This is a genomic window from Amycolatopsis sp. NPDC058340, assembly GCF_042723975.1.
Lineage (GTDB): Bacteria > Actinomycetota > Actinomycetes > Mycobacteriales > Pseudonocardiaceae > Amycolatopsis.
Genome location: NZ_JBHXIB010000001.1, coordinates 262126 through 319796, shown reverse-complemented (window position 1 = coordinate 319796; position 57671 = coordinate 262126). Strand labels below are relative to the sequence as shown.

The following is a 57671-nucleotide window of genomic DNA, read 5'->3' as shown; positions in this document are numbered from 1 at the left end:
GTGCCCGATCGCCACGAAGAACCCGGTCACGTCGAGCTTGGACTCCTCGCCGGTCACCGTGTCCTTGAGCTTCAGTCCCTCGACCTTGCCCTCACCCTCGACTCCGGTGATCTGCTTGTTGAGCGCCCACTTGATCTTCTCGTTCTCGCGGGCGCGCTCCAGCATGATCTTGGAGGCGCGGAACTCCTCGCGGCGGTGGACGATCGTGACGGACTTCGCGAACTTCGTCAGGAAGGTCGCCTCCTCCATCGCGGAGTCGCCGCCGCCTGCGACCACGATGTCGTGGTCACGGAAGAAGAAGCCGTCGCAAGTGGCGCAGGCCGAAACACCGCGGCCGAGCAGCTCCTGCTCGCCGGGCACGTTCAGATAGCGGGCGGCGGCGCCCATCGAGAGCACGACCGCGCGGGCGGCGTAGCGCTTGCCGTTCGCGACGACGTACTTGACGTCACCGGTCAGCTCGACGGACTCGACGTCCTCCTGGCGCAGGTCGGCGCCGAAACGCTTCGCCTGCTCACGCATCTCTTCCATGAGGTCGGGACCCTGGATGCCTTCGCGGAAGCCGGGGAAGTTCTCGACCTCCGTCGTCGTCATCAGCGCACCGCCGAACTGAGTCCCCTCGAACACCAGCGGTTCGAGCTGCGCTCGTGCCGCGTAGACAGCGGCGGTGTATCCCGCAGGACCTGATCCCACAATGATCAGGTTCCTGATCTCCTCGGCAGCCACCCGTGACCTCCGCTCGTAGTGACCTGTTCACCAGGCTCAACACGATCGTAAGGGCCGGTGTTCCCGTGGTGACCGGCGCTACTTTCTCCCGCCTTGCGGCAGGACGGAGATCCGACCTCTAGCACCGCTAGAAAACCTAGCGTGGTAGCAAAGGTCCCTCGCTCCCCCCGAATTGGGGCTGGTGGGGAGCGAGGGACCAGTGAGGTTTCGGGCGGTTACTTCGCTCCGATGATTTTGTCGAAGAGGACCGCCGGGTTGCCGGGGCCGCAGTCGGCACCGAAGGCGACGATGCGGAACTGGGCGAGTTTGCCTGTGGTGTAGATCACCATCACGCCGTCCTTGCCCGCGACGTTCACCGGCCGGATGCCCTCCGGCCGTACGTCGGCGTCCATTCCGGCCGCGGCGACACAGGCGTCGAGGCGCTCTTCGGTCTTCAGCGAGCCGAAGTCGCGGACGCCGATCGCCTTGCCGACGAGGGCTTCGGCGCCGCCGCCGTCTCCGCCGACCGAAGGTCCGGAAGAGGCCGACGGTGCGGGCTGGGCGATACCGCCCGAATCCGGCTCCCGGGTGGTCGGGACGACGATCGCCACGGCGGCGATGGCCGCGGCCGCCACGGTCGCTATCCCGGCGCCCCAGCCGATCCGTTTGTTCCGCCGCCGCCGTGCGGCCGCGAGGTCCACCACCGGGGCGACCTGCTCCTGCTGCCTTTCAGATGCGCCTTGAAACGCAGGCGTCGCCCGCATTTCGGCGGCCAGCGCGGCGTCGATCCGTGCCGCGTACTCCGCCGGCATCGGAGCGACCGGCTCGTTCGCGAGTTCCGCGAGGTCGGCCGTGGTCGCTTCCAGTGCTTCGATGATCGCCAGTGCTTCGGGGTCGGCGTTCACCAACGGCCACAGTTCGGCCGCCTCACGCTCGTCCAGCACACCTGCGTGCAGGTCGGCGAGCACATCGACAGACCACGGCGGACCGACGGTCCCACCGATCCCCCTGCTCTCGTCTGTCATCGTCCCTCCCCGTCACCCGGCGTGCCCTGAGGACGCCTGGCACCCCGTTGCGGGGTAGCGCGCTCTCGTTTGCTTTCGTGAGTTGGGACGTTCGCAATAGCATCGGGGTTCCGTAGATGTCCGAGAACCTTCGCGAGCTTTCCGCGACCTCGGGCACACCGGCTCTTGACCGTGCCCTCGGCGATGCCGAGCATCTTCGCCGTCTCGGCGACGGAGTATCCCTCGACGTCGACCAACACGATCGGGGCACGTTGCTCTTCGGGGAGCTGGTCGAGGGCTTCCTTGACGACCAGGCTCGTCTCACGCTCGGACATCGAGTCGCGCGGCGAGGCGGGTTCGTTGAACTGCCCGGTCTCGGGCAGCGGAACGGTCGGTCTGGCCTTCCCCCGCCGGATGCGGTCGAGGCACGCGTTCACGACGATACGGTGCAACCACGTCGTGACCTGCGATTCCGCCCTGAAGTTGCCCGCTGCTCGGAACGCGGAGATAAAAGCGTCCTGCAGGGCGTCCGCGGCTTCTTCCGGATCCCGCAAGGTGCGCAGGGCCACCGCCCACATGCGGTCTCGATGTCGCTGGACCAGTTCACTGAACGCGTGCGGGTCCCCAGCGGCGTGTGCCGCTATGAGATCCGCGTCCGTGGGAGCTGCAGCTGTCACCCGTGAGAGCCTACTGACCCGGTGTCTGAGGTCACCCCGCAGGCAGGAAGGTCAGCTCTTTGAGTTCGGTGATGAACTTGCCTTCGTCATCTTCACCCAGCTGAGTGATCCAGATGATGAAGTATTGACCCTGCTGAGGCTGCTGCAACGCGATGGTCGATTCACCCGCCGCGAGGTCCCCGCTCCCGACGACCTTCGTCTCGTCGAGTTTCGGGTTCTTCTTGTCGGCGGAGCGGATCTCGACCTTCGAACCGGCACTCGCCGCGTCGATCTTGACCTGGCTCAGGTTGATCGGGTCCTTGAAGGTCACGACGAGCCCGACGCCGTCCTTGAGCACCGGGAACTGCTTGTCGTACTGGTCGGTCTTCCACGAGGTGACCGCGTCACCGTCGGTGGCGTTCCTGGCCTTGCCGGGGCTGTCGCCCTTGCTGCCCGGGTTGTAGACGGCCACGGCCGACGGTTTCACCGCGGCACCCACCGTGGGGGCCGGCGGCTTCTGCGCGGGCGGTGGTTGCTGCTCGCCCGGGGGCGGCGCGACCTGTGAGGACGAAGCGGCGACGTTGATCTTCGGGCCGCTGGACTTCGACTCGCCCTGGAACAGGTTGATCAGCATCATCCCGCCCCAGGCGAGGATGACCACGGTCGCGACGACCAGCACGGTCACGCCGAACGCGAGCTTCTTGCGCCGCGCGACGTCCTTGACCGGCTTCTTCGTCGTCCACACCGTGCCATCCGATTCGGCGACGGCCTCTTCCTCGCCGACGGCCTTGATCAGCTGGGTGCGTTCTTCGGCTTCGGCGACCTGGTCCAGCACGCGCAGGATGGCCGCGCTGGTGCGGATACCGCCGTGGCCGCCGTCCTCGATGGTGCGGACGGCGAGTGACGACAGCTCGACCGGGACCGTCGGGACGAGCGAACGCGGCGGGATGACCCTGCCGGTCGGCGCGTGCGGCGCCGCCGGGATCGCGGCCGGGCCGCCGGGAAGGGCCCAACGGCCGGTCAGCAGCAGGTACAGGACGGCGCCGAGTGCTTTGACGTCGTCGCGAAGGGTCGCTTCGGGCAGCGGGCCGGGGAAGGCGAGCTTCAGCGCGCCGTCCGGGGTGAGCCGCAGGCGCTGCGGGTGGTCGAGGCCGAGGACGAGACCGTTTTGGTGGGCGTGGTCGACGGCTTCCGCCAGCGCCTGCACCATCCTGGCCGCGGCGGCGGGCGCCACCGGCCGCTGGGCGACCAGGTCGACCAGGTCGCTGCCCTTGGTCCATTCCGCCACGACGACACCGAGCAGACCTTCGCTCGAGGTGACGCCGCTGCCGAGACTGAGCACGTCGAGGACACGCGCGACCCCGCCGTGGCCGAATTTCGAGGCGTGCGCGGCGCGTTCCAGCGTCCGGCGCGCGAGCCGGGCGGCTTCCGCGTCCGCGGGGTCGCCGACCAGCAGCGTCAGCGCGACATCCCGCTTCAGCTGCCCGTCGCGGGCGCGCCAAAGATGCGCGGCCGCCCGCTCGTCCACCCCGAACTGTGCGAGCAGGCGATACCGGCCGTCACCGACGACCCGGCCAGGGGCCAGCGACCCGCCTTGGGCCCGGATGCCCACCTGGCTCGCCTCCCCTGCCTGTTCGCTCCGTCTCGTATCCACCGCACTCTCCCGCGTAGCTCCCGCCCCGAGGGTACCCAGAATACGACCCGTGAACGCGCGCCATCCGTACGTGAATCGTTATCCGCGCTTGATCAACCGGGTGATCCTCGCCGTGGCGGGCTTCAATTCCTCGACCTTCAAGGCGATGAGCACGCCGAACGACACCGCGATCCCGACCACCGTCTGCAGGAGAAGTTTCACCCAGGCATGGAAAGTAGGCCCGAACGAGTCAGGAACGATCTGCCCGGCGAGCCATGCCGCGCCGACCCCGAGCACACTCGCGACGACCGTGAAGAGGATCACCCCGAGAACGCGCTTGCTCCGGAGGTTCCCGAGGGTCACCCACAGCCACACCTGGCCGAGGATCGCGCCGACGACGAACGTGAGGCCGTTGACCATCATCACGCCGAGCACGATGTTGTCCGGCGACAGCAACGCGGGGCACAGGTACAGCAGCGGCACCTTGACCACGGTCATCACGATCATGATCAGCACCGGTGTCCGCGCGTCCTTCATCGCGTAGAACACCCGCATCTGGAGCATGACCAGCGCGTACGGCAGCAGCGCGAACGCGGAGATGGCCAGCGCCTCGCCCATCCGCGAGGCGTCTTCGACCGTGCCCTTGCCCAGGGTGAACAGGGCGATACCGACCGAACCGCCCACCACGGTCATCACGGCGGAAATCGGTACGAGCATCACCGTCGAGATCCGCGACGCGTAGGAGAGGTCGCCGATCAGCTTCTTGTGGTCGCCGTCGGCGGCCGCGCGGCTCATCCGCGGCATGATCGCGGTCAGCAGCGACACGCCGATGACGCCGTACGGCAGCTGGAAGAGCAGCCACGCGTTGCTGTAAGCGGTCACACCGCCCTGCGAACCGCTGGTCAGCACGCGGGTGGTGATCGTGTAGCCGACCTGGCTGACCGCGACGTAGCCGACGGTCCACAGCGCGAGCCCGCCGAACTCCTTCATGCGCTTGTCGATGCCCCAGCGCCATTTGAACTTGAACCCGGACCGCAGCAGCGGCGGGATCAGCAGCACCGACTGCGCCACGATGCCCGAGGTCACGCCGATGCCGAGGGTCAGCAGCTTCGGGTCGGTGATCGACACCGGATCGGTGGAGATGTTCCCCGGCATGATCCACACGACGAGGATCGTGAAGATGACGACGAGGTTGTTGATCACAGGTGCCCACGCCGTCGGGCCGAAGACGTTCTTCGCGTTCAGCACCGCCGAGAGCAGTGCGAACACACCGTAGAAGAAGATCTGCGGCAGCAGCAGGTACGCGAACGCGGTGACCAGCTCGGGATTCGCCTGGCCCTTGTCGTCGACGTAGAGCTTGGTGATCAGCGGTGCCGCGAACACGGCGATCGTCGTCCCGACGACGAGCAGCGTGCCCGCCACCGTGACCAGCCGCTGGGTGTAGGCCTCGCCGCCGTCCTTGTCGTCCTGCGACCGCACGAGCAGCGGGACCACGAGGCTCGACAGCACGCCGCCCATCAGCAGTTCGAAGATGATGTTCGGCATGGTGTTGGCGACGTTGAACGAGTCGTTCTCCACCTGGGCGCCGATGGCCGCGACCAGCAGCAGCTTCCACGCGAAACCGGTGATGCGGCTGATCAGCGACGCGATCGCCATCCGGCCGCTGGACTTCGCGATCGACGGCGCCTTCGCCGGGGCGGCGACGTCCTGCTCGCCGGTGTCCCCCGGCCGCGGTTTGACCAGCGGCGCGTCCTTGATCGCAGGCATGACCTGCGTGGCGAGCTGGTCGTACGGGCGGAGGACGTCGGGGTCGGCGACCGGCCAGCGCGAGCCCATCGGGACGCCGGGGGTGCGCGGGATGAACCGCGTCGCGTCGGGTTCGTCGCGCCGGTCGACCTGCCACGGGCGGACCGGTGGCGGCTGGCGGCGCCCGCGATGCGGCGGGGGCGGCGTCTGATGGAGGGCCTGCGGCGCCTGCGGTGGCTGGGGCGCCGCAGGGCGGCGAGGCGCCTGGTTCTGCGACGGCTGCGGCAGCGGCGGTCCCTGCGGGGGCGGCACCGGCTGACGGCGGGTCGGCGGAGGCGGCGTCCCCTGACCAGGGGGCATTTTCCGCGGCGGCGGGTTCTGGGGAGGCCTCAGCCTGCGCGTCTCGTCGTCGGGACGGCCCGCCACGCGCTGGCGGCGGCCGTCCGGCGGTGGCTGCTGGGGAGGCGGCGGCACGGCTCGCCGCGGCCGCTCACCGCGTTCGGGCGGGGGCTGCTGCGGGGGCGGCTGACGACGCTCCGGACGGCGCGCCGGTCCGTCGGTGCGGCGGGGCGGTGGCGGAGTACCTTCGCGCCGGGGACGGCCTGCACGCTCGGGCGGTACACCCGGCTCTCTTTCCAACGCGTGCCCAATCCTCGGTGCTCGGCTACGTGATGCCCGGCGGCATCGTTCGACCCAGGGTAATCGGGAACGGCCGGAAACACTTAAACCTGTGCGTCCTCGGTCACACGTGGGGCGGTTTCGTTCGTCCGATCGGCCCGCGAGTCCTTGATCCTCCGGTAGATCCGCCGGGACGACAGGAGCAGCAGCGCACCCGCCGCGGTGATGGTGATGATGATGGTGATCGCGCCGTACTCGGTGGAGGTCAGCTCGAACCGCGCGTCGGAACCGAGCGGGGTGCCGTCGGGCGTGGTCAGCGCCACGTCGACGCTGAACCGGCCCGCTCGCAGCGCCTCGACCGGCAGCAGCTGGTTGATGGCGCCGTTCGCCGGGACGGTGCGCTCCGGGACCGCTTCGGTGGGGCGCAGGCCCACGTTGTTCTTGAGCACGGTGCGGACGTTGATGCCGACCGGAAGGCCGTTGGTGATGTAGGCGGGAAGGGGCGACGCGCCGGATGCCAGCGCGATCGTCTGCTTCGGCCGCTCCACGGTGACCTGGCTGCGGATCGCCTCGAGGTCGCCGCGGGCGTTGCCGGTGACGATCGCGGCGTCCGCGCCGCGCCACGAGGTGGACGCCGCCCGGATGAGGGCGAACCGGACCGGGGCGATCACGTCGGCCGGCTTCACCCGTTTGGTGGCATCCATTGTCATCGCCGACGACAGGCCCAGCGTCTCGTTGTCGATCTGGGACATCTTCGCGGTGACCTCACCGCTGGTCGCGGCCGTCAGATCCTGCGGGTCGTAGTTGACCGACGCCGTGCCGGACGGGCTGTCCCCGAGCAGATCGGGCAACGGCGCCGGCTTGATCAGGCCGGCGGTGTAGAAGTCGCCCATCCGCTCCAGGAACGTGGTGAGTTCCGTGCCGGTCGCGGCCCAGTGCCGCGGCGGGGCGATCAGCAGCCGCGAACGCGACGGCCCCTCGGGCTGCCCGCCAAGCCCCGCCCGGAAGGCGATGGCGCCGAGCCCGTTCTGGGTGGATCCCGAGCCGTTCAGCGCGGACGAGATCAGCGCGTCGATCGGCTGCGCGCGCAGATCCGTTCCCTCGATCGACACCCCGCCCGAAAGCGGCGAGCCGGACTGGAGCTTGCCCGAATCGGTCAGCAAGGTCTTGACGCCTGCTTTGCCGATCGCTTCGACGGTCTGCGAGTCGAGGGCGCCGCCGGGCCAGAGCACGCCGTCCTGCGGCTGGATGCCGAGCAGGTTCTTGATCGTCCCCGCGCCGCCCAGCGCGCTCGCCAGTAGCGCGGTGTCGGTGGCGTCGCCCGCGCGGACCTTCGTCAGCGCGGTGAGGTCGGCGTCGGCGAACGGGAGGGTGACCACGCACCGGCCCGCGACCAGCGCCTTCAGCTTGCCGAGCCAGTTCTTCGCGGTCTCGACGCCCTTGCCGGGAGCGCCGCCAGCGACCTGGTAGCCGCGGGTCATCCCGTCGACGGTCGCGACCAGGTCGGGGTCGATGGCCAGGCACAACGACGACGAGACCTTCGTGTCGGCCTCGGCCGCCCGCGCCGCCTCGACCAGCGAGTCCAGCCGCCCGCCGGCGGCCAGTTCGACGGCCAGCCGTTCGTCCGCCAGGGTCAGCGGGCCGCCGAGCGGGGACGAGACGACGTGCACGGTGCTGTTCGCGATCGGCCACAGCAGGCTCGTGGACGGCGCCGAAGGCGGACGGGTCGCGGGAGGCTTGCCGGGGACGCCGAGCACCGGCATCAGCAGGGTGACCGCCGCGAGCCGTTCGGGACCGCCGAAATCCGGGGTGCCGTTGACGTTGACCAGCAGCGGGTACACCCCGGGCCTCGGGAACTGCAGCTTCGACGACTGGCCGAGCGGCACGGACAGGTTCAGCGCGGCGCTCTGCCCGGGCTCCAGCTGGTCCGGTTCGAGGTCGACGAACTCGGTCGCCGCGAGATCCTTGAACTTGTCACCGGCGAGGACGTCGCCGATCTGCTGCTCGCTCTGCAGCCTGGTGCCCAGTTGCAGCCGGACGCCCAGTTTGCTGATCCGCCGGTCGCCGATGTTGGTGACGCGGCCGGTGACCGTGAGCGAGGCCGAGGTCGTGGTGATCACGCGGGGGTTCAGCTGATCGAGGTCCACGCGCAGCCGGGGCTGGTCCTGGGCCTGCGCGACCGCGACGGGCAACGCGGTGAAGGCCAGGAACAGGATCGACAGGACAGTGGCGGCAAGCCGCTTCACTCAGGTGCTCCCTCGGCGGTGTGCTGTTGCTGCGCGAAGAGTTCTTTGGCCTTCCGGACCAGCTTGCGCTCGTCGGAGTAGGCGAGTCTGGTCTCCAGGTCGGCGAGCGGTACCCAGGCGACCTCGGTCACCTCGACATCCTCGTCCGAAAGTTCGCCGCCGGTGGATTCCAGGATGAAATGGTGCACCGTCTTGTGCACGCGCCGTCGCTCGGCCACGAACCAGTAGTCGATGGTGCCGAGGGGCTGCAGGACGCGCGCGGAGATGCCGGTCTCCTCCTTCACCTCGCGCACCGCCGTCTGCTCCACCGTCTCACCGTCCTCGATGTGGCCCTTGGGCAGCGACCACAGCAGTCTGCCGTGCCGGTCGAGCCGCCCGATCAGCGCGGCGTTCGCCCGTTCGGCGTCGACGACGAGTCCACCGGCCGAGGTTTCGTCGACCGTGGTCAGCCGCCGCCCCCGCCTGCGCCTCCGCCGGCGGCCCGGCTTCGAAGCGCCGGAGCGGCCGGCTGATCCAGACATGCTGCGATGCTAGAGCAAACGGCGGTACGGGTACGCTGGCTCACCGTGCCCGTGTTGGGCCCGGCCGTAGTAGTACATCCAAATCGTGGTGGGATTGTCGTGAACAAGGTGGTCGCCGGGCAGGCGATTGCGGGGAAGAGCACTGCGATGCAGAACGCTGTGACAGAGCTGATGCGCATCTCCCCGCTCGCGGACGAGCTCGCGAAGCTCTTCGCGAAGGCGGGGCACAGCCTGTACCTGGTCGGCGGCAGCGTCCGCGACATGATGCTGCGCAGGCTGTCGAGCGATCTCGACTTCACCACCGACGCCCGGCCGGACCAGGTGCTGAAGATCGTCAGCGCCTGGGGCGACGCGGTATGGGACGTCGGCATCGCGTTCGGCACCGTCGGCGTGACCAAACAGGGCATGACCCTGGAGATCACCACGTTCCGCGCCGACAGCTACGACCGCGTCGGCCGCAACCCCGAGGTCACCTTCGGCGACAGCATCGAGGGCGACCTGCTCCGCCGCGACTTCACGGTCAACGCGATGGCGATCGACCTGACGAACAAGACCTTCGTCGATCCGCACGGCGGCCTCCAGGCACTGCAGGACAAGGTGCTCGACACACCCGCCACCCCGCAGGAGTCGTTCGCCGACGATCCGCTGCGCATGCTGCGGGCCGCGCGGTTCTCCGCGCAGCTCGGGTTCACCGCCGCGCCGCGCGTGGTCGACGCGATGTCGTCGATGGCCGAGGAGATCGACCGGATCACCGCCGAGCGCGTCCAGGCCGAGCTGTCGAAGCTGCTGCTCGCGGACGATCCCCGGCCCGGGATCGAGCTGCTGGTGGACACCCGCCTCGCCGATCGCGTGCTCCCCGAGGTACCCGGGATGCGGCTGGCGATCGACGAGCACCACCAGCACAAGGACGTCTACCAGCACTCGCTGACCGTGCTCGCGCAGGCGATCGATCTGGAGAAGTCGCACGAGCCGACGTCCGAGCCGGATCTGATCCTGCGGCTCGCGGCGCTCCTGCACGACATCGGCAAGCCCGCGACGCGCGAGTTCCAGCCCGGTGGCGGCGTGAGCTTCCACCACCACGAGGTCGTCGGCGCGAAGATGGCCCGCAAGCGTTTGCGCGCGCTGAAGTTCTCGAAGGAGATCGTCCAGGACGTCAGCCAGCTCGTGTTCCTGCACCTGCGGTTCCACGGCTACGGCAAGGGCGAATGGACGGATTCGGCGGTGCGGCGCTACGTCACCGACGCCGGCGACCTGCTGCCCCGGCTGCACAAGCTGGTGCGCGCCGACTGCACCACGCGCAACCGCAAGAAGGCGGCCGCGCTGCAGGCGACCTACGACGACCTCGAGCGGCGGATCGCGGCGATCCAGGCGCAGGAGGACCTCGACCGGGTCCGGCCGGACCTCAACGGCGAAGAGATCATGCGCATCCTCGACCTCAAGCCGGGGCCGGACGTCGGCAAGGCGTGGAAGCACCTGAAGGAACTGCGGCTCGACCGCGGCCCGCTGGAGCACGACGAAGCGGTGGCCGAATTGAAGAAGTGGGCCGCCGAGAACGGCATAGGCTGAGATAAACCCCGTTGGTCTCTGGATCCACGCGGCGTAACCGGAGATACTCCTGCCGGTGCTCCGGGCAGGGGGAAAATCCATGGCGAAGCGGCCGCCCAGTTTCCTGGTGACTTTGCTGCGCCGTGGCGCGCCCGCGCTGGCGACGGCGACGAGCGAGCTGTCGGACGAGGTCGGCGACCCGACACCGATGCGCGCGCTGCGGCGGATCCAGCAGATGTCCGGCCCCATCGACACGGCCCATCGCGACAACCTGCTGCTCAGGGCCGCCCGCTACGTCGCCCTCGTCCCGCTGGTGTACCGGCTCTTCGCGGTGCCCGGCGCGTTCGGCGTCTACGTCTCCACCCACGGCATGATCGGGATCGGCCCGGTCGGGCTGGTCACGCTCGGTTCGGTCGGGCTGTCGCTGTACGGGATCCGGTGGATGCTGCGTTCGGCGCCGTTCCGCCCGCAGCACGCCGCCCGGCTGCTGGCGATCGACCTCGTGTTCACCCTGCTCGCGCCGCTGGCCGTCGGCGCGCTGGTGCCGGCTTCGGTGTTCACCGAGGCGATGGCGGTGCCCGGCAAGCACCTGCTCGGCGAGGTCGCGCTGCTGGCGCTGGCGCTGGGCATGCCCGCCGCCGCGGCGCTCGCCGTCGTCAGCTTCCCGGTGCGGATGCTGGCGTCCCTGATCGGCACCGGTCATGCCGCGCCCGGCGACGCGATGGCCACCTTCCCGGCGATCCTCGGTGTCCTCTTCACCGCGACCGGCGCCCTTGTCCTGATCGGGCTCGGCACCCGGCTCGCCCTCGCGTACGGCATCCGCAACGGCCGGATCGCCGAACGCGCCCGCCAGCACCGGATGCTGCACGATTCCGTGTTGCAGACCCTCGAAGCGATCGCGCTGGCCAACAGGGGCGATCCGGCCGCGCGCCTCGCCGAGGTGCAGCGGCTGGCGCGGGCGCAGTCGATGGAGCTGCGGCGGACGATCGAGAACGAGGCGTCGGAACGGTCTGAGGCCGGTTCGCGGCCGCTGGGCGAGAAGCTCGCTTCGCTGGCGGCGGAGATGGCGCGGGACGGGTTGCGCGCCCAGCTCGTGATCGCCGAACTCGACGACGACACGCTTTCCGAGGTCCGGCAGATCGCCATCCGCGACGCCGTCCGCGAGTCGCTGCGCAACACCCTCAAACACGCCGGGACGGACAAGGTCGTCGTGCGGGTCGAGGAGCAGGAAGGCGGCGTCGCGGTGATCACGCGCGACCACGGCGCCGGATTCAGCCTCGACACCCGGCCCGCCGGTTTCGGGATCAGCGAGTCCATCACCGCCCGTCTGAACGAGGTCGGCGGGACAGCGAGGGTCGAGTCGGCTCCGGGCAATGGCACCAGAGTCACCCTTTGGGTGCCTTTCTGACGGTAAACAGGGGAACATGAAGAAAACGGACGTCCTGGCCGAAGCGCTCACCGCGTACCGCGACGGTGACCGGGCACAGGCAGCGGACCTCGCCGAGCGGGCCGGATCCACGCTCGGCATCGAACTGCACCGGTACCTGACCGAGGGCGGCGGTGGCGCGGTCTACGACCGGCCCGCCGCGTTCACCGCGTTCATCCGCGGCGGTGGCAACGTCAAGCTCTACCGGCAGCTCAGCGCCATGCTCGCCCGGCGCTACGGCAGCGTCGGCTCCCTGCTCGACCTCGGCTGCGGAGACGGTCTCGCCGTCGTCCCGGCCCTCGAACAGGCGGACCGGCAGCCCGGCCGGATCGACCTGGTCGAGCCGTCGAGCGCGCTGCTCGCGGAAACGCGCAAGCACCTCGACGGCACCCACGGTCTGCACACCTGGGAGGCCACCGCGCAGGAGTTCCTCGGCCGCGACGACGACCGGCAGTGGCAGCTGACGCAGTCGACCTTCGCGCTCCAGTCGATCCCGACCGGGGAACGCACCGAGGTCCTGCGGGCGCTCCGGCCCCGCACCTCGTGTCTGGTGCTGGCCGAATTCGACGTGCCCGAGTACGACGAAGGCTCCGCCGAGTACCTGCTTTCCCTGGTCACGCGCTACGAACGCGGGATCGCGGAGTACGGCAAGGAGGCGTCGCTGGTGGCGCAGGGGTTCCTGCTGCCGGTCCTGCTCGGCCTGGTCGACCCCGGGGCGGGCCGGACGAACTGGGAGCAGCCCGCCACCGATTGGGCTTCGCAGCTGAAGGAAGCGGGTTTCACCGGCATCCGGATCGAGCCGCTCGCGGACTACTGGTGGTCGCCCGCGGTGCTGATCACCGCGTCCTGAGTTTGGCTACGTTGGGGGCATGGGGATCCTGCTTTCCGCGCTCGAACTCGCCATCGTCGAGGACGGCCGCGCGGCCACCGAAGTACTCGCTTCGACAGCCACCGTCACCACGAAACTGGAGGAACTGGGGTATCACCGCGTCTGGATCGCGGAGCACCACGGCTCGCCGGCCATCGCCACGGCTTCGCCGCCGGTGCTGGCCGCGCATCTCGCGGCGGTGACGTCGTCGATCCGGATCGGCTCCGGCGGGGTGATGGCACCGAACCATGCCCCGCTGGCGGTCGCCGAGCAGTTCGCGACGCTTTCGGCGCTGCACCCCGGCCGGATCGACCTCGGCGTCGGGCGTGGTCCCGGCACCTTCGACGAGAAGATCGTCCGCGCGTTGCGGCGGGGTGCCGATCCGGCGACGGACGAGGACTACCGCGCCGACGTCGCCGAGCTGCTGCGTCATCTGGCCGGGGAGACCGGGATCCGGGTGCTTCCCGGCGAGGTCCCGACGCCGGAGCCGTGGCTGTTGTGCTCCAGCGCGGCCGGCGCCGGTCTCGCCGCGGAACTCGGCCTGCCGATCGCGGTCGCGCACCACATCCGTCCGCAGAACACGGCCGAGGTGCTGCGGGCGTATCGGGAGAACTTCAAGCCGTCCCAGTGGCGTGAAGAGCCGTACGTGATCCTCTGCGTCGAGACCATCTGCGCGGACACGGACGCCGAAGCGGCCTACGTCGCCGGGCCGTGCGCGGTGATCAAGTCGTATCTGCTGAACGGCGAGGGCGGCGACCTCGCCTTCCCGACCAGGGAGCAGGCCGCCGCACACGAGTTCACGCCGGAGTCGAAGGAGCTGATCGCTCAGTTCACCGCCGCGCAGGCGCACGGCGGACCGGAGAAGGTGGTGCGGTCGCTGAAGGAACTCGCCGCGGCCACCGGTGCCGACGAGCTGATGCTGACGGCACCGGTGTACGACGCGGCCGCGCGGGCCCGCTCCTACGAGCTGGTCGCGAAGGCCTTCTGACGTCCTGCATTTAGTCCTCTGAATGCGGTGGTTGCGTGTGCAAGGACCGCATCCAGAGGACTAAATGCGGGTGGTCAGACGCGGGAAAGCGCGCCGGATTCGAGATGCTGGGCGATCGGCCGCGGCAGCACGTAGGCCACGGCCCCGCCCGGTGTCCCGTTCCACGGCGCGGTGATGCCGGTGACCACGCGCAGCGGCCGCAGGACGCGGTACAGACGGCGCTCCCGTTCGCGGTCCGCGGCCAGCGACGTCTCGATGAACCGCGCCGATTCGGCGTGCACGAGGTTGCCGGTCTCGTTCCCGAACCGCTGCACCGTGCTGCCCGCCGGGAGGACGACGATCCGCTTGCGCCGGAAGAAGTTCAGCGGCGGCTCGCCCCGCAGCGGCAGGATCGGCCAGTCGGCCGGGTTGTCGGCCTCCTCGTTCGCGCCCGCCGCGGCCCGTGCCGGATACAGCAGCAGGGTGCCGAGGAAGAACCGCGCCGCTTCTTCGAGTTTGGCGAACGCCACCGGCTCGTCGGTCGGCGGACGCGACACCTCCCAGCCGCTTTCGGTGCGGCGCAAGGTCCAGAGCCCCGGCTCGGGTACCGCGTTCGCGCCGATCCGGTAGGCCGTCGGCGCCACCCCGTGCTCGGCAAGCCGCTGGTAGAGGACGTCCAGCACCTCGACGGCCCGGATGTCGCGGGACGGCTCGCCGTCGCGTTCGACCCGGGTGCGGGCGCTTTCGTCCGGCAGATCCGCGGCGGTCTGCGGCGGCCGCGGTTTGCCGACGATGTCCGCCTCGGCGGTCGCCCGCACCAGCTCCCCGACCAGCGGCGGCCGGAAACCGGCGGCCCGGATGTGCTCGACCAGCTCGGGCTCCGGCGGCACCCCGTACTTCCGCAGGTAGTGCGGGACGGCCGCGGGCCAGATCCAGACGCCGTCGGTGTGGAAGGCGTTCGGCACGTCCGGCGGGCCGTTCGGGGTGAAGATGTCGGGCTGCGGACCCGGCCGGGTCAGCGCCACCGGCGAGCGGAAGAGGTAGTCCAGGACGCCGCGCATCATGTCCGGCGGCACCGGCGGCCGGTTGACGACCGGCCGTTCGCCCTCGTTGTGCGCGTCGACGACCTGCGCGTGCCGGAACACGACGTCGAGCGGCAGGCCCGCCTTGGCCGAAAGCCAGGCCGGGACGTGCTTCTTGTCGCGCGGGAAGATCGCGAGCTCGGTCGCGTACGCGCGCGGAGACGGCTTCCCGCCTTCGTTCGGGGCGAGCCGCCACGTCGGCTCCTGGTCGGCGTCGAAGTCGAAGTCGAAGTGCGATTCCGAGTCGAGCGTGAACGTGCCCTGGAACCAGGTGCCGGTCTCGGGCTGGTGCATCGCCGCGCGCAGCCGCGCGAACAGCGAGCCGAGCTCCGGCGGGGCCGCGATCGACACCGACACCGGGCCGTTGCCCTCGTCGCCGACCGAGCGGACCTCGAGTTCGGCGTAGTCGCCGACCTGCCGGAACTGGGCGCCGACCCGCTGCCAGCCGGCGGGCAGCACCCGCAGCAGCGTCCGGCCGATGGCGCGCAGCAGCGCGGCCTGATCGCCCGTACCCGCCTGAAGTCGGGATTCCGGCGTCTCGACGAAGTCGTGCCTGGTCTGCCACAAGGCCGTCAGCCGCGTCGGCGCGACCGTCGTCGAGAAGTCCGTCAGCCCCAGTTCGGCCGCGCGGGCCGCGTCCTCGCCCGCCCAGCGCAACGTCAGGTCGCCGCCGCCGGTGCTCGGCGCGATCTGGAAGTGCTCGTCGTCGAACCGGCCGTACGACTGCAGGCTGAAGGTCGCGCCCGCCTCGCCGTTCAGCACGACCCTGGCCGGACGGCCGTTCCAGTCGCGGTCGAAACCCTCTGGCGCCGCTTCCCCCGGCGGCGCGATGAGCAGCAGCGTGCCGTCTTCGGTCGACCGCTGGGCCGCGAAGACGGTGTCCCCCCAGACGGCGTACAGGCCATCCGGCCGCTCCGCCGCTTGAACCCGGTAACGCACTATGTGTCCCCTCCCCATGTTCCCCAAACCGGAGGTAAATCTAGTGGGCCGGATAGCGGGCGTACCACCGGTCGTCACCCGGTGCGCTCCCGCCGAACTCCGCGAGCGCGTCGTCCGCCAGCCCGCCGATGACTTCGGCCAGTTCCAGCTTTTCGAGCCAGTCCGTCCGCAGGGCCTGCTCGCCGTACATCGCGCCGACGAGGTTTCCGCAGATCGAGCCCGTCGAGTCGCTGTCGCCGCTGTGGTTCACCGACGCGAGCAGCGCGGTGTTCGCGTCCGTGGTGGTCAGTGCGACGTAGACCGACATCGAAAGCGCGGTCTCGCCGATGTTCCCCTGGCCGAGTGTTTCGAGCTTCTCCGGCGTCGGAGCCCCTTCGCGGGCCAGGGCCAGTGCCTGGTCCAGCGCGACGCTCTGCTCTTCGTGCCCCTGGTACTTCTCCAGCTCGGCACGGGCGGTCGCGACGGCGTCGAGCAGCGGTTTCCCGAGCAGCAGTTCCCGCACGATCACCGCGAAGGCGCCCGACGAGAGATACCCGCTCGGGTGACCGTGCGTCAGCGCCGCGCTCTCGGCGCCGAGCCGGAACACCTCGGCGAGGTCGTCCGACCACAGCGCGACCGGTGCCGCGCGCATGATCCCGCCGCAGCCCTTCGAGTTGTTCACCGGCTTGTCCATACCGGCGCGCACGCCCGTCTTGCCGTACGCCTCCAGCTCGCTGAAACAGGTGAGCCCGGGCGCGCGACGGCTGAACAGCTCGCGGTTCGTGATCAGCCAGCCGTCCGGTTCGGGGCTGGTGTCCTGCGGGCCGCGGGCCCGTTCCCACGAGACGCCCTGGGTGTGCAGCCAGCGCTGGTAGGCCAGCTGGAGCGACTGCTCGACGGGCGGGGTGGTAGCGAAGGTCCCTTGCTCCCGGCGGGCGGCGGCATGGGCTCTGATCAGGCCTTCGAGGGTGAACAGCGTCATCTGCGTGTCGTCGGTGATCCGCCCGACGCCGCCGTACGCGGGGATGAGGTCGGTGATCCCGGCGGGGCCGGCGATCTCGCGGATGCGGTCGATCGAGTCGAACTCGGTCTTCGCGCCGAGCGCGTCGCCGATCGCCCCGGCGAACAGGCTGCCACGGAACCGCGACCTGGTCGCCGGATGTTGAAGCCACTCGCGCATTGCTCTACTGATCTCCTCGTGGATACCGTTTCGCGTCCCAGCGCCGCCGCTCTTCGGGCTCGCGGGGCAGGCCGAAGCGGTTGAAGTAGTAATAGGCGTCGCCCGCCAGATTGTCGATGACGCCGAGGCCGGAGTACGCGGCGAGCCAGGCCTCCGGCAGCCCGGGCACGGTGAGCCTCGCGCCCACCATCGCGCCGGTCAGCGCGGCCGTCACCGAGCCGCCGCGCGCGGCCAGCGCCAGTGCCGCCTCGGCGTCGTATCCGCGTTTGGCGGCGGCGAACAGGGCCCGGCCGAGCACCGAAAGCGGCGTCCTGCCGTCGCCGATGCTGTCGAACTGCTCGACGTCATCGCCGCCGACGTCGTTCCGGAGGTCGAGCACGGTCTTGACCAGCTCGCCGACCTCGCCGCTGTACTCGTCGAAGCCTTCGAGGAAGTTCGCGACCGCCGGTTCGCCGTTCTGGGCCGCGAGCTGGGCGCGGAACACGTTCACCAGCAGTTCGGCGCCGTGGACGACCTCGTGGCCGGCGGCGGAACCGACCAGCTCGCGGACCACCTTCATCGCGTAGAAGGTGCTGTCGGCGGGCCCCTGGACGCCACCGGTCACCGTCGCGGCGAGCGCGGTCGCCAGCATGGCCGAGAATTCGGCGGGTGCCGGTCCGGCGCCCGCGGTGGCCTTGGCGACCCAGCCGTCCGGCCGTCCGCCCGCGGGCAGCGAGGCCGGGATCTCGGGTTTGTCCGGAGTCGGGTCCAGGCCGCGGATCACCGATTCGGTGTGGAACAGCAGCTGCCGGGTCAGCCCACCGAGCGGCAGGCCGTCGGCGGGATCGGCGCCCGAGCCGAGCGCGTCTCCGAGCGCGAAGCCGACGTACGCGCCGAGAAGCCGCGGGTACGCGAAGCTGCCGACGGGAAGCGTCGGGTCGTAGAACTTCCCGAACGTCCAGGCGGCCGGACGCGGTTCGCCGTTGTCGTAGTAGTGCGTGACCAGCCCGTTGGCGAACAGGTCTTCGGGCAGTTCGGGCAGCGGACGGCCGTCGTACTTCGCCCGGGAGCGCTCGAACGACAGCGTCGAGGCCTGCGTGAAGCGAGTGAGCTCTTCGCTGCTCAGGGGGTAGCCGTTGTCCCGCGCCTGGTCGACGAGGCTCCGCAGGTTCGCGACGGCCGCGGTGTCGTACTCCCCGCTGAAGTAGGCCGGGCGCCCGACGGACTCGGGGCGCTCGGTACCCGCCGGGAGTTCGAGGTCGGCGACCTGCCGCAGCGTTTCCGGGTAGACGTTGAACGTCTCCGGGCGGCCGGGGTTGACCAACAGGCCGAGCCCGGGGGTGTCCCTGCCCCGGCGCAGGAGCACGCGGGGCTGGACCCGCTGCCACACCGTGTACTCCGACGGGACCTGGGCCTCGGAGGTGTAGACGACGAAGCGCACGCCCGCGTCACCGAAGTCGCGGACCTGCAGGTGACCGTCCTTCGCCGGGGCCAGCACTTCGAGGTCGAGCATCCAGTGGACGAACTCCTCCGGCGTGATCCACTCGACGCGGAGATAGCCGAGAAGCGTCTCGACGGGGCTTTCCGGTGCCGGGCGCCCGGCGAAACGCGGCCCCGGCCGGTGGTCCGGGTTCGCGCGGATCGCGCCGGTCGGCTCGCCGAAGAGCGTGTGCTGCTCCCAGCGCAGGATCGCCGCCTTCGGCACGGGCAGACCGGGGACCGCCGCCGGGTCGAACTCGGGATCGACGACTTCCGTCCACCGGGTGAACGCGTCCGTGTCGTCGCCCGCCGCCGAAACGGCCATCAGCTCCAGGTCGAGGCGGATCTCGCCGCCGTCGTCCGGGACGAAGGCGACCGGGCTGGGGAACAGGCCGGTGCCGGGGTCGGTGCCGTCGAGCCAGCCGACGGTGTTGTAGGTGACGTTCCAGCCGTCGGTCGCGCGCACGACGTAGTCGCGGCGGACCCGCAACGCGCCGGTCCCCTCCCCACCCTGGTCCGTCAGCCATTCCTCGACGCGGCTGACGGCTTCCTCTTCGTTCATCATCCCCATTTCGTTCACCAGCGGGGATACCGCTGGGACCAGCCGTCGACCTCGTGCAGCGCCGAGTGGCGGTCGAAGTGCCAGAACGCGTCCGTGGCGATGTTCTCCAGCAGGTACCGCAGTTCCAGCTGCTCGACCCACTTCTGCGGCAGCCCCGGGATACCGGTGCGGGCGCCGAGCAGCGCGCCCGCGATGGCTCCGGTGATCGCGCTGCGGCCCGAGTGGTTGACCGCCCGCAGCAACGCCTGCTCCGGGTAGTTCTCGAAACCGGACAGCGCCGCGAACGCGCGGCCCAGCACGGAAAGCGTGCCCTTGCCGTCGCCGATCAGCTCCGGGACCCGCAGATCGGGCAGGCCGTGTTTGCCGAAGAACGGCACCGATTCCGCGACCATCGCCTTGAGATCCGCCCAGACCGGTCCCCGCTGGTGCGGATTCTGGTCGTTGAAGATCTCGCGGGAGGTGTTCCAGATCGGGTAGCTGAACGCCTCCGAGGTCAACGCGGGTTCGAACAGCCAGGTCAGGTAGGTCGCCGCCTCGACGTCGACCTCGCCGGGATGCGTGACCGCGACGAGGTCGCGCACCGCCTGCCGGACGCCGCCGCTCATCGCGCTCCCCGGCCCGGCCGCGGTCATCGCCGCCGGCAGCGCCGCGACCAGCGCGTCCGGCCCGCTCATCGGCATCGCCGTCGGCGAGATGGTCGCCAGCGCGTGGTAGGCGTTCAGCTCGGCGTCGTCGGGGGTGCGGCGGACGCGGAGTTCCGGCACCTTCACGAGCCAGCCGTCGGCGTTGTCCAGCGGCGCGCCCTGGGTGTGCAGCCAGCGCATCAGCGAGTTGCGGGCGACCGTGCCGAGCGCCTTTTCGGCGTCGCGATTCTCCGGCTGCTCGCGATGCGGGCTGCGGATCACGGCCTCGGTGTAGAACAGCAGCCGCTGGGTGAGCGGCCCGACGCGACCGGGCAGATCGAAGGCGACCGTCAGATCGGAGACACCCTCGGGGCCGTAGGTGTTGTGGATCTCGTCGAGCCGCATCCGGTCGACGGCCGCGCCGAGGGCCTCGCCGAGCGCGAAGCCCACGTACGCGCCCGTGACGCGCTGCCAGCCGTAACGCGAGCTGGAGCGGTCTCGGTCGAAGTACTTGCCGAAGGTGTCCAGACGCGGCTGGATCTGGCCTTCGTTGTCGTAGCCCGGCGCCAGCCCGTTCGCCCGCAGGTCGTTCGGGCGGGCGCGGGGTGGCTCCGGCTGCTTGAGCCGCGCTAGCCAAGACTGGCCGAGGACGGTCTTCTGGCATTCCTCGGCGCTCAGCTCGAACCCGCGGCGGCGTGCCCGCTCGGCCGCCGCCAGTGGCGGCTTCACCGGCTCGGTCAGGCCCATCTTCGCGGCGGTTTCGGCGGCGAAGGTCTCCAGTTCCGGTTCCGCTTCCGGGCAGCGTTCGTTGACGTCGACCCCCGGGCCCCGGCGAGGGAACCGCTGCGCGGTCTCGGCGAGTTCGGCGCCGCTGACGTCCTCGAACGTCGCCGGGCCGCCGTTGATCACGAGGTTCGGCGGGCTCTCGTACCCGGCGAGGGTGGCGATGTCGACCTTCCAGTACCCGTGTTCGCGGGAGGGGAGGTTCCTGGTGGAGCTGAACACCCGCAGCTCGGCGCGTTCCTCGTTGAAGTAGAACCGCTCCGTCTTGCCCGACGCCAGGTCGAGCGGGACGTAGACCTCGCAGCGCAGCAGCCCGATGAGCAGCTGTTCCCTGGTCAGCCAGCCGACGCTGGCGAACGACAGCAGCGTTTCGAGCTTGTTCTCCGGCTTCGGATAACCACGGCGGATCGGACCGGCCTTGTACTCGGGGTTCTCCCGTTCCTCCCCGGTCTGCACGCCTTCCGCGTTGACCTTGACCCAGCCCGCGACGACGGCAGGCGGGACACCGAGGTCACCGAGACCGGCCTTGGCGTACTCGGGGTCGACGACCTCGCGCCAGGCCTCCTGGCCGGGGAACGCGACCGGGACGCTGAGCCCGCCGGGCTGCGGATGCGCCTGGCGCAGCTCGCCGTCGGGTTCGCGCACGATCACCGACGGCGGCGGGAAGATCTCCTTCTCGGCATGACCCTCGTCGAGGAAGGCGATCGTGTTGTAGGGGACCGACCAGCCCTCGGGGATACGCAGGACCTTCTCGTGGTTCACGCGCAGGCCGGCGCCGCCCGGTTCGGACACGTCCGGACCGTGGACCGCGCGCAGCCACTCTTCGACCTTGGCTACCGCTTCCGCCGATTCCACCTACTCGATCCTCTCCAGGCTGCCGTCGGACACGTGCTCGGCGATGGTCCTCGGGAGCACGTAGGCCACCGCCCCACCAGGCATGTTCGCCCAAGGGACGGTGACACCGATGATCACGTGGAGCGGGCGTCGCAGCCGGTAGGTCCCACCGACACGCTCCCGTTCCAGCGGCAGGGACGTCGTGGCGAACCGTACCCCTCCGTGGTGAACCAGATTGCCGGTTTCCTCGCCGAACCGCAGTACGACCGTACCGGCGACCATCCGGCTGACGCGCTTGTTGCGGAGCAAGGTGAGGGGAGGCTCACCCGGTGCCGCCTGCACCGGCCAGTCGGCGAGTTCCTTCGCCGTCTCCAGTGGCGTCTCGTGTCCGGCGGTCATCCTCGCCGGATGCAGCAGAAGCGCGCCGAGGAGCTGATGCGACGCGTCTTCGAGTTCGTCGAAATACTTCGGCGAGACCGCGGCGCCGCCGGAGTAGGCCGCGACCTCCCAGCCCTTCTCGGTGAAGTTGAGGCACCAGGCGCCGTCCGCGCGGTCGCCGATGCGGTAGGCCTCCGGCCAGACGGCGTGCTCGCCGAGCCTGCTGACCAGCACGACCAGGAGTTCTTCGTCGGTCAGGTCCGGATTCGGCGACGTCTCCAGCTCCGCGGCGATGTCGCCCTCGGTCTTCTTGACGTCGGAGCGGCCCGGTCTCGGTCTCCGCTTCCCGAGCAGATCCGCTTCCGCGGTCCGCCGCACCAGATGTTCGACGTACGGCGGCTGGAACCGCTGGCCGCGGATGTGCGCGACCAGCTCCGGCTCCGGCGGAATCCCGTATTTCCGCAGGTAGTGCGGTACGGACGCGTGCCAGATCCAGGTGCCGTCGGTGTGGTAGCTCTCCGGGACGTCTCCGTCGGCCTCCGGATCGAAGATGTCCTTGCCGAGCCCGCTGCCGGACAGGATCGCCGGTTCACGTTCGAGGTACTGCGCGATCAGCGGCGCTTCGGACTCGTCGAGCTCCGGCCGGTCCACCACCGGCGGCTCGCCCTCGGTGTACGCGTCGACGATCCGGGCGTGCCGGAACTCGACGCGCAACGGCAGCTGCGCGCGCAACCGCCACCAGTCCGGGACGTGCTCGTCCTCTCGCGGGAACGCGGCCAGCTCGTCCGGATACGCCGAGGTCGGCGGCGCCTCGGTCCACGACGGCTCGTCGTCGAGGGTGAAGTCGAAGTCGAAGGTGCCGTCGGGCTTCAGCGTGAACCGCGACTGGAGCCAGGTCCCCCGGCCGGTCGTGTACATCCCGGTGCGGAGCCTGCCGAAGAGCTCGTTCAGCTCGGGCGCGGGCGCGAGGTTGTGGCCCTCGAGTTCGGTGTGCTCCCCGGCCTGCCGGAAATCGGCGACCGCGGCGTGGGCGGGGTCGGTGATACCCGCCAGGATGAGCCTGCCGATCTGGACCAGTAGCCCGCGCTGTTGTTCCGGAGTGAGTTGTTCCACGTGAATCATCGCGCCCGGTTCGGGAAACGCGGCTCCGCGCGGAACGACGGCGGCTCACCGGCGGCGCGGCGGGCCAGTTCGTCCTCCCACATCTTGAAGGTGCGTTTGCGCAGCGACTTGATCAACGCCGATTCCTGCGGCTCCACGCGACGGTTCTCGCGCTTCGCTTGCTGGTAGAGGCCGTCGATGGTCTCGTAGAGCGCGAAGATCGGACCGTCGCCCTTGAGCTCGTACGCACGGGCGCGTTCGGTCTCCTGGACGAATTTCTCCTCGGGCACCTTGCTGATGTCCGAACTCGCCATCGCCCGCAGGACCTCGCGGACGTGTTCCGGCTTTTCGTCGAACTCGCCGGAGCTCAGGTTGAGGAGGTAACCCGTCAGGCCCCCGTCGGGAGTCGACTCGACGCGGTAGGTCTTCCCGAAATACGTGTAGAAGGACGGCGTCTGGATCACGTGTTCTCCTCCGGAGGCAGCCCCTTGCGGAGTCCGGCCATGAACTTCTCCCGGACCCGGTCCATCAGCGCCGCTTCGAGCAGGGCCTGTTCCGGGGACAACCGCTTCTTGTTGTCCTCGTCCAGCGTCCGGTTGTAGGTCGGGAAGTCGCGGCGGACCTCGTACAGGGCGTGTTCGTAGGCCGAGACGGTGTCGATATGCCGCAGGTGCAGCCGCAGTTCGGCCACGTGCCCGTTCGGCAACCGGACGTTCATCTGCAGATCGCGGTACCCGCTGTCCTGCGGATTCGCGAACCGGTCGTCGAAGCTGACGATTTCGAGATCCGGATCGGCCATCACCGCGTCCAGCGCGTTGTAGACGTCGGCCAGCGTGTCGAACTGGATCTTCACGCCCACCAGGTCGGTGAGTTTCGACGCGTCGCCGTCGTAGCCCGCGATCTTCGCCTTCGCGCGGTCGTCGTCCTTCGGACCGGGACGCCCCGAAGACTCGCCGTTGTTGTCCTCCGCGATCCGCTCGGCGATCCGGTTGAGATCGCCCTGGTTCCGCGGCCACGCCTCCCGTTCGGCGTCGAGGAATTCCTGGATCTTCGCCGGATCGCCCTTGTCCGCGCGATCGAATCCGGCGTGGTACCGATCCTGTGGGTCCGCGGCGTCCGCGATATCCGCCGCCGCGTTCGCGAGGTCCCGCTGCTCCTGCGTCAGCGGGGTGTCGCCGGGACCGTCCTGGTGGACGTCGTCGATCATCTGGTAGCCGCGTTCGTCGACGTCGCGCAGGGCGTCTTCGAGGATCGGGATGGCTTCCGGGTGCAGCAGCAGGCTGCCGATGGTCATCGGGTTGTTCAGCAGTGAGGCCCGCAGGTACGCGTTGTCCGGGTGCTCCATCAGCCGGACGAGTTCCGGATGCGCGGGCAGCTGCTCGCGGATGAAGTCCCGCATCGGGCCGACGTCGTGTTTGACGCCGTTCTCGTCCTCGTGGACGGCCCGTTTCTTGTCCGGGTCCAGCCCGTCCACCGCGGCCGCGACCTCGGGATCGTTCAGGAACCGCTCGCCATCGGCCCGGTCCCCGTGCGACGGCTCGTCGTGGGCCATGCCGTAGCCCGCGTCGTGCGGCGGCGTCACGATCGGACGGCCGTCCGGCCCGATCCGCGACGGCTGCACGTCGGGGGTGTCGTCCCTGGCGTAGGCGATTCGCGGGTCGACGGGCCGCGTCGTTTCCGATCGCGTGGTGTGGGCGTCGGCGTGCTGCGCGGCCGGGCCCTCCGGGACCCCGACGTGCATCAGCTTCACGCCCAGCGGCGGATGCGGCAGGTTCATCAGCGCGCCCGACTGCGGGTCGATGAACGCGACGCCGTCACGCGTGTTCGCCACCATGGCCACGTGGCCGCGCTCGACGCCGTTCTCGTCGAGGTACTTCACCGCGACCACCGCGTGGTGATCGGTCGGCATGCCGCGCATCTCGCGGATGACGGTGTCGTAGTCGGCGCGGTCGGAGAACTGCCCGCCGAACCGCTCTTCGACGTGCTCCAGCGTGCCGCGGCTGTCCATCTCGTGCACGAGCAGCGGGCCGGCGGTCGAGTCGATGCCGTTCAGCCGGTCCATGTACGCGCCCGGCGTGCGGGTGCAGTTGGAGCGGTAACCGTTCGCCAGCGCGTCGGGGTCGTTGAAATGCGGGTTGACCTCGCCGAGCCGCGGATGCCGGTCGGCGATGTACGCGGCCTGCTGCTCGGGGCTCGCCGAACCGGCGTGGATCGCCGGCTCGCTCGGCGGGTTGGTCGCGACCGCCATCGACGAGTAGTCGCGCTCCGGGGCGCGGAGCTCGATCGTGTCGTCGGTGACGGGCTGCTCGCCGTACTCGGGTCCCTTGTCGGCGTCCGCGACCTTGTGGTCCGCCGGGTTCTCCGTGGTGACGTGCGGGGTCTGCGGCTCGTCGAAACCACCGAGACGCGCCATCGACTGCGCCTGGGCGAGGCGCGCGAGCTCGGGTGCCTCCGCGGCGTGCCGGGCCCGCCGCTCGTCCATCTTCTGCTTGGCGGTCTCGGGGTCGAGGTAGCGCGGGTCGCCGGGCGTGACCTCTTCGGCGTGGATGACCCACTTCGGCCGGTCGACCAGCGGCGGAGTCTTGAACTCCTTGCTGTGCACGTAAAGCTGCGTGGCCGGCTTGTTGATGGCCTCGTTCTCGCCGGGGTTCTCGGCGAGCGACGAGACGTCCTTGCCCGTCTTCGAGACGATGTGGATCTCGACGTCCTGGCCGAACTTCGACTTCGTGTCCGGCGACGTCTTGATGGTGGAGCTGGTCATCGTCGGCTCGGGCACGGTCTGGCCGGGCTCGTAATGCGCCGCCATGATCGCGGCGGCCTGCATGTCGCCCTTGGTGTCGATACCGCGGATGGCCTCGCCGTGGAAGTCCGGCAGCTCGTTGAGCGCGCCGACGATCGCCCTGGTGCTGCGCTGGGCGTTCTCGAAGTCGGGGTGCGACTCACCCTTGCGGTTCGCTTCGTTGATCGCGTAGGCGTGTTCGCGCGAGTACGAGTAGATCGCTTCGGCCGCTTCGGGCGAGACGCGGTCCTTCAGCGGGCTGGCTTCGAGACGCTTCAACGCCTTTTCGCGGGCCTGCTCGGCGAGTTCGGCGCTGTCGTAGCGGTCACGGAGGCTCTTGTGATCCTCAGGCGTGCCACGGAAGTTCTCGTCGCCGAGGTAGCTCTCGTCGATTCGGGCCGGCGTTTCTTCCGGTCCCTTGAGCCGCTCGGCGATGTCGAGTTCGGTCTTGGGCGCCTGCTCCTGGACCGGGCTTTCGGTATGCGTGCGCTCCGGCGCTTCCGGCGTGTGCGGAGCGTCGCCGCCGCCCATCGGCATCGCCTTGATCGACGTCGGATCGTCGGGCAGCGTCGCGAGCCGCCCGGTCATCGGGTCGGCGAAGACCACGCCGTGCGGCGTGTTCACCGCGGCGACGATGCGCGTCTCGATCCGGTCCTTGGACCGCGGTGAGCCTTCCGGCGCGTTCGGATCGGCGGCGGCGTGATGCTCGAACGCCACCGCGGTCCGCGCACCGACCGGACGTTCGCCCAGTTCACGGGCGATGTCGGCGAAACCGTTCCGATCCGACCACTGCCCGCCGAGCCGGTCGCTGACGTGCTGCAGCGGCGAACCACCCGTCGACGGCCCGGCCACGGCGTCGCCACCGTTCATCCGGTTCTCGAACGCGACCAGTGCCTCGGCCGAGTTCGTCTGGTAGCCGTCCTTCCACGATTCGGGCGCGTAGTAGTTGCGGGTGTTGGCCTCGCCGATCGCGGGAAGCTCGTCCATGACCAGCCGGACCTGCTGGTGCGGCGTCTCGGTCGAACCGGCGTGGATGACCGGCGTCCCACCCTCTTCGAGCGGCTTCGCCAGCTCGGACCAGCCTCCGTCGGGAGCGTGCTCCCTCGGCGGCTTCGGGGCCTCCCGGACCGGCGCGTCCGCGGCGTCGACCCAGCCGCCCTTGCCGTCGGCCAGCTTGGTTTCGAGCCCGCCGAGGCCCTGGTTCTGGAACAGCTCCGGGTGATCGCGGCGCAGCTGGGCTTCCTGGTCGGCGGCCTCCTGCGCCAGCCGCTCCTGCACGGCGTTGTTGTAGTCGCGCCGCTCGGCGACCTTCTGGTGGACCTCGTCCGGTCTCAGGTGGCCGTCTTCACCGGCGACGACCTCTTCGCATTCGACGATCCACTTCGGCAGATCGTTCGGCGAACCGTCGTCCAGCCGCTTCTTGTAGTCCGGGTGTTCGGGATGCCCCGGGCCCATCTTGACGTCGGTGACCCGCAGCTGCGTCGCCGACTTCATCAGCACTTCGCGTTCGTCCTTTTTGGACGCGAGGTCTTCGATGTGGCGTCCGGTCTTCGACTGGATGCGCATCTCGACTTCGCCGGGGAAGTTGCTGCGCGGATGCTCGGGCGTGACCCGCGACGTGCTCAGCATCTGCGGGTCGACGATGACCTGGCCCTTGGCGTGCGCTTCGAGGAAGGCCCGGATCGCGCTCTCGTTGCCGCCGAAGTTCACCCGCCGCGAGACGAGGCCCTCGTAGGCGGGCATCTCGTTGAGGCCGGAGGTGATCGCCTCGATATGCGGCCGGAGCGCGTCCAGCTCCGGGCCGCCGTGGCGCTGGGCGTGCGTGATCCGCTCGGCCATGTCGGTGCGCGTGTAGCTGTGCACCGCGTAGGCGCCCTGATCCGACATTTCCTTGACACGCGGATCTTCGTGGGCGTCGCGTTTGGCGAGACCTTCGCGGCGGACCTGTTCGCTCCGCGCTTCCCCGGTGTCCTTGTCGAAACCGCGTTTGTCGATCTGCGTCTCGGCGAGCGCGCGGTAAGCGGCGGGATCGTCCGTGTGGAAATCCGGGTCCGTCAGGTACGGCTCGTCGACAGTGGTCTTGTCGGCCCCGTCGGTGCTGTCGGTCTTGTCGTCGGGCGTGACGTCCTGGGGCGCCTCGGTGTCGTGCGGAGCGTCGGGGTCCTTGGGGGTCTCGACGTCCTTCGGGGCCTCGACGTTCTTCGGCGTCTCGGCGTCCTTGGGGACTTCGGTGTCCTTGGGAGCCTGGGTGTCCTTGGGGACTTCGGTGTCCCTGGGAGCCTGGGTGTCCTTCGGGAGCTCGGTGTCCTTGGGCGGGTTCCCGCCGCGGTCCTGCGGCACCTGCTGCGGCGCGTGCTCGACCGGCCGCACCGGCGGCTGCTGCTGCGGCGGACGCTGCTGGGGCCCGGTGTTCGCGTCGTGGCCGGGACGCGGGGCCGGGACCTGCGGCGGACGTTGCGGACCACCGAAACGCGGCGGTTCGGCACCGGGCGGCATCGGCCGTCCGGGCTGCTGTCCGGGACGTCCCGGCTGACCGGGGTGGTGACCGGGCGGAGGCGGCGGCATCGGGCCGCGGTTGCCGGGGAACGGGCCGTTGCCCGGATGCTGGGGCCGCGGCGGATATCCCGCCGGACCGCGGTTGCCAGGAGGCGGACCGGGCGGAGGTGTCTGCGGGCGCGGCGGAACCCCGCCGTTCTGGCCCGGACCGGGGCCGGGCCTGCCCTGATAACCCTGTGGTGGCCGCGGCGGACCCTGCGGCCCTGGAGGCGGCGGCCCCTGAGGACGCTGACGCTGCGGAGGTCCACCCTGACCAGGGTGGTGTGGGGGCGGCGGCTGCGGCCCGGTCGGACGCGGCCCCATCGGGCCGGGTTGCCCCTGCTGTCCTCGATGCGGCATCGGTCCGCCGCCACCACCCGGAGGCGGCGGAGGAGGAGGCGCGAAACCACCCGGAGGAGGCGGCGGCTGCATCGGCTGCTGGCCCTGGAAGGGCATCGGCGGCTGGTCGAACCGCGGCTGCTGCGGTCCGCCGTTGCCGGCGAGGCCCGCGGCCTGGACGCTGTCGTTCGGCCGTGCGGGCCGGGACGGATCGTGTCCGCCAGGCGGGAAGCCGCCTGGCGTGGGCCCATTGCCGGGCGGGTTGCCGCCGGGCGCCATGCCGTAGCCACCCGACGGAGCGGACGAGCCGGGGTTCGACGCCATGCCGTAGCCACCGGAACTCGACGGCGCACCAGCGGAAGCGGCGGGCGGCATCGCACTGGACTGCGAGGGACTCGGCGAAGGGCTGTGCGACGGGCTCGGCGCCGGTCCCTGTGACGGACCGGCCGCCGGCGTTTGTGCCGGAGCGCTCGCGGGTGTCTGGGCAGGGCTCGCCGCGGGGGTTTGCGACTGGGCGGCGGGTGCCTGCTGCTGATTCCCCGCCGCGGCCTGTTGTTGCTGCTGCTGACCGGATCCGTTGTCCGCGGCCGGTGCGTTCTGCGCCGCACGCTGACCGTCACCGGTGTTCGCCGGGGCGTCCGCCGGACGTTCCGGAGCCTGCGTCGAGGACTGGCTGACCCGGTCGCCGTCGGCCGCCCGCTGCGGCTGCGGATCGGCACTCCGCGGCGAAGCGTCACTGTCCGAAGTGGACCGTGGCGCCGGATCCGGCGAAGAGTCCGGCCGCGAAGAGGGATCCGCCGAAGAACCCGAGTCCGACCGCGTGGACGAACCGGAGTCCGATGAAGAGTCCGGATCCGACGAAGAAGAGTCCGACCGCGAAGCGGAATCCGAAGAAGTGTCCGACCCCGACGAAGTGTCCGACCGCGTAGCGGAACCCGAGTCCGAAGAACCCGGCGTACGCGAAGGCGTCCCCGAATCCCCGGTATCCACATCCGGCGTCGAAGGCCCGTCACCCGCCGAAGGACCGGGCGTGTTCGCGGCCTTGATGTCGCCGATCTGGCTCTTGGCCCCGTCGACACCGCCGCCGACCGCCCCGCCGGACGCGCCCATCAGCACGTCCTTGGCCGAAAGCTTGTCCAGGTCACCGGTGACGGCGGCCTGCCCGACCGTGCTGGCGACCCCTTCGGCCGCACCGCGGACGGCACCGCGCGCCGCGCTGTCGACGATCTGTCCGCCGACGCTATCCGAAAGTCCCTTGGTGGCGCCCTTGCCGATACTGCTGCTGCCCGCACCGACCACGCCGTCGACGGCGCCGCTGATCGCGGAATCCTTGGTCTTGCTGAAATCCCAGCTGTCGCGGTCGCCCTTGGCCATCTGCAGGCCCTGGATCCCCGCGTCCATGGCGAGGTTCATCGCCGTGTTCTGCAGGACTTCCTTGCCGATCTTCTTCAGGCCCTCCTTGAGCAGTTTCTCCAGGAGTTCCTTCGCGACCTTCTTGAAGCCTTCCTGCGCGAGCTTCTGCATCAGCTGGCGGAAGATCATCTGGACGGTCATGCGGGTGGCGATCTGCGCGGGCGCGATCCCGGCCGTCGATCCGCCGAACGTCACCGCAGCGGCCGCGATCATCGCGACGATCTGCGCGGCGAGGATCACCAGCGAGATGATGATCATGTACTTCGTGTACTCGACGTCCAGCGCGGTCGCGTTGCACGAGTCGCCGAGCGCCTTCGAAGAATCGGCGAGCGACTTGAAGTACGCCTCGTCGCCCTCGACGAACTTCTTCCAGGCTTCGGCGAACTTCTCCGCGCCCTGGCCGCTCCAGCCACCGAGGACCTCGGTGGCGCCCTTGGTCGCGGTGTCGGCGATCGGCTGGATCGCCTTCGAGGCGTTGTGCCAGGCGTCGCGCAGTTCGCGGAGCTTGTCCTCGTCGCCTTCGGGCCAGCTTTCACCGACGACGATCGGCAAGAGCCACTTGACCGCGTCGGGCATCTCCATACCCACGGCGCTAGACCTTCTTGTCCAGCGTCGACTTGATCTCTTCCTCGGCGTTCGTGAACGCGGTCATCGACCGTTCGACGTTGTGCTGCATCCCCCGCAGCGCCTCGACGACGTTCGCGAATCCCTCGGACGAGCCCTGCGCGCCCGGCTCGTAGTCCTTCGCGAACTCCTTGCCCGCGTCGTCGTTGCCCCAGCACTGGCCGAGCGAGTTCATCGCGGCCAGCAGTTCCTTGCCGGCTTCGTCCAGCTGGTCCGCGGCGATCCCCAGTTTGGCCGCGGCCGACTTCACCGCGTCCGGATCCGCGGTGAATCCGGCGCCGCCCCCACCGTTCGGCATCAGACCCCCCTGGTCAGCCAGCTCGAAGGCGGCTCTTCCTCATCGTCGTCCTGCTGGCGCACCCGTTTCGGAACCGGTTTCGGTGTCGGCGGCGCGGGCGGAGCAGGCGGTGGCGGAGGAGGCGGCGGGGTGTCGTCCTTGATCATCAGCGGGGCGTCGAAGTCTTCGTCGGACTTCGCCGGTGCCTCTTCTTCTTCGGCCGCGAGGAAATCCGGGATGGCCGGCATCAGCCCTTGGAGCGAAGGCGCGCCTTCGATCAAGTCCGAGAGATCCGGCAGGCCTTCGGTGATCGGGGCCATCAGCTCGGCCACCTGCTGCTTGACCTGCAGCGATCCCTGGCGGACCAGGGTCAGCACGGTGTTGGCCAGCTGCGCGGGGTTGGTGCGCTCGAAGGCGTTCGGCTGGATCTCGAGTTTGGCGAGGGTGCCGGTCGCGTCGATGGTGGCACGGACGAGGCCGTCCTGCGAGACCACCGTCGCCGAAGTCTGCGAAGCGGCTTCCTGCGCGTCCCGGAGCTGGGCCGTCTGGCGCTCGAACTGTTCGAGCAGCGTGTCGACCTGGTCCTTCATGGCGGCATTGCGCGCTTCGAGGCGTGCGCTGTCGTCGCCGGCCGTCGTCACTTGAGCCCCCGCTGGTGCTGGATCCCGGGCATACGCCACCCGGTGTCGGTAAGCGTCACCCTAATGCCAACGCCCGCGCCATATCACCGGATCTGGCGTTTTCGCACGGTGAGCAGATGACCGGCGGCTCCCGCCAGGTAGAGCACGGTCGCCGTGACGAGCAGCCCCGGCGAGCGGCCGTCGGCCGGGATCACCGTCGCGGCCAGCGAGACCGCGACGACCTGGGTGATGTTGAAAAGCGTGTCGTAGAGCGCGAAGACCCGCCCCCTCGCCTCGTCGGCGACGTCGAGCTGCACCGAGGAATCGACGCACAGTTTCAGCACCTGCCCGGCCCCGGTCACCAGGAACGCGGCGAGCAACGCGGTGGGGATCGCCATCGGCAGCCCGAGCGCGGACTGCGCGACCGCCGCCAGCACCAGCGCCCCCACCACGACGCGGACCCTGCCGAACCGCTTGATCAGCCGGGCGGTCAGCAGCCCGGCGACGAGGATCCCGGCACCGGCGAACGCGGCCATCTGGCCCAGCCCGGTCATCCCGGCGGCGAAGTGGTTGCGCATCAGCAGCACGGTCACCAGCAGCGAGATGCCGTACGACGCGCGATGGGCGAACAGTGCGACGAACCCGGCCGTGACGCTGGGCGTGCGCCAGGCCGCCTTCGCGCCGTCGGCCAGGCCTCGGGCGACGGCGAGGGCCGGGTTCGACGGCTCGTCGACCGTCGAGGGCCCGAGCAGCCCGCGCGTGAATCCGGCGGCGAGGACGGCGGCGCCGATCCCGCCCAGCGCGGCGACGGCGGTGACCCAGGCGGAACCGGCGTCGTCGGCGCCGGTCAGCGCGCGGAGGCCGATCGCGCAGCCGCCCCCGACGACGGCGAGCACCGAACCCCAGGTGGCCGCGAAGGCGTTCGCGGCGACCACGGACTTCTCTTCGACGACATGCGGAAGCGACGCGGACAGCCCCGAGCCGATGAACCGCGAGACACCTTCGGACGCCAGCGCCAGGGAGAACAGCCCGATCCCGGCCGCGCCCGAGCCCACGGCGACGGCCGTCGCGAGGATGGTGACCGACCGCAGGAGGCTCGCGAAGATCAAGACCTTCCGGCGATCCCAGCGGTCAAGCAGCGCGCCCGCGAACGGGCCGACGATCGAGTACGGCAGCAGCAACGCCGCGAACCCGCCGGCCATGGCGAGCGCGTCGGCGGCGCGTTCGGGATTGAAGAGGACGGCACCGGCCAGCCCGGCCTGGTACATGCCGTTGCCCCAGTGCGCGGAGAACCGCGTGAACAGTAGTCGGAGGAAGTCACGGTCGCGGACGAACGCCCTGGTGGGCGCCGTGGCGGTGGTCGTCACGGCAGCAGCCTATAAAGGTGGTCGATGCGCTTTGAGGTCGCCTCTCGGCGGCTATGCGCAGTGTGGCTCCAGCCGGACGGTATTCCACAAAGGCGGTTCTTCAGTGAGCCCGGGGGACACGGAAAGCGCACCGACCGTTGTGTCCAACGGTGCTCGTGATGCTGTTGTTCCCAGAGCCGGACGATTTGTCCCCGCTCGAAGTGGGATCATGGCGGACGTGCCAGCGGACGCCGAGGTCGAACCGGGAACGCTCCTGGTCGCCGCCCCCACGATGTTCGATCCCAACTTCCGGCGAACCGTCGTGTTCGTCATCGATCACCGGGACGAGGGAACGCTCGGCGTCGTGCTCAACCGGCCGAGTGACGTGCCGGTGTACGACGTGCTCCCCAACTGGGGCGGGCACGTCGCCGAGCCGCAGTCGGTGTTCGTCGGCGGGCCGGTCGAGAAGAAGACCGCGTTGTGCCTTGCCGCGCTGCGGACCGGCGAGACGGCGTCGAGCGTGCCCGGCGTGATCGCCGTCCGCGGCCCGGTCGCGCTGGTCGACCTCGACACCGATCCCGAGATCCTGGTGCCGAAGGTCCGCGGGGTGCGGGTGTTCGCCGGGTACGCGGGCTGGGATTCCGGCCAGCTGGCGAACGAGATCGACCGCGACGACTGGGTGATCGTCCCGGCGCTGCCCAGCGACGTCCTCGCGTCGCCGCACCACGACCTGTGGGGCCAGGTGCTGCGGCGTCAGGGCATCCCGCTGGCGCTGCTGGCCACCCACCCAGGAGACCTCCAGCGCAATTAGGCGGTGGCGGTGTCGGCCTTCTTGAAGACGCCGCAGGTGCCGCAAGCGCAGCCACTGCAGCCGGCGGGCCGCTCCGGTTCGGGCTCCGGCACCGTCGCGGCGGCGCGGTTGCCGAGCACTCCCCCGGCCGCGACCAGCGCGATCATCCCGGCAACGCCGACGAACGAGGCGAGCAGCAGCCCGAACGTCGTCGGCATGACCAGCGCGGCGATCCCCGCGAGCACGGCGATCAGGCCGCCCGCCAGTGTGGGGACACCGGCGACCTTGTTGCCGAGCCGGAAGGCCTCCTCGCTGCGCATCGTGGCGGCGGTGCGCACGCCGGCGCCGCGGTCACGCGGCAGCTTCTCGCGCAGGCCGAGGAATCCACCCCAGCCGACGAGGACACCCAGCACGATCGGGACCAGCGCTATGACGAACACTCCACGAGGATAAGCGTGACGTCCCGGCAACCTGCCGGATACCCTGATCGACTGTGCTACAGGCCATGTCACGCCGTGCTCTCACTCTCGCCCTGATCGGGGCCGTTCCCCTCACCCTGATGGCCGCACCGGCCGCCGAAGCGGGTCACCGTCCGCTTCGCCTGATCGGGGAACAGATCGTCCCGAACGCCCTGCCCTTCGAAGGCACCGTCGTCGGCGGCCTGTCCAGCATCGATTTCGACCCCCGCACCGGCGAGTACGCGCTGATCTGCGACGACCGCTCCGCCATCGACCCCGCGCGGTTCTACACGGCGAAGTTCACCCTTGACGCCAAGGGACTCGGCCCGGTGACCTTCACCGGCACCAAGCCGCTCCTGCGTCCCGACGGCACGCCGTACCCGCCGCTCGCGAAGAACGACCCGGCCCAGCCGCCGAACATGCAGACGATCGACCCCGAGGAGCTGCGCGTCGACCCCTGGACCGGCCAGTACGTCTGGTCCCAGGAGGGCGAGCGGTCGGCCGCGGCCCGGATCGACCCGTCGATCCGCGAGGCGAAGCGCGACGGCGCCTACGTCCGTGACCTGCCGATTCCCGCCAACGAGAAGATGGCCGAGACGGCCGGGCCGCGGCAGAACCTCGCCTTCGAAGGCCTCACCTTCGCGGGCTTCGGGTCGCTGATCGCCAGCTCGGTCGAGGGCCCGCTGCTCCAGGACGGTCCGGAGGCGAACACCACGTCGGGCGCCCTTTCGCGGATCACCGTGCAGTCGCGGTTCGGGCCGGTCCTCGCGCAGTACGCGTACCCGCAGGAGAAGGTCTTCGCGTCGCCGAACCCGCCGGGCGCGTTCGCGACCACCGGCATCTCGTCGCTGCTGGCCGTCGACCAGGCCGATCCGACCCGCTACCTGGTGATGGAGCGGTCGTTCGTCACCGGCGTCGGCAACAAGATCCGCATCTACGAGATCGACACCAAGGGCGCCACGAACATCCTGAAGACGCCCTCGCTGGCCGACGCGAAGAAGGTCAAGCCGGTCAAGAAGCGGCTGCTCGCGGACCTCGCGGACTTCAAGCTGTCCACGGTGGACAACGTCGAGGGCATGACCTGGGGCCCGCCCCTCCCGAACGGGGAGCGCAGCCTTGTCCTGGTCAGCGACAACAACTTCTCCGCGACCCAGGTGACCCAGTTCATCGCTCTGGCGGTCCCCTCGGAACGCCTTTGACCTGGGCGTTAAACTGGCCCCATGAACACGGCTCGGCTGCTCCTTAGCCTGCCGCGCTGAACTCGGCCGAACGGCCGGGACCAGCGCGGCGACCCCTCATGCCCTCCGGGCTGAGGGGTCGAGTTGTTTCTGGAGTGGCTTGACGTGGATGAGCACGGAGGATTTCGGCGATGAACCAGGCGAGCGAAGGCGCCGACGCGGCACCTCAGCACCGCTACACGGCGGAGCTGGCGGGCCAGATCGAGCAGCGTTGGCAGGACTACTGGTCCGACCACGGCACCTACCACGCACCGAACCCGGTGGGCCCGCTCGCGGACGAGAGCGGTGAGGTCCCGTCGGACAAGCTGTTCGTCCAGGACATGTTCCCGTACCCGTCGGGCTCCGGCCTGCACGTCGGGCACCCGCTGGGCTTCATCGCGACGGACGTCTTCGCGCGGTACCACCGCATGATCGGCCGCAACGTGCTGCACACGATGGGCTTCGACGCCTTCGGGCTGCCCGCCGAGCAGTACGCGGTGCAGACCGGGCAGCACCCGCGCAAGACGACCGAAGAGAACATGGAGACCTACCTGCGCCAGATCCGGCGCCTGGGGCTGGGGCACGACGAGCGTCGCCGGATTTCGACGATCGACCCGGACTACTACAAGTGGACCCAGTGGATCTTCCTGCAGATCTTCAACTCCTGGTACGACGAGAAGGCGGGCAAGGCCCGGCCGATCGTCGAGCTGGAGACCGAGTACGCGCAGGACAAGCGCCGGACGCCCGACGGCCGCAACTGGTGCGAGCTGACCCGCGCCGAGCAGCTGGAGATCATCGACACGCACCGGCTGGTCTACTTCTCCGAGGCGCCGGTGAACTGGTGCCCCGGTCTGGGCACGGTGCTGTCGAACGAAGAGGTCACCGCCGACGGCCGCAGTGAACGCGGCAACTTCCCGGTGTTCCGGCGCAATCTGCGTCAGTGGATGATGCGGATCACCGCCTACGCCGATCGCCTGGTCGACGACCTGGATCTGCTGGACTGGCCGGAGAAGGTCAAGTCCATGCAGCGCAACTGGATCGGCCGCTCGCACGGCGCGCGGGTCTCGTTCGCGTCCGGCGACAAGAAGATCGAGGTCTTCACCACCCGGCCGGACACCCTGTTCGGCGCCACGTACCTGGTGGTCGCGCCCGAGCACCCGCTGGTCGACGAACTGACCGCCGCCACGTGGCCGGAAGGCGTCGACGCGAGCTGGACCGGCGACGCCGCCACCCCGGCCGAAGCCATCGCCGAATACCGCGCCGCCGCTTCGCGCAAGTCCGAATTGGACCGTCAGGAGAACAAGGAGAAGACCGGCGTCTTCACCGGCTCCTACGCGGTGAATCCGGCCGACGGCAAGGAGATCCCGGTCTTCGTCGCCGACTACGTCCTGATGGGCTACGGCACGGGCGCGATCATGGCCGTCCCCGGCCAGGACACCCGCGACTGGGAGTTCGCCGAGAAATTCGGCCTGGAGATCATCCGCACGGTTCAGCCGACGGAAGGTTTCGACGGCAAGGCGTTCACCGGCGACGGACCGGCGATCAACTCGGGCTTCTTGGACGGCATGGGCGTCGACGAGGCCAAGAAGACGATGATCGGCTGGCTGGAGGAGAACGAGCACGGCCGCGGCACCGTCCAGTACAAGCTGCGCGACTGGCTGTTCTCGCGTCAGCGCTACTGGGGCGAGCCGTTCCCGGTGGTCTACGACGAGGACGGCCGGGTCCACGCGCTGCCGGAAAGCATGCTGCCGGTCGAGCTGCCCGAGGTCGCCGACTATTCGCCGGTGACGTTCGACCCGGAGGACAGGGACAGCACGCCGTCCTCGCCGCTGGCGCGCGCCACCGACTGGGTCGAGGTCGAACTGGATCTGGGCGAGGGCAAGAAGACCTACCGCCGCGACATCAACACCATGCCCAACTGGGCGGGTTCCTGCTGGTACCAGCTGCGGTACCTGGACCCGACCAACCAGGACGTGTTCGTCGCGCCGGAGAACGAGGCGTACTGGGTCGGGCCGCGGCCCGCCGAGCACGGCGTCGACGACCCCGGCGGCACGGATCTGTACGTCGGCGGTGTCGAGCACGCCGTGCTGCACCTGCTGTACTCGCGGTTCTGGCACAAGGTGCTGTTCGACCTGGGCCACGTGTCGTCCAGGGAGCCGTACCGGAAGCTGTTCAACCAGGGTTACGTGCAGGCGTACGCGTACACCGACGCCCGTGGGGTGCACGTCCAGGCCGACCAGGTCGTGGAGCGCGACGGCAAGTTCTTCTTCGGCGAAGAAGAGGTCAAGCAGGAATACGGCAAGATGGGCAAGAGCCTGAAGAATGTCGTGACGCCTGACCAGATGGCCGCCGACTACGGCGCCGACACCTTCCGCTTCTACGAGATGTCGATGGGGCCGCTGGACGTTTCGCGGCCGTGGGCGACCAAGGACGTCGTCGGCGCGCAGCGGTTCCTGCAGCGGCTGTGGCGCCTGGTCGTCGACGAGGAGTCCGGCGAGCTGCGAGTGTCCAATGTGGACGCCACGGACGAGGATCGCAAGCAGCTGCACAAGACGGTCGCCGGGGTCCGCGAGGACTACGCGGAGATGCGGTTCAACACCGCCGGCGCGAAGCTGATCGAGCTGAACAACTACGTCACCAAGACCTACGGTTCGGCCGAGGCCACGCCGCGCGAACTGGTGGAGCCACTGGTGCTGATGCTGGCGCCGCTGGCCCCGCACTTGGCCGAGGAGCTGTGGAAGCGCCTGGGCCACGCGGATTCCCTGGTGCACGGGCCGTTCCCGGTCGTCGACGAGAAGTACCTGGTCGAGGATTCGGTGGAGTATCCGATCCAGGTCAACGGCAAGGTGCGGTCCCGCGTCACCGTGCCCGCCGACGCGGGCAAGGACGCCGTGCAGGCGGCCGCGCTGGCCGACGAGAAGGTCGCCGCGCTGGTCGGCGACGGCACCCCGCGCAAGGTGATCGTCGTGCCGGGACGGTTGGTCAACATCGTGCTGTAACGCCGTGGCCGATTTGCGCCAGCGTCGAGGGTCGTGAGGCGATTCGATGGAGTTGTTCAAGGACAACGAAATCGAACGGAGAACACCCCATGACCCTCGACGGCAAGGTGGCTTTGGTGACCGGCGGCAGCCGCGGGATCGGTGCCGCCACGGCGATCCGGCTCGCCGAGGACGGCGCCGACATCGCGCTCACCTATCAGAACAACGCCGAACTCGCGGCCGGTGTCGTGGACAAGATCAAGGCGCTCGGCCGCCGTGCGCTGGCGATCCAGGCCGACAGCGCCGACGCCGCGGCCGTGGTCTCCGCGGTCGACACGGCGGTCGCCGAGTTCGGCAGGCTCGACGTGCTGGTCAACAACGGGGGCGTCGGCTTCGTCGGCCCGCTCGACCAGACGAGCCTGGAGGACATCGACCGCGTGCTCGCGATCAACGTCCGCGGTGTCTACGTGGCCACCCAGGCCGCGGCCAAGCACCTCGGCGACGGCGGCCGCGTGATCACCATCGGCAGCTGCGTCTCGGACCGCGTGCCCGGCCCCGGTATGTCGCTGTACGCGGTGAGCAAGACCGCGCTGCTGGGCATGACCAAGGGCCTCGCCAGGGAACTGGGGCCGCGCGGCATCACCGTGAACATCGTCCACCCCGGCCCGACCGACACCGACATGAACCCGGCCGACGGCCCGTACGCCGCCGACCAGCGGAGCCTGACGGCGTTCGACCGCTACGGCTCGCCGTCGGAGGTCGCCGCCACCGTGTCGTTCCTGGCGCGGCCGGAAAGCAAGTACGTGACCGGCTCGACCGTCTCGGTCGACGGCGGGCACGCGGCGTAGTCACTCGGTGGACAGGCCGATCTCGCGCGCGAGATCGGCCAGCATCGCGTCGAAGAGGACGTCCGGTTTCGAGAACGGGATCGGATAGTTGCCGAAGACCTCGAGCGTGACGTGCCCGTAGAGCCGGGCCCAGAACTGGATCATCAGGTACGTCACGCCGAGGTCGAGCTTTTCGAGCGGGAAGGTCGCCCCGGACTCCTTCAGCACGGCGAGGAGTTCCTCTTGGAAGGACGTGAGATCGTCGCGCAATTCGGCGGGGACCACGTCGTTCGACGGCGTCACCAGATCGTGCGTCGCGAGCACCTGGCCCGCCGCCGCGAGGAAGATCCGCCCGAACGGCTCGCCGAGCCTGCTCAACGTGTCGTCGCCCGCGGGTGAGGCGAAGACCAGCGTGAACTCCTTGGTGTGCGCGAGCGCCCAGCGCCGGAACCCCTTGCAGATGGCGAAAAGCCGCAGCGCGCCCTCGTCCGGCAGCTGCGCGATGTCCTCGGCGAGCCCGGCTGCCAGATCCGCGACGACGTCCGCGCGAAGATGCTCGACCAGATCGTCGCGGGAACCGTAGTAGCGGTACAACGCCGGCGCCGTGATGCCGAGCTCTCGCGCGATCGCCCGCAGGGTCACGGCCTCCGGCCCCTGCTCGACCAGGAGCGCCCGCGCCGTCCGGCGGATGTCCTGATCGGTCGCGGCCCGCTCGCGACCCCTGCGGCCGGTGTTGGTCATCCGCGCATTCTAGGTGGTCAGTACGGGATTCGCGGCAAATGGACCACTCCGGAGTGGGCTGGCTTCCGCGACGGCAACTCGTAGCGTTCCGGCTTGATGAAACGTGTACTTCTGCTGGTCGTGCCCGCGTTGCTCGGCGCGGCTTGCCTGCCTCGATCCGGCCCCGCCGACACCGCCGCCCCGCCGCCACCGCAACGCTTCCTGCTGAAGGAGGCTCCCAGCGCCGAACCACCCGCGACCTTCCAAGGCGGATTCGTCCACAACGCGTGCGCGGTCCTGACCTCCGAGGTCCTGGCCGGCGCGGGGATGGCGTTGAAGGACGGTGTCCTCCAGGGCGGCGATCGACTGAGCACCACCGACGGCGACCGCCCCGAACTCGCCGGAAAGGGCTCGTGGGTGAGTACCTGCGGCGGCGGCGTCACCGTGTCCGGCGCGCCGGAGCTGTCCGGCACGAGCGTGCACCTGAACGTCCTGCACTCGCGCTTTTCGCTGCGGATGGATTGGCGGGACGCCGTCCTGAAGGTCGGTACTCGCCGGGGCACCGACGACATCAGGGTGAGCCTCCAGACCGACTACAACATCCTGGAACTCGGCATTTCCGGCTTCACCGAGCTCCCCGACCCCGAAGCCGCCTTGACCAAGCTGCTCGACGGCATCCGCCGGAACGTCGCCAAAGGGCCGCGGTCCATGCCCGTGCGGAGCTATCCCGCGCCGTACGACCTCGTCGCCGACCCTTGCGCCGCCTTCCCGGCGGAGGTCTTCACCACGATCACCGAACGGCCGACCGACGGTCTGCAGCGGGATCTGTTCAGTTTGAGCGAAACCCCCGGATCGAAGTACAACACGGTCGAGATGCGCTGCGATCGCGCCGGTCAGGTGGATCTTTCGGAGGGAATCGCGCCGAACGTCTCCGTGAGCCAGACCGTGCTGTCCGTGCCGGACCCGGCCGCCGCCATCGCCGCCGTTCGCGAGCAATGCGATTTCGACCGCGGCGAGGCGCTGGCCAGGCCGATCGGCGAGGCCAGTTGCGGTCACTTCGGCGCCGACGGCGGCCAGGTCCTGTTCCCGAGCGGGCGCTCGATGGTGCGGATCAGTCTCGTCGCCGCCAAGACCGATCCGGCCACCACTCGCGAAAACCTGACCAAAGGCGCGGCGGCCGTCTATGCGCGGCTTACGCCCTCCCCTTGAGGTTTTTCAGGACTTCGGCGGCCACGTCGCGGCCAAGGACGCAGCCGTCCTTGCCCTGCTGAGTCGCCTTGTCGCCAAGGGAAAGAGAGACCGAATAGGCGAGTTGATCCGAGACTCCGACCACGACGGCGCAGCCATTGTCATCCTGGATGTTGGTGTAGCCGATCGCCGGATAACCGTCGATGGGATCGAGTTCGACCCAGCGAGCCGCCTTCGGTTTCACGTTCTTGTAAGGAAGGCTGATTCCCTGATCGGATTTGGTCTGGTAACTGATCGAGAATCCTGCGCCGCTACCGGATGCAGAGCTCCAGTCGCAGGCGGTGCCGAGGACGTCGGTCTTGGGTTTACCAGGGCTCGGTTCGCCGATGAAGGTTTCGAGTTGCTGAGGAGTCAGCGCGCTGTCACAGGGGCTTCCGTCGAGGACCTTGGCCGGCAGTGGGTTCTGAACAGCGGGTGCTCCGCTGTTCGGGACACTCGCGCTTGATGACGAGGCAGATGCGCTTGGTGTCGGCGTACCTGGATTGGTGCGGTCGCCGTCGCAAGCCGACAGGAGCAGGGTGCCGGTGGCCACCAACGCGAAGGCGGCCAGCTGGTGTCGTGAGGTCAATCGATTGTCCCGCTTTTCTTGGTCGCGTCGGCTGCTTGCCGGTCGGCTTCCTCGGTCAGTCCTAGTGCCTTTTCCAGCCGGAGGATGAGTTCTGTGAAGTAATTGTCCTGGAATCGTAGATGCCCTTCATAGAATCGCCCGGTTTCGTTGACACCGTTCGGACCGTCGACCGCGTGCTTGCTTGCTGGTTCATTGCCAGGAGGTACGACCTGTGACAACTTTCTTGCGTCTCGAAACTGCACGCGGATGAAGTTGCGTTGGTCCTGGCACTTCTTGAGCAGCGCCCGCATCTCGTCGCCGCTCATGGTGAAGCCCTGGCCAGCGGCCGGTGCCGCGCCACCGCCCACGACGTCGTCACTGTTCTGGAACCAGACGTCCCCGAAGAACGAAGTCATCGAAATCCCCCTTACTTCAGTCCGTGCAGGGTCGCGTAGAGGACGTCGACCAGGACATCCCGACGCCCCGGTTCGAAGCTGACCAGCGGTTCGCCGTCCTCGCCGGGCAGCACGTAGGTGAGGACGCGTCCGGCATGAGCGGTGTCGACCACGGTCAGCGGAGTGCTCCTGATGCCGTTGTTGGCCGCGTAGAGCTGATGCACGCCGGTTCGTTTCGCCGCCATCAGCTCCCGCGCCGAGGGCAAGGGGTCGTATTCGGGCTCCTCGGTCGGGTCTTCGAGATCGTACGAATCCTCGTAGACCGGCTGGCCCGAGAACCGGGATTTCGGGATCTTGACCGGGTCGATCCGGGCCGGTTCGACCGGGGGCAACATGTCGACCAGCGATTCGGCTCCGTAGCCGGGGTCGATGACGTCGATTCGGATCTTCTCGTCCTGGCGGATCACTCGGACCGCGTCCTGGCCCGACGCCGACACGAGGATGTTCCCGGTCTCGTCCGACTCGATGTCGCCGAGCCAGGCGGTGAACCGGAGCGGGCCGGTGGCCAGCACGCGGAGGAGGTCGCGGAACTCCCTGGTCAGGGTGCCTCCGGAGGCCAGCTTCAGCTCGGTGAGGGTGTCGAGCACCGCGTCGTCGAGCTTCTTCTTGGTCTCTTCGGTGAGCCACAGGTGGTCCGGGCCGAGCACCGCGGGCGGAGTGCCGTGGCGTTCCCATTCCCACGCGGTGAGGAGGACGGTCTTAGGCAGGTACAGGGGTGCTTCGAACACGATCAGAGCCCGATCACCGGCGGGACCGGCTTCGTCTCAGTGCCGCCGAAGACGCTGTCCGGGTCGGCTTCTTGCAGGTAGGAGGCGCGCTTGTGCTCCTCGTCCTCGCCGCCTTTTCCCTTGCCCGCGCCGGCGCTCATCGGGCCCATGCCCGGTGCGCCGGGCCTGCCCGCGCCTCCGGCGGGGCCACCGGGCATGCCGGGACGGGCCGCCTGGCCGGGCTGGCCCGGAGTCATCGCCCCACTGCCGCGGCCGGGTCCAGGCGCCGATCCGCTACCAGGACCGCCGGACGAGCCCGAGCCGGGCCCGAAACCGCTGCCTACGCCGGGCCCGAAGCCGGGGCCGAAACCACTGCCGCCGCCACCGGGGCCGAAGTTGGTGCCGCCGCCGGTGCCGGGGCCGAATGACGGCGGCTGATAGCCGGGATACGACGAGGGCTGCGGAGGCGTGTATCCCGCCGCGCGTGTGCCGTCGTCGTACTGGCCGGGGCGGAAGCCCGGATCGGACGGCTGCGGGCGCGGGATCTCGTACGGCCGGTGGTTCGGCGTTTCGGGGCCGGCCGGCGGAGGCCCCGGAGGTGGTGGCGGCGGCTGTACCCCGCCCGGAGGCGGCCGGTACCCGTCGCCACCGGAATCCGAGCGCCCGTCGAACCCCCGCACTTTGCCACCGTCGCCAGGACCGGGACGGCTGTCGTCGACCTTGAAATCCCCGCCGTCGAACGCGCCGAGCTGCCCGTAGTCGATGGTCCGGCCGGCGTTGTTCGAGGTGGACTGCTCGTTGTAGGCGTTGTAGCGCTCGAGATTCGCCTGCGCCTTTTGGTTGTACTGGTTGACCTTGTCTTCGGTGTCGGTGTCCCACGGCGTCACGTCGTCGTAGGTGCCCGTGGTCGGTGGGTCGGCGGCGACTTCGCGGTCCAGCGAGTTCTTCAGCGACACGAATTGATCCAGCTGCGTCTGCGTCAGCCCCGAATTGCGCTCCAGGCTCGATGACGCCGACGTGGAGGAGTCGGCGAGCGGCTGAAGCTTCGCCCGCGCGGCGTCCGCCGCTCCACCGGTCCAGGCGGACTCCAACGCCGTCATCACGTCGCGGGTCCCGTCGTGGAGCTGCGTCTGGTTCCGAGCTTGCTCGCCACCGACCCTGCGCGCCTCTTCCAACGAGCCGGTGCCAGGGCCGTTCACGACGGCTTCGAGCAGCTGCTTGGGCGTCAGTCCGCCTTGATCGACCGCGCCGGAGCCGTCGCTCGCGTTCGAGGCGACGATGCCGCCGACGATCGCGCCGACCGGCCCGCCCACGGCGAAACCGGCCACCGCGCCGGCCCCGGTCTTGCCGAGCAGGCCTGTGGCCGCCTCCCACACGTCCCCGAACAAACCCATCGAAGCCCTCCCCGGCCCAATCGGTCGATGTCTTGCGCTCACGCACAATACCGCGCCGATCACACCTGGTAGACGGGTTTCAGCCGAGAAGGCGAGCCTGAAGCCTGGTGAGTGGCCGGAGGGCCAGGAAGATCGGAACGGCCATCCCGGCCGCGATGAGGAAGTGCACGATCCACGCTCCCGTCAGTGTCGGCCCGCCCCACGTGCCCTCGGGGTCGCTCCCGGACCAGAAGAGCCCGTAGGTCGCTATGCGCCCGACGAGATAGAACAGCAGCAAAGCGAGCAGGAACGCGACCACGCTCGGACCGAAGGCCGCCACGAACCGCGGCCGTGACCCGCCCTCCTGCCCGAGCCAGCGCCGCGTCAGTCCACGCTGGACCTTCGCGCCACCGAGGTATCCCGGAAGCACGAGGAGCGCGTAGACCGCGCGTTTCCAGTCCGAAATCGTCATACCTGGCACGTTAGGGGCTGCTGACCTGCGAGAACATCTGGTAAACCGTCGGATCCGGTAGGGAAAACCGGAGGTCGCTGTGGTGATCCACACGACCGGGGTGCGGATGTCCGCCAAACGTTCCCCGATGTCAGACGCGTATGCCACACTCGGTCGCCGAACGGCTACGACGTGAACAGGGGAGGTTCGCGTGTCGAACCCTGAGCAGCTCTTCGCTGATTTCGAGGCCAAACTGGCCGACGCCCAGCGGAAGGCGAATCAGATGCGCACCGAGATCGAAAGTGTCTCGGTGTCCGAACGCAGCAAGGACGGCCAAATCTCGGTCAAGGTCAACCACGCGGGGAACCTGGTCGGCCTGGAGATCGGCCCGTCCGTGCGGGACAACCCCGCGCTCGCGCAGGAGATCCTACGCGTCGTCCAGAGCGCGCAAAGCAAACTCGCGGGCGCGATGCAGACCGGCGTGCCGTCCATCGCGGGCACCGAAACGATGAACGAGCTGGTCAACCAGCTGCACAACGAGTACCCGGAACCCGAACCGACGGGCTACGTCGAGGGCGGTCACCAGGAGGCGGACGAGGACGACCGCTTCGTCGCCGAGGACGAACTCGACGCGCCTCCGCCGCCTCCCGCCCCGAAGCCGCCCGCACCCCCGGCCCCGCCCGCGCCGCCGCGCGCCGCGCGTCGGCAGCAGACGGACCACGAGGACGACTACTTCACCGGCGGCGACTTCCTGCGCTGAGCGGGTTCTTGAGGGAGGGGAAAAAACATGTCCGGAGGTTTCCATGTCGATCCGGGTGAGCTCGAGACCCATCGCAAGAAGATCGACGACATCAGCATCCGATTGAACCGGGTCGGTTCGGCAGTCGAGACGACGGCCAATCCCGAGGCTTTCGGCTTGGTCGGCATTCCTCTTGCCGCCATTTGCGGGCTGGGGCAGGTCGAGGCACTCGAGTCGATCGTGGCCGCGTCGAAGGCGTCTTTGGATCACGCGGAACGCGTGCACACCTGGCAGAAGGTCAAAGAGTGGGATGAAGAGGACTTCAAGGGCCTGTTCAAGCTGGAGGACTGACGATGCCTGAGACCGCTGAGATCCGCCCCGGCCCGGGTACAGCCAACCCGCTGGTCAAGACCGATGCCGCCGCGGACGAAAGCTCCCTTGAAGGCGCTGGAATCGTCCAGGATTTCTGGGACACCGCCGCCAAGATCAACAGCGGCGACTGGGCGGAGGGGCTCGCGAACCTGGCCAACGGGGCCATGGGACTCGTCGGGTTGATGACCGATCCGATCGGCACGCTTCTGAGCGCCGGGTTCGGTTGGGTCATCGAGCATGTGTCCTTCCTCCGTGACCCTCTCGACATGCTCGTCGGCGACCAGGTAGCGCTCGACAACATGATCGGGACCTGGGAGAACGTGGGCAAGGAACTCGAACAGGTCGCAGAGGACCTTTCCAAGACCGTCGATCACGACAGTGCGGGTTGGAAGGGGACGGCCGCTGACGCCTATCGTGCCTTTGCCAAGGACCGTGCCGACCTCTACTCGGGTCTTGCTGTCGGTGCCAACGCGATGGGTATGTTGGTCAGCCTCTGCAAGACGATTCTGGCCGTCGTCCGGACCATGGTCCGGGACCTCATCTCCGAAGCGCTCGCAAAGCTCGTCAGTATCCTGATGCGGTACCCAGGCCCGGCAGCTCCTGCCGGGTTGGCCGCCGAAGGAGTCCCCAAGGCCATCCAGTACGCGCAGAAGGCGATGGGGTGGGTCAAAAAGCTCGCCAAGGCGTTCGGAGAGGCGAACAAGCTCTTCAAACAACTCATGGCTGCCTTCGTAAGGGTGAGGGAACTTCTCGCCCCAGTGGGAAAGGCGATGTCCAGGGCTGGCGATTCCGCATCGCGGGTGATGCGAGCCAACTGGAACAATCTCGGTGCCGTCGGCCGGGGGATCGAGAACGTTTCGACGACTCTCGGGGAAGCCGGCAAGTACACGGAAACATTGGTAAAGGAGACCTTGAAGGCTGTCGGCAAAGAATCCGACAAGGCTATGAAGGACGACGAGCCGAAGCAGGCTGGGGTAGTCGGTCCGAACGCTGCCGCTCCGTCGGCCTCGTCCGCCAGATCTTCCGAAGCACCCATCTTCGACCAGCAAGGCGGGCAGCGCATATCCGGTTCGCTGGAGTGAGCGCGACTGCTTCGGGATGTTGTGACAGCCGGGGAGTGCGTTGAAAACGGCATTGAGGGGTCTGATCGGCTGGTTCGCGCTGGCTGTCGTACTGGTCGGTGCCGACACCCTGGTCCAGATCCAGCGAGATCCGGAAGATCCGGGCTACACGCAGGTCGACGGTTTCGTCCGACTGGTGCTGTTCGTAACGTTCATCATCGCGCTGCTCGTTGTCACGAAGATCGGGTTCGTGAGCGTCGTCCAGGCTCTCACCTTCGGTGTGATCAAGCCTGAAAAGAAGGTCACCGAGAAGGCTGCGATCACATTCGACATTCCCGAGACCGAGGAAGGTGGCCGGACAGCGGCGAACATCGTCGCCGTGGAGCTTTTCCTGATCGGGCTCGGCTTGTTGCTGGCCGGAGGTGCCGTTGGATGGGCGATGCTCGATGGTGGCGGCTTCACCGTGTTGTCGGCGGGCACGTTCGTCGTGGCTGGGCTGGCGGTCTATCCGCTCATCCCGATGGCGATCAGCCGGGCACGTGACAGCGGCCGCACCTGGCCGATCGAAATCACCTTCACACCCGTCGGTATGAGCCAACCTGTCGGAGAAGGGCAGAAGACCGTTGCATGGTCGAGCATCGACGGGTTTGTCTTCGATCGCCACCGAGGTGGTCGCCGCGTGGACGCGCACATCGCGATCTCGGACGACCGGGGACGGCAGCAGCTGTTGCCGCTGTTCGCCAAGGAGTCCGAGCACGGATTCCTGATGACCACCGCCATGGATCCCGCCGAGGCCGAACGCGCCGAAGCGACGATCGAGCGATTCAAGCCTGGTTTGGTGGAGTGGCGGGATCAGAGAGTTCGGCGCGGTGGATTCGGGCTCGAGAAGCACGACGGCGATGTCGACGTCGTGCGCTGGGGCGAGCCTGACCGCTCGGACGACCTGGTGTCCGCTCCGCGGCAGGAGACGGCTGTCATCGCTCGGGAGTCCCGATTCTCGGCGGTCGCCAAAGGTGTCGCCGCGTGGACGGTGTCCGCGGTTCTCGTCTCGACCTTGTTGACGATGATCCTGCACGCCGACGCGTTGGGTGACGGCATGCCGTTTCTGGTCGTCGCCGGCACCACGGTGGCTTTGGCCGGGATCTTGGCGGGAGCGGTGACCGGCCGACGGGCGGTCACGAACCGGTTCTTGTTCCGGCGGCGAGAGATCCGCGGGCCTTGGCCTCTCCCGGTCGATGTGGTCGGGTTCGGAATTCCCGACAACACCAAGTTCGTCACCAGGGTCCTGGTGACCGTGCTCAATGGCACGGGCTTGATCACCTTCGGTGTCGGTTTGTTCGTTGTCGCCGATCAGGCCGGAATCGAAGACGGCTCCGTGATGCTTCTCGGGTCAGCGGTCTTCGCGATCGGGTTCTGTTTCACCGGTTCCATCGCGTTTCGCCATCGCGATACCACGAAGTCGCTTCGTGTGTCCGTGACGGACGAAGGGGTGGAGCAACCGGCTGAGAAACATGAACCACTTGTCCTGCCATGGGACGAAGTCATCGAAGTGATCATCGACGAACATTTCACCGGGAGGTGCTTCTCTGTCCATGTCGCTTTGGCCGAGGCGGAAGCAGTGGTTCTCCTGCATGAAATGTTCCGGAAGCGATCGAGGTTCGGTCGTCGTCTGACGCCGACCATGACGGCCCCCGAGGCAGAGCGATTCGCGGCCTTGGTCGAATCCCGGCGACCCGGCTTGGTGCGCTGGCCCGCTCGGAAGACAAAGCGCGGTGGATTCGGTGTCTTCCAACGTGTCATCTTGCGTTGGAAGGGCGGAACATCGGCGCACCCGGCGCCACAAGAGGGCCTGTCGATCTCGAAGGTGGTCGATTCCGGCAAACAGCGACGTGCCGGCTTCATCGCTCTTGCCGCAACGGTGGTTCTCGGCTTCGGGATCATCTCGGACACCGGGGTGGCAGTGCGGGCGGTAGCCGCTTCGCTGGGCTTGTTGATGTTCTCGGCGGCGATCGTTTCACTGCGCCGCGATCGAAGTCAGTTCATCAGGGAAGTGGTTCTCAAACCGCGGTGGATCACGGTGACGACCTTGACGTCCCGCACATGGAGCTGGTCTGTGCGCTGGAGCGACATCGAGAAGATCGTGCTGCGCCGGACCGCGGGCACCGACGTGTTTCACCTGGTTCTCAGCCCATCGGAAAGTGTCGGCGCGTACTACCCGCGCGATCGCTTGGCGCGACCGCTGGGATTGAAGCACGAGGACAACGGCGACATCCTTCTCGCGGAGACCGAACTGACGTCGGAGGACGTCAAAGAGATCTGGCCGGTCCTCAAGAGAAACGCGGAAGTCGCCTTCGACTCGCCGGGGATCGACGATCCCCGATTCCTCGGTGGAGAGGGTTCGGAACCTTCGTCGACGCGACAGGAATCCTGAGTGGCGGATGACCGGTCGGTGATCTCAAGAACGCCAAGTGTCCTCGGTCATCTGGTGATCCTGTTCAGCACTTTGACGGCCGTAGCGGGTTGATCAAGCCCGGGGCGCCGCCGGCGCCGATCACTCGGGGGGCTACGTGATCGACGCCGGCGACCCGATGCCCTCTTCCCGGCGAAAGCCGGGATCGGGGCAACGTCACCGCTTGGACGCGGCAACGCATCTCAAGAGCGGGCGTGATCGCCGAAGTGACGTCCGGGGGAAGGTTATCCCCCGAAAGAGTGACGGCGTTCCGCTGCTCGCCTGATTGTCGCACTACGCGCCGAGAAAGTTACAAAGTTCTTCACATCTTCGCCTGGAGAAGGGTGTCGACCGGACAACCGCTGGTCATGGCATGGTCTCTTCCATGAGTTCTCAGGTGCTGGTCATCGGGTCCGCCAATGCCGATCTCGTCGTCCCGGTCGATCGGCGACCTGGTGGTGGCGAAACCGTACTCGGTGGCGACACGATCTTGTCGCCGGGTGGCAAGGGCGCCAACACCGCGGTCGCCGCGGCCCGGCTCGGGGCGGACGTCGCGCTGCTCGGCGCGGTCGGCGACGACCCGTACGGCGAGTTGCTCAAGCGGTCGCTCGCCGAGTCCGGGGTGGACACGGGCTCGTTGCGCACGAGTGAGCGCCCGACGGGGATCGCGTACATCACGGTCACGCCGGACGGCGAGAACTCGATCCTCGTCTCGCCTGGCGCCAATTCCGCTTTGCGGCCCGAGGACGTCGACCTCGACGGCGCCGAGATCGTGGTGCTGTCGCTGGAGATCCCGCTCGAAACCGTCGAGCACGCGGTCGCGAAGGCCGTTGAACACCGCGTGAAAACGCTGCTGAACCTGTCGCCTGCCGCCGAGCTTTCCGCGAAGACGCTTCAGGGGCTCGACGTCCTCCTGGTCAACGAGCACGAGGCCGCCTTCCTGCTCGGCGGGGAGGCGGATTTCCCCAAGCTGCTCGACCTCGGTCCGAAGGCCGCTGTCGTGACGCTCGGCGCGAAGGGAGCCGCGGTGGTCACGGCGGACGGGGTGACGGAGGTGCCGTCGCCGAAGGTCGAGGCGGTCGACACGACGGGTGCCGGTGACGCTTTCGCGGGGGCGCTCGCGACTTCGCTCGCGAAGGGCGAAGAGCTGGCCGATGCGGCGCGCAAGGCGGTGAAGGTGGCGGCGATCACGGTGACCCGCCAAGGCGCGCAGCCTTCTTATCCGACGGCGTCCGAACTGGAATGATGTCCTCTTCTGTGTTCTGCTGGTGGCTATGAGCCAGGTCACGCCGCCTATGAGATATGGTCTAGACCATGCCGTCTGAGTCACTGTCCGGGGTCGCCGTCAGTCCCGGCCGCGCGAGCGGTCCTGTCGTCCGGGTCGCCGAGCCGCTCGGCGAACCCGCGAGCACACCGGCACCGGCCGATCCCGCCGCCGAGGCCGCCCGGATCGCCCCGGCCGCGCAGATCGTGGCCGGCCGGCTCGAGAAGCTCGCCGAGACGGCGACCGGTGAGGCCGCGACGATCCTCATCACCACCGCGGCGATGGCGGCCGACCCGGCGCTCGTCTCCTCGGCGGAGCAACTCGTCAAAGACCAGAACCTGCCCGCGCCGCGTGCGGTGCACCAGGCGGCGGGGAAGTTCGCCGACGCGCTCGCGGCCGCCGGTGGCTACATGGCCGAGCGGGCCCGTGACGTCCTCGACGTGCGCGACAGGCTCATCGCCGAACTGCTCGGCATCGCGCCTCCTGGCGTCCCCGACCTGTCGTCGCCGAGCGTGCTCGTCGCCCGCGACCTCGCGCCCGCCGACACCGCCGGCCTCGACCCGGACAAGGTGCTGGCGCTTGTCACCGAAGAGGGCGGCCCCACCAGCCACACCGCGATCCTCGCCCGCGCGCTCGGCATTCCCGCCGTCGTCGCAGTCCGCGGCATCCTCGCGCTCGACGCGCAAGCGCTTGCGGTGGACGGTGACACCGGCGTCGTCGAGGTCGCGGACCCCAACGCCGAGGTCGTCACGGCCGCCAAGACCGGCGCGATCGAATGGGACGGCACCGGCGCGACCTCCGACGGGCACCGGGTGAAGGTGCTCGGCAACGTCGGTTCCGCCACCGACGCCAAGGCCGCCGCCGAGGCGGGCGCGGAAGGCGTCGGCCTCTTCCGCACCGAGTTCTGCTACCTCGACGCCTCTTCCGAGCCGAGTGTCGAAGAGCAGCGCAAGGCCTACACCGCCGTGCTCACGCCGTTCCGCGGCAAGCCGGTCATCGTCCGCACCCTCGACGCGGGCGCGGACAAACCCCTCGCGTTCCTGGAGCCCGAGGACGAGCCCAACCCGGCGCTCGGCGTACGCGGCCTTCGCGTCGCTTTCGACCGTCCCGAGATCCTCGACCGTCAGCTCGAAGCCATCGCGGGTGCCGCGCAGGACTCCGGCGCCGAGGTTTCGGTGATGGCCCCGATGGTCGCCACCGCCGCCGAGGCCGCCTGGTTCGCCGAGCGGGTGCGTGCCGCCGGGATCGCCCGCGCCGGGGTGATGATCGAGATCCCGGCCGCCGCGCTGACCGCCCGCGAGATCCTCGACGCGGTCGACTTCGTCTCCGTCGGCACCAACGACCTCGCGCAGTACACCTTCGCGGCGGATCGCCAGCTCGGCGCGGTCGCCAAGCTCAACGACCCGTGGCAGCCCGGCCTGCTGCGTCTGCTCAAGGTCATCGGCCAGGCCGCGAAGGACACCGGCAAGCCCGCGGGTGTCTGCGGTGAGGCCGCCGCCGACCCGAGGCTCGCACTGGTGCTGGCCGGGCTCGGCCTGACCAGCCTGTCGATGAACGCGCCCGCCGTGCGTGCGGTGGGCGCGAGCCTGGCGGCCACGACGCTGGCCGAATGCGAGGCACTGGCCGACGCCGCTTTGGCCACGTCGGACCCGGTCGCCGCCCGCCAGGCCGTGAATTCTGTCGCGCGCTGACGAAAAACCCGCCGAAGGGGCGCCGTTTCGCACACACCTCACGTGAGTGCGAAGGGCGCCCCTTCATCGTATTTTTCGTGGGCCTTCGGCCCGGAAGAGGGCGCGCGACGTGAAGTCTCCGTCGGGCGCGGGCGCCCTTGGGGAGACGCCAAGCGGTAGCAAAGGTCCCCCGCTCCCCGAAAAGGATCGGGGGGCATGTCGAAATCCGGTCCACCGCTTCGACGCCTAGGTGAAAGACACCGAAGCGACGAAAGGACCGGACCATGACGACCACCATGACCCCGACGCGGGCTGGACGCCGGGAATGGGTCGGGCTGGCCGTACTGGCCCTGCCCACCTTCCTGGTCTCCCTCGACGTGTTCGTGCTGATCCTCGCGTTGCCGAAGCTCAGCCAGAGCCTCGGCGCCGACAGCACCCAGCAGCTGTGGATCATGGACGTCTACGGCTTCATGATCGCCGGGTTCATGGTCACCATGGGCACCCTCGGCGACCGCATCGGCCGCCGGAAACTGCTGCTCATCGGCGCCACGGCGTTCGGGCTGGCTTCCGTGCTGGCCGCGTTCTCGACCAGTGCGCTGATGCTCATCGCCGCCCGCGCGATCCTCGGGATCGCCGGTGCGACGCTGGCGCCGTCCACGCTCGCCCTGATCAGCAATCTGTTCTCGGACAGCCGTCAGCGTTCGCTCGCGATCGGCATCTGGGCGGGCTGCTTCACCGTCGGCGCGATCGTGGGCCCGATGGTCGGCGGCGTGCTGTTGGAGCATTTCTGGTGGGGTTCGGTGTTCCTGCTCGGTGTCCCCGCGATGGTCCTGCTGCTCGTGGTCGGCCCGAAGCTCCTGCCCGAGTACCGCAACGAGAACGCCGGCCGCCTCGACCTCGTGAGCGTCGCGCTTTCACTGGTCACGATCCTGCCCGCGGTCTACGGCATCAAGGAACTCGCCCGCGAGGGTGTGCACGTGGTCGCGGTGGCCTCGCTCCTGATCGGTCTCGGCTTCGGCGTGGTGTTCGTGCGGCGCCAGCGAACCCTTCAGGACCCGCTGATCGACCTGACGCTGTTCCGCGGCCGTGCGTTCACGACGGCGTTGGGCGGGATGTGCGCGTTCTCCATGCTGGGCGGGACGACCATGCTCTTCGTCGCGCAGTTCTTCCAGATCGTGCTGGAGCTTTCCCCGATCGGTGCCGCGTTGGCGCTGCTGCCCGGGATGCTGGCTTCGACCGTCAGCTTCCTTGCCGCCCCGATCCTCGCCCGTCGCGTCCGCCCCGCCACGCTGATCGCCACCGGGCTGGCCGGCGCGATCGCGGGGTTCCTGCTGCTGACGCAGGTCGAGGCGAGCGCCGGTCCGGTGATCCCGTCGATCGCCTTCGCCATCACCTGCCTGTGCGGCGGACCGCTGATCACCCTTGGCACGGATCTGGTCGTCGGCTCCGTGCCGCCGGAGAAGGCCGGTTCGGCGGCCTCCCTTTCGCAGACCGGCAACGAGTTCGGCTACGCGCTGGGCATCGCGACGGTCGGGACGCTGGGCAACGCGGTCACCCGGTCCCGGCTCGCCGACGCCGTCCCCGCGCACGACGCGTTCGCCAGCGGGATGCACGCGGTGTCCGGGCTGGCCGCGCTGGTGCTGGCCGTGGTCGCGTACTTCGTGCTCCGGCACCTGCGCCACATCTAGCCGAAGAAACCCCGCCGCGGGTACTTGATGATCAGCGACCCCCCGTGCACGCGCCCGGTGATGACGAACCGGGGCGTGCCGGGGCGGCCGTTCGACCGCGTCCGGTCGTCGAGGTTGCCGAACTTGATGTCGGTGATCGAGTTGGTGTCGACGGCGCCGTTCTCGGGGATGGTGATCTCCACCGGCCCCCATTTGGCCTGCAGTTCGATATGCACCACCGGATACCGGATCTCGGCCTGGGAGAAGTCCAGTTTCGTGGCGCCGTACTTGTTCCGGATCACCATCGACTCGGGGACCAGCCAGTTCCCGTTGCGTTGCAACGCCGAGTACTTGCCGTTGAGCTCCATGACACCGGAAGTCGAGGCGTAGGCGGGCTGCTGCTGAGGCGGAGCCCACGGGTTCTGCTGCTGCCGCGGCACCATCCCGGCTTCGGGGTGCACCAGGCCGGGCAGATCCGTGAGCACCGCGTTCAGCTCACCGCGGGTCTTCGAAGCGAGGGCGCGGTCGGTCCGCTCGGTGAACTCGTCGAGGTTCAGCATCCCGAGGCCGATCGCCTTCTGCAGCACCTCGACGACGTGTTCGCGTTCCGCGTCGGAGACCCGGATGTCCCGTCCGGTCAACGGCTTGGTCTCGGTCGTCGGCTGCTCTTCCTCGCCCATGCCAGGAATGGTAGAACCGATTCTCACGCGCGAGATCGGGGAAATACCCTGAACAGACCCGCATTTCTCCCCTGTGCCGCCTTGCTGGCGGCTGTCCTGCTGCTGGCCGGATGCACCGTCGAAGCAGACCCGCCGCAAGCCGTTCCGACGCCGACCACGCCACCGCCGTCGAAACTCGAAGGCGTACCGGTGGACTACAGCGGTTTCCGGCTCGTCATGGCGACCTCGCCGCCGTCGATGCTCGATCCCGCCACCGGCGCCACCACTCCGCTGCCTGGTGCTCCGGCCGGTGACCGGGTCAACGACGTCATCCGCGTCGGCAAGTTCCCGGTCGTGCTGTCGGCCGCCCGCTGCGGGCCGTCGTGCCTGGAGCCGTCCGAGGTGCTCGTCTACGGCGACCCCAGGAACCAGCCGTGGAGACTCGGCAAGGCCCGCAGCGTCGCCCCGGCCGCCGACGAGAGCGGCGTCTGGCTGATCCGCGACGACGGCAACGACCTGTGCCGCCTCCAATACGTCTCCTTGCTCGGTGTCGAGCGCGGACGCGGGCGGCCGGCGAGCTGCACGATGGCGGTGCGCCAGGAGGTGCCGAAGGGGCTGCTGATCACGGTGAACACCGGCACGGCCACCGCCGAGGACGTGCTGATCGATCCCGCCACCGGCCGGGCCGTCCACCAGTTCCCCCGGGTACTGGCGATCACCAAGGATCGGATGCTGCTGGCCGAACTGACCGAATTCTCCGTGCTCGACCTGCGGAACGACCAGCGCACGCCGGTCCGGTGGCCGGTGTCCGACGGCAAACCTGGCCAGGTGGTGCCGAGCCGCGACGGGTACAAGGTCGCCGTGCTCTTCGGCGACCCGGCCTGGGCGGGCACGGCGACGCAGACGGCCGACGTCTGGGTGCTGGCCCTCGACACGCTGACCTGGACACACGCGCCCGCGATGCCGATCGCGACCGAGCTCAACCGGGCCGCGATCGAATGGACCGAGAGCGACGACCTGGTGCTCACCACGGACGTCGTCGCGAACTGGCGGCTCGACCGGCCACAATGGACGGTCGTCAAGACCCCGTTGCCCGCCGAGCGGAACCAGCGGGTGGTCGCCATCGCGCAGGGCTGACTATTCCTCGTCCAGCCCGTGCTCGATGGCGTACCGGGCGAGCTCGACGCGGTTGTGCAGTTGGAGTTTGCGCAGCGTCGACTGGACGTGGTTCTCCACCGTCCGATGCGAGAGCACGAGTTTCTCGGCGATCTGCCGCGCCGTCATCCCCTTCGCGACCAGGCGCAGGACGTCGGTCTCACGTTCGGTCAGCCGCGGCGGCGCGGGCCCGTCGTCCGGCGCGTCGGCCATGCGGCGGTACTCGCCGAGGACGAGCCCGGCGAGCCCGGCGGTGAACACCGGGTCGCCCGCCGCGGTCCGCTTGACCGCGTCCACCAGTTCGCTCGCCGAAGCCGATTTCACCAGGTAGCCGGACGCCCCGGCCTTGACCGCCTCCAGGACGTCGCTGTGCTCGCCGCTCGCGGACAGCACGAGCACCTTCGTCGACGGCAGTTCCGTGGTGATCTCACGGGTCGCGTCGACGCCCGACGTCTCGCCGAGGTTGAGGTCCATCAGCACGACGTCCGGCCGGACCGTGCGCGCGATCCGCACCGCGGCCGGCGCGTCCGGCGCGGTGGCCTTCACGTCGAATCCGTGCTCGGCCAGGTCGCGGGCGACGCCGTCCCGCCACATCGGATGGTCGTCGACCACCATCACCGAGACCTGAGGCGCTTCGGTCATCGCTTCCCCCTCGCCGCCACTGGAACCTTGACTTCCCATTCCGTGCCCTGGCCGGGCGCGGTGTCCAGGGCGACGCTTCCGCCCAGATCCCGCACGCGGCCCTTGATGGACTCCGCGATACCTAGATGTCCCGCGGCCGCCGCGCGTTCCAAGACCCCGGGCGCGATCCCCGGCCCGTCGTCGCGGACGCTGACCACGACCTCGGTCCCGAGGTCCTCCAGCAGTACCCAGGCGTGCGCGTCCTCACCCGCGTGCTTTTCGACGTTCGACAGTGCCTCGCGCGCCACGGCCACCAGCTCCGCGGTGACGTGTTCGGGCAGCTGGACCTCGCCCGCGGGCGTCGAGACCTGCACCGACGGCGTCGCGAGCAGCTGCAGCGCGGACCGGAGGTCGGTGGTCCCGTTCTCGCTCGAATGCGTTGGCTCGGTGGTGACCAGCGCCCGCAAGGCGATCTCCTGCTCACCGGCCAGCTTCGCCAGCTCGGCGGCCTCCCCGCCGAATTCGGCGCCGCGTTTGCGCACCCGCGCGAGCACCTGGAGGACGCTGTCGTGGATCGAGCGGGCGAGCCGTTCCCGTTCGGCCGTCGCGGCCTCCATACGCAACGCCCTGGTCAGCGCGTCGGCCGACCGGCGGGCCATGGTCGCGGCGAGCCCGATCACGAACCCGCTCGCGGTCAGCAGGAAGCCGTCCCGCGCGACGTCGACGTCGAACCGCCAGCGCACCAGCCCGGTGACCACCGAGACCACCAGTCCGGCGAGCACCCCGCCGAGCGCGCCGAACCGCGTCCCCGCGGCCGCGGGCGGGACCGCCGCCCACACCGTCGTGATGAGCGGGGTGTTGGCGTCGAACTGCGCGGTGGTCAGGATCCACGCCGAGGTGAACATGAGGGCGACGGTCAGCGCGAGATCGACGCACACCAGCCACGGCCAGCGGCTCGACGGCCGCGCGTAGAACACGCTGCTGACGATCGTCCACACCGTCATCAGGCCGAACGACGTCCACGCCAGCCACTTGTTCGCGTAGCCGTCGTAATGGACGACGAACGAGCCGAGCGCGAAGAGCAGCGTCGTCACGCGAAGCACGATCACCCCGCGCCACAGCGGAGTGGCCGGGTCCCGCGTGCCGAGCGCCGAAACCGCGCGCCAGAGCGGGGTCTCGGTCATGACTTGGCTTCGGACTCTTCCCCGGCGTCGTTCGGCTGTGCCGCCTGATCCCGCAGGACGTCGATCTCGGACGGATCGGGATCGTGTTCGTGCAGCAGCGACCGGATCCCCGCGTTGAGCACCGCGAGCAGCGGCACCGAGAGCAGGGCGCCGGCGATCCCGGCGGCGACGAGACCGGCGGTGATCGCGAGCACCACGGCGAGCGGGTGCAGCTTCACCGCGCGGCCGAGCAGGATCGGCTGCAGGACGTGGCTTTCCAGCTGCATGACGCCGAT

The 57671-nt window shown here is 69.2% G+C and carries 45 protein-coding genes (2 of these 45 only partly in view); 17 read left to right on the top strand and 28 right to left on the bottom strand.

The annotated features are described in order from the left end of the window. The 7 genes from trxB to ACFWIW_RS01480 form a co-directional block, all read right to left on the bottom strand. On the bottom strand, window positions 1-723 hold the 5' portion of the coding sequence (gene trxB, locus ACFWIW_RS01510) for a thioredoxin-disulfide reductase (RefSeq protein WP_007032254.1). The gene continues 273 nt to the left of window position 1, outside the view; the window shows 723 of its 996 coding nt (coding positions 1-723); it begins with the start codon at window positions 721-723; its stop codon lies off the left edge, out of view. 215 nt (window positions 724-938) lie between these two features. Beyond that, a complete protein-coding gene (locus ACFWIW_RS01505) occupies window positions 939-1727 on the bottom strand; it encodes a hypothetical protein (RefSeq protein ID WP_378366600.1) in 789 nt (262 codons plus the stop codon). After that, window positions 1724-2383: an RNA polymerase sigma factor SigM gene (gene sigM, locus ACFWIW_RS01500; RefSeq protein WP_037333997.1), complete on the bottom strand. Its 660-nt coding sequence runs from the start codon at window positions 2381-2383 to the stop codon at window positions 1724-1726. The genes ACFWIW_RS01505 and sigM overlap by 4 nt, the downstream gene beginning before the upstream one ends. 31 nt (window positions 2384-2414) lie before the next feature. Beyond that, window positions 2415-3974, bottom strand: a complete 1560-nt coding sequence (locus ACFWIW_RS01495; protein ID WP_378366906.1) for a hypothetical protein — start codon at window positions 3972-3974, stop codon at window positions 2415-2417. 120 nt (window positions 3975-4094) lie between these two features. Next, entirely contained in the window at window positions 4095-6053 is a 1959-nt protein-coding gene (gene murJ / locus ACFWIW_RS01490; protein ID WP_378366905.1) for a murein biosynthesis integral membrane protein MurJ, read from the bottom strand. Window positions 6054-6463: 410 nt separating this feature from the next. Next, window positions 6464-8605 (bottom strand): DUF6049 family protein, encoded by a 2142-nt coding sequence (locus ACFWIW_RS01485; RefSeq protein ID WP_378366599.1) that lies wholly within the window; start codon window positions 8603-8605, stop codon window positions 6464-6466. Continuing rightward, on the bottom strand, window positions 8602-9126 hold the full coding sequence (locus tag ACFWIW_RS01480) for an NUDIX hydrolase (protein ID WP_378366598.1): 525 nt from the start codon (window positions 9124-9126) through the stop codon (window positions 8602-8604). The genes ACFWIW_RS01485 and ACFWIW_RS01480 overlap by 4 nt, the downstream gene beginning before the upstream one ends. 147 nt (window positions 9127-9273) lie before the next feature. Between ACFWIW_RS01480 and ACFWIW_RS01475 the strand changes: the two genes are divergently transcribed. The 4 genes from ACFWIW_RS01475 to ACFWIW_RS01460 all read left to right on the top strand — a co-directional run bounded on the left by ACFWIW_RS01475 (window position 9274) and on the right by ACFWIW_RS01460 (window position 13953). After that, window positions 9274-10692 (top strand): CCA tRNA nucleotidyltransferase, encoded by a 1419-nt coding sequence (locus ACFWIW_RS01475; RefSeq protein WP_378366597.1) that lies wholly within the window; start codon window positions 9274-9276, stop codon window positions 10690-10692. A 79-nt stretch (window positions 10693-10771) separates the two neighbouring features. Further along, window positions 10772-12079, top strand: coding sequence for a sensor histidine kinase (locus tag ACFWIW_RS01470; RefSeq protein ID WP_378366596.1), 1308 nt, complete (start codon window positions 10772-10774; stop codon window positions 12077-12079). A gap of 16 nt (window positions 12080-12095) precedes the next feature. Further along, window positions 12096-12947: a class I SAM-dependent methyltransferase gene (locus ACFWIW_RS01465; RefSeq protein ID WP_378366595.1), complete on the top strand. Its 852-nt coding sequence runs from the start codon at window positions 12096-12098 to the stop codon at window positions 12945-12947. Between the two features lie 19 nt (window positions 12948-12966). Next, window positions 12967-13953: an LLM class flavin-dependent oxidoreductase gene (locus tag ACFWIW_RS01460; protein ID WP_378366594.1), complete on the top strand. Its 987-nt coding sequence runs from the start codon at window positions 12967-12969 to the stop codon at window positions 13951-13953. A gap of 74 nt (window positions 13954-14027) precedes the next feature. On the opposite strand, the gene ACFWIW_RS01455 is transcribed toward ACFWIW_RS01460, so the two are convergent. The 10 genes from ACFWIW_RS01455 to ACFWIW_RS01410 form a co-directional block, all read right to left on the bottom strand. Then, window positions 14028-15953 carry a TNT domain-containing protein gene (locus ACFWIW_RS01455; protein WP_378366593.1) on the bottom strand — a complete coding sequence of 642 codons (1926 nt, stop codon included), beginning with the start codon at window positions 15951-15953 and terminating at the stop codon, window positions 14028-14030. A 40-nt stretch (window positions 15954-15993) separates the two neighbouring features. Then, window positions 15994-17112, bottom strand: coding sequence for an ADP-ribosylglycohydrolase family protein (locus tag ACFWIW_RS01450; protein ID WP_378366592.1), 1119 nt, complete (start codon window positions 17110-17112; stop codon window positions 15994-15996). 4 nt (window positions 17113-17116) lie between these two features. Next, window positions 17117-19135, bottom strand: a complete 2019-nt coding sequence (locus ACFWIW_RS01445) for a YrhB domain-containing protein (RefSeq protein WP_378366591.1) — start codon at window positions 19133-19135, stop codon at window positions 17117-17119. A gap of 11 nt (window positions 19136-19146) precedes the next feature. Next, a complete protein-coding gene (locus tag ACFWIW_RS01440; protein ID WP_378366590.1) occupies window positions 19147-21393 on the bottom strand; it encodes an ADP-ribosylglycohydrolase family protein in 2247 nt (748 codons plus the stop codon). Then, window positions 21394-22863, bottom strand: coding sequence for a TNT domain-containing protein (locus tag ACFWIW_RS01435; protein WP_378366589.1), 1470 nt, complete (start codon window positions 22861-22863; stop codon window positions 21394-21396). A 5-nt stretch (window positions 22864-22868) separates the two neighbouring features. After that, window positions 22869-23315, bottom strand: coding sequence for a hypothetical protein (locus tag ACFWIW_RS01430; RefSeq protein ID WP_378366588.1), 447 nt, complete (start codon window positions 23313-23315; stop codon window positions 22869-22871). After that, a complete protein-coding gene (locus ACFWIW_RS01425) occupies window positions 23312-30499 on the bottom strand; it encodes a toxin glutamine deamidase domain-containing protein (RefSeq protein WP_378366587.1) in 7188 nt (2395 codons plus the stop codon). Before ACFWIW_RS01425 ends, ACFWIW_RS01430 begins: the two co-directional genes overlap by 4 nt. A gap of 10 nt (window positions 30500-30509) precedes the next feature. Continuing rightward, window positions 30510-30839, bottom strand: coding sequence for a WXG100 family type VII secretion target (locus ACFWIW_RS01420; RefSeq protein ID WP_378366586.1), 330 nt, complete (start codon window positions 30837-30839; stop codon window positions 30510-30512). Continuing rightward, a complete protein-coding gene (locus ACFWIW_RS01415; protein WP_378366585.1) occupies window positions 30839-31459 on the bottom strand; it encodes a YbaB/EbfC family nucleoid-associated protein in 621 nt (206 codons plus the stop codon). The genes ACFWIW_RS01420 and ACFWIW_RS01415 overlap by 1 nt, the downstream gene beginning before the upstream one ends. Window positions 31460-31542: 83 nt before the next feature. Continuing rightward, on the bottom strand, window positions 31543-32805 hold the full coding sequence (locus tag ACFWIW_RS01410) for an MFS transporter (protein ID WP_378366584.1): 1263 nt from the start codon (window positions 32803-32805) through the stop codon (window positions 31543-31545). Window positions 32806-33013: 208 nt separating this feature from the next. Between ACFWIW_RS01410 and ACFWIW_RS01405 the strand changes: the two genes are divergently transcribed. Continuing rightward, on the top strand, window positions 33014-33595 hold the full coding sequence (locus tag ACFWIW_RS01405; RefSeq protein ID WP_378366583.1) for a YqgE/AlgH family protein: 582 nt from the start codon (window positions 33014-33016) through the stop codon (window positions 33593-33595). On the opposite strand, the gene ACFWIW_RS01400 is transcribed toward ACFWIW_RS01405, so the two are convergent. Next, complete coding sequence (locus tag ACFWIW_RS01400) at window positions 33592-34014, bottom strand: SdpI family protein (protein WP_378366582.1); 423 nt, start codon at window positions 34012-34014, stop codon at window positions 33592-33594. The genes ACFWIW_RS01405 and ACFWIW_RS01400 overlap by 4 nt on opposite strands. A 65-nt stretch (window positions 34015-34079) precedes the next feature. Here ACFWIW_RS01400 and ACFWIW_RS01395 point away from each other — a divergent pair, with 65 nt between their 5' ends. From ACFWIW_RS01395 to ACFWIW_RS01385, 3 genes are all read left to right on the top strand, one after another. Continuing rightward, window positions 34080-35231 (top strand): esterase-like activity of phytase family protein, encoded by a 1152-nt coding sequence (locus ACFWIW_RS01395; protein WP_378366581.1) that lies wholly within the window; start codon window positions 34080-34082, stop codon window positions 35229-35231. Window positions 35232-35401: 170 nt separating this feature from the next. Then, complete coding sequence (gene leuS / locus ACFWIW_RS01390; RefSeq protein WP_378366580.1) at window positions 35402-38248, top strand: leucine--tRNA ligase; 2847 nt, start codon at window positions 35402-35404, stop codon at window positions 38246-38248. 89 nt (window positions 38249-38337) lie between these two features. Then, window positions 38338-39075, top strand: a complete 738-nt coding sequence (locus tag ACFWIW_RS01385) for an SDR family oxidoreductase (RefSeq protein ID WP_378366579.1) — start codon at window positions 38338-38340, stop codon at window positions 39073-39075. Here the strand turns inward: ACFWIW_RS01385 and ACFWIW_RS01380 are convergent, their stop codons facing one another. Beyond that, complete coding sequence (locus ACFWIW_RS01380; RefSeq protein WP_378366578.1) at window positions 39076-39795, bottom strand: TetR/AcrR family transcriptional regulator; 720 nt, start codon at window positions 39793-39795, stop codon at window positions 39076-39078. Between the two features lie 96 nt (window positions 39796-39891). Here ACFWIW_RS01380 and ACFWIW_RS01375 point away from each other — a divergent pair, with 96 nt between their 5' ends. Beyond that, the gene (locus ACFWIW_RS01375; protein ID WP_378366577.1) at window positions 39892-40983 is read left to right on the top strand and encodes a hypothetical protein; all 1092 of its coding nucleotides are present in this window, start codon (window positions 39892-39894) and stop codon (window positions 40981-40983) included. Here the strand turns inward: ACFWIW_RS01375 and ACFWIW_RS01370 are convergent. The 5 genes from ACFWIW_RS01370 to ACFWIW_RS01350 all read right to left on the bottom strand — a co-directional run bounded on the left by ACFWIW_RS01370 (window position 40967) and on the right by ACFWIW_RS01350 (window position 44576). After that, window positions 40967-41554: a DUF3558 domain-containing protein gene (locus ACFWIW_RS01370; RefSeq protein ID WP_378366576.1), complete on the bottom strand. Its 588-nt coding sequence runs from the start codon at window positions 41552-41554 to the stop codon at window positions 40967-40969. The genes ACFWIW_RS01375 and ACFWIW_RS01370 overlap by 17 nt on opposite strands. A gap of 32 nt (window positions 41555-41586) precedes the next feature. Next, window positions 41587-41985, bottom strand: coding sequence for a hypothetical protein (locus tag ACFWIW_RS01365; RefSeq protein ID WP_378366575.1), 399 nt, complete (start codon window positions 41983-41985; stop codon window positions 41587-41589). An 11-nt stretch (window positions 41986-41996) separates the two neighbouring features. Continuing rightward, complete coding sequence (locus tag ACFWIW_RS01360; protein WP_378366574.1) at window positions 41997-42752, bottom strand: ESX secretion-associated protein EspG; 756 nt, start codon at window positions 42750-42752, stop codon at window positions 41997-41999. Between the two features lie 2 nt (window positions 42753-42754). Continuing rightward, a complete protein-coding gene (locus ACFWIW_RS01355; RefSeq protein WP_378366573.1) occupies window positions 42755-44125 on the bottom strand; it encodes a hypothetical protein in 1371 nt (456 codons plus the stop codon). A gap of 79 nt (window positions 44126-44204) precedes the next feature. Beyond that, a complete protein-coding gene (locus ACFWIW_RS01350; protein WP_378366572.1) occupies window positions 44205-44576 on the bottom strand; it encodes a hypothetical protein in 372 nt (123 codons plus the stop codon). A gap of 190 nt (window positions 44577-44766) precedes the next feature. On the opposite strand from ACFWIW_RS01350, the gene ACFWIW_RS01345 reads away from it, so the two are divergent. The 7 genes from ACFWIW_RS01345 to ACFWIW_RS01315 all read left to right on the top strand — a co-directional run bounded on the left by ACFWIW_RS01345 (window position 44767) and on the right by ACFWIW_RS01315 (window position 53798). After that, window positions 44767-45315 carry a YbaB/EbfC family nucleoid-associated protein gene (locus ACFWIW_RS01345; RefSeq protein WP_240596409.1) on the top strand — a complete coding sequence of 183 codons (549 nt, stop codon included), beginning with the start codon at window positions 44767-44769 and terminating at the stop codon, window positions 45313-45315. A 27-nt stretch (window positions 45316-45342) separates the two neighbouring features. Continuing rightward, entirely contained in the window at window positions 45343-45645 is a 303-nt protein-coding gene (locus ACFWIW_RS01340; protein WP_016338319.1) for a hypothetical protein, read from the top strand. A gap of 2 nt (window positions 45646-45647) precedes the next feature. Then, window positions 45648-46748, top strand: a complete 1101-nt coding sequence (locus tag ACFWIW_RS01335; RefSeq protein ID WP_378366571.1) for a hypothetical protein — start codon at window positions 45648-45650, stop codon at window positions 46746-46748. 40 nt (window positions 46749-46788) lie between these two features. Continuing rightward, the gene (locus ACFWIW_RS01330) at window positions 46789-49158 is read left to right on the top strand and encodes a hypothetical protein (protein ID WP_378366570.1); all 2370 of its coding nucleotides are present in this window, start codon (window positions 46789-46791) and stop codon (window positions 49156-49158) included. Window positions 49159-49561: 403 nt separating this feature from the next. Beyond that, complete coding sequence (locus ACFWIW_RS01325; protein WP_378366569.1) at window positions 49562-50422, top strand: ribokinase; 861 nt, start codon at window positions 49562-49564, stop codon at window positions 50420-50422. Window positions 50423-50490: 68 nt separating this feature from the next. Further along, window positions 50491-52131, top strand: coding sequence for a phosphoenolpyruvate--protein phosphotransferase (gene ptsP, locus ACFWIW_RS01320; RefSeq protein ID WP_378366568.1), 1641 nt, complete (start codon window positions 50491-50493; stop codon window positions 52129-52131). A 263-nt stretch (window positions 52132-52394) separates the two neighbouring features. Then, the gene (locus tag ACFWIW_RS01315; protein ID WP_378366567.1) at window positions 52395-53798 is read left to right on the top strand and encodes an MFS transporter; all 1404 of its coding nucleotides are present in this window, start codon (window positions 52395-52397) and stop codon (window positions 53796-53798) included. Here the strand turns inward: ACFWIW_RS01315 and ACFWIW_RS01310 are convergent. Further along, on the bottom strand, window positions 53795-54457 hold the full coding sequence (locus ACFWIW_RS01310) for a DUF1707 domain-containing protein (RefSeq protein WP_378366566.1): 663 nt from the start codon (window positions 54455-54457) through the stop codon (window positions 53795-53797). The genes ACFWIW_RS01315 and ACFWIW_RS01310 overlap by 4 nt on opposite strands. Window positions 54458-54538: 81 nt before the next feature. Here ACFWIW_RS01310 and ACFWIW_RS01305 point away from each other — a divergent pair, with 81 nt between their 5' ends. Beyond that, window positions 54539-55573, top strand: coding sequence for a hypothetical protein (locus ACFWIW_RS01305; protein ID WP_378366565.1), 1035 nt, complete (start codon window positions 54539-54541; stop codon window positions 55571-55573). Here ACFWIW_RS01305 and ACFWIW_RS01300 read toward each other — a convergent pair whose 3' ends face one another. The 3 genes in view from ACFWIW_RS01300 to ACFWIW_RS01290 are tightly spaced (each overlapping or abutting the next) and all read right to left on the bottom strand, a layout consistent with a single transcriptional unit that may run on beyond the window. Then, on the bottom strand, window positions 55574-56233 hold the full coding sequence (locus ACFWIW_RS01300) for a response regulator (RefSeq protein ID WP_378366564.1): 660 nt from the start codon (window positions 56231-56233) through the stop codon (window positions 55574-55576). It abuts the gene before it with no gap. Next, window positions 56230-57396 (bottom strand): MacS family sensor histidine kinase, encoded by a 1167-nt coding sequence (gene macS / locus ACFWIW_RS01295; RefSeq protein ID WP_378366563.1) that lies wholly within the window; start codon window positions 57394-57396, stop codon window positions 56230-56232. Before macS ends, ACFWIW_RS01300 begins: the two co-directional genes overlap by 4 nt. Beyond that, window positions 57393-57671: the 3' portion of an AI-2E family transporter gene (locus ACFWIW_RS01290; protein WP_378366562.1), read on the bottom strand. 918 nt of this gene lie beyond the right edge of the window; only the last 279 of its 1197 coding nucleotides appear in the window; the start codon falls outside the window, past its right edge; its stop codon occupies window positions 57393-57395. Before ACFWIW_RS01290 ends, macS begins: the two co-directional genes overlap by 4 nt.

What these genes read in the sequence shown, in the direction of transcription:
- ACFWIW_RS01365 (WP_378366575.1), bottom strand. Translation starts at nt 41,985, where the DNA reads ATGACTTCGTTCTTCGGGGACGTCTGGTTCCAGAACAGTGACGACGTC.
- ACFWIW_RS01505 (WP_378366600.1), bottom strand. Translation starts at nt 1,727, where the DNA reads ATGACAGACGAGAGCAGGGGGATCGGTGGGACCGTCGGTCCGCCGTGG.
- ACFWIW_RS01385 (WP_378366579.1), top strand. Translation starts at nt 38,338, where the DNA reads ATGACCCTCGACGGCAAGGTGGCTTTGGTGACCGGCGGCAGCCGCGGG.
- ACFWIW_RS01310 (WP_378366566.1), bottom strand. Translation starts at nt 54,457, where the DNA reads ATGGGCGAGGAAGAGCAGCCGACGACCGAGACCAAGCCGTTGACCGGA.
- ACFWIW_RS01405 (WP_378366583.1), top strand. Translation starts at nt 33,014, where the DNA reads ATGGCGGACGTGCCAGCGGACGCCGAGGTCGAACCGGGAACGCTCCTG.
- macS (WP_378366563.1), bottom strand. Translation starts at nt 57,396, where the DNA reads ATGACCGAGACCCCGCTCTGGCGCGCGGTTTCGGCGCTCGGCACGCGG.
- ACFWIW_RS01395 (WP_378366581.1), top strand. Translation starts at nt 34,080, where the DNA reads ATGTCACGCCGTGCTCTCACTCTCGCCCTGATCGGGGCCGTTCCCCTC.
- ACFWIW_RS01460 (WP_378366594.1), top strand. Translation starts at nt 12,967, where the DNA reads ATGGGGATCCTGCTTTCCGCGCTCGAACTCGCCATCGTCGAGGACGGC.
- ACFWIW_RS01325 (WP_378366569.1), top strand. Translation starts at nt 49,562, where the DNA reads ATGAGTTCTCAGGTGCTGGTCATCGGGTCCGCCAATGCCGATCTCGTC.
- ACFWIW_RS01315 (WP_378366567.1), top strand. Translation starts at nt 52,395, where the DNA reads ATGACGACCACCATGACCCCGACGCGGGCTGGACGCCGGGAATGGGTC.
- ACFWIW_RS01445 (WP_378366591.1), bottom strand. Translation starts at nt 19,135, where the DNA reads ATGATGAACGAAGAGGAAGCCGTCAGCCGCGTCGAGGAATGGCTGACG.
- ACFWIW_RS01335 (WP_378366571.1), top strand. Translation starts at nt 45,648, where the DNA reads ATGCCTGAGACCGCTGAGATCCGCCCCGGCCCGGGTACAGCCAACCCG.
- ptsP (WP_378366568.1), top strand. Translation starts at nt 50,491, where the DNA reads ATGCCGTCTGAGTCACTGTCCGGGGTCGCCGTCAGTCCCGGCCGCGCG.
- ACFWIW_RS01425 (WP_378366587.1), bottom strand. Translation starts at nt 30,499, where the DNA reads ATGGAGATGCCCGACGCGGTCAAGTGGCTCTTGCCGATCGTCGTCGGT.
- ACFWIW_RS01340 (WP_016338319.1), top strand. Translation starts at nt 45,343, where the DNA reads ATGTCCGGAGGTTTCCATGTCGATCCGGGTGAGCTCGAGACCCATCGC.
- ACFWIW_RS01465 (WP_378366595.1), top strand. Translation starts at nt 12,096, where the DNA reads ATGAAGAAAACGGACGTCCTGGCCGAAGCGCTCACCGCGTACCGCGAC.
- ACFWIW_RS01375 (WP_378366577.1), top strand. Translation starts at nt 39,892, where the DNA reads ATGAAACGTGTACTTCTGCTGGTCGTGCCCGCGTTGCTCGGCGCGGCT.
- ACFWIW_RS01450 (WP_378366592.1), bottom strand. Translation starts at nt 17,112, where the DNA reads ATGCGCGAGTGGCTTCAACATCCGGCGACCAGGTCGCGGTTCCGTGGC.
- ACFWIW_RS01420 (WP_378366586.1), bottom strand. Translation starts at nt 30,839, where the DNA reads ATGCCGAACGGTGGGGGCGGCGCCGGATTCACCGCGGATCCGGACGCG.
- ACFWIW_RS01480 (WP_378366598.1), bottom strand. Translation starts at nt 9,126, where the DNA reads ATGTCTGGATCAGCCGGCCGCTCCGGCGCTTCGAAGCCGGGCCGCCGG.
- leuS (WP_378366580.1), top strand. Translation starts at nt 35,402, where the DNA reads ATGAACCAGGCGAGCGAAGGCGCCGACGCGGCACCTCAGCACCGCTAC.
- ACFWIW_RS01475 (WP_378366597.1), top strand. Translation starts at nt 9,274, where the DNA reads ATGCAGAACGCTGTGACAGAGCTGATGCGCATCTCCCCGCTCGCGGAC.
- ACFWIW_RS01355 (WP_378366573.1), bottom strand. Translation starts at nt 44,125, where the DNA reads ATGGGTTTGTTCGGGGACGTGTGGGAGGCGGCCACAGGCCTGCTCGGC.
- ACFWIW_RS01380 (WP_378366578.1), bottom strand. Translation starts at nt 39,795, where the DNA reads ATGACCAACACCGGCCGCAGGGGTCGCGAGCGGGCCGCGACCGATCAG.
- ACFWIW_RS01300 (WP_378366564.1), bottom strand. Translation starts at nt 56,233, where the DNA reads ATGACCGAAGCGCCTCAGGTCTCGGTGATGGTGGTCGACGACCATCCG.
- ACFWIW_RS01470 (WP_378366596.1), top strand. Translation starts at nt 10,772, where the DNA reads ATGGCGAAGCGGCCGCCCAGTTTCCTGGTGACTTTGCTGCGCCGTGGC.
- ACFWIW_RS01350 (WP_378366572.1), bottom strand. Translation starts at nt 44,576, where the DNA reads ATGACGATTTCGGACTGGAAACGCGCGGTCTACGCGCTCCTCGTGCTT.